Consider the following 57,671-nt stretch of genomic DNA (forward strand, 5'->3'; position numbering starts at 1 on the left):
AAATAAACTTCGAGTAATTTCTACCATCAATCAATGAAAATAATTTCGATCAATCAATCAGTAAAAATCCACACAAGTTGTTCTTCATAATCTCTTAATGATCTTCTTGTTGGTTCGTCACCAGCAATCTAGGTCGGCTATATTACTCTTTATTTCTAAAGAGTCAACAAGTAATTCAAATTATTTTTAAACTTATCAAATAAAACCAAACTTAATCAATTCAACCAAGTCATTGTTTTATCAGAAGTTTTAATCTTCATCACCGCCGATGGATGTGCATTCTACAGCATTTCACATCCGTTGCAACACCCTTTTCCATTTATTTTTAATTTTTCATTACGTTTGTTTATTTATTCTACTAAATCAGTGTTTTTTACTTAAAAAAGTGCTTTTAGCGTACAGAAAGCATGCAATACGCCACAGGCACCCATAAGATAAACATTAAAACTGGCATAACACCGTGCACTTCTTCAGGCTTTCTATACAACCACTGAATAAATGGAATGACGATACCAAATAATGTCGCCATTAATAGCACATCAATGAATCCACCTTTCAGCAGTAGCCACAGCAATACTGGCACACTCATCACCAAGCCAATTATCAATAAAACACAGTATTCGTATTTCCTGAGCTGCCAAAGTGTGAACCCTTGAATGATCCAGAAGCGTTCTGCAGATTCAAAATTTGATTTTAAGTCCATTTTGATCACGCCTAGATTGAATAAACTCAGTGCAATATAGATGGCACACATTAATTGGAATAATTGTGAAGCAGTGAAATCAAGGCTCATGATGTTCCAAGTATCCACCTGTGTGGCGAACCAATACAAAATCACGACCGCAGTAACCGAAATACCGATACTGACAATACGGTGGGTTAGAAATCTTTTATGAAATGCCTGACGAATAATGAGTTTATTTTGGTTGAGCCAGAGTGGGCTATATTTCTGTATCAGAAATAAGCTAGGTACTTGCAGCTTTATTGGTTTTAATTTTCTGCTGAGCAGCCAAAATTTTATTGCCGCTATACAGATGAAAGTAGACAACAGTACCGCAACGAGTTGAGCGTCCAATATCGCTAGGCTCAAAATGGGCAAATATGTCAAAAGACAGACTAAACCGAAATATTGATTCTGTTGTAAAAACAGCATTTGTATGATTAATAAATTAAAGATCCAAAGAAGCATCAATACACTCATACCAATGGAAGGCAAAAATTCATACTCTACCCAAACATATAGAAGCGCTAAAACAAATGGCAGTATCAGCAAGAAGCTTAAACTGCCTAAAAATTTGATTTCCACTGCAAATCGACTTTTGAGTGTGATGGGCAATAGCGCTAGATAGCCATACCTTTCCCCACCACTTAAAGCTTTACGCTGTATCGCACACCAAAATACATTTAAGGCAAGAAAGCCAGTCCAAAGAAACAAATTCGTGATTAATGATTTGCAATAAACCAAATCAATAATGGGCTGCACTAAAGATAAGAGCAGTCCGAATAGCATTGGCCCGAGAATTAATGTGATTAAAATAAGTAAATGCTTTTGCCGTGCAACTGCGTCTGCTGTGGTCTTGACATAAAATGTCCATCGATATTTCAAAAGCGTTTTTATGATTGTTCGCTGCCCAACATGTCTTTGTTTATTCATGCCGCCTGCTCATTGGACTTTAGCCGATCTAGCTCGATGATTTTTGCTACAAGACTGTCTCTAAATACTGGATCATGGCAAGACAATAGAATCAATTTCGATTGGCTCTGCTGTAAAAGTATACTTGTTAATTCAGCCAAGGCATTTTGATCTAAGCCATTGCTCGGTTCATCCAAAATCAGTAAAGGTGCCGAAGTCATTAAGGCTGCAACCAATAAAAACTTTTTGGTTGTGCAAAAGACATGTCAGCAAAAGGCGTGGCTAAATAGTGTTCTAATTTAAATTTTTCAATGAAGATTTGATACTGCTCATGCGCTATCCCTCGAATATCACACATTAAATTCAGAAACTCCTGCCCTTGTAAAAAATCATAAATAGGGCTTTTATCTGGCACATAGGCCACAAGTTTCTTGTATTCATTGTTGTGGGGGCATATTGCTGATCATTAATCAAAATGATGGTCGGTTATCTTTTCCCCGGTTTCAATCAGCCGCTCATGCTGACCGGTGCTTTAAATAAACAAGCCGGTACACGTCTGGCTGAAACTACCAAATGGTGGGTAGATATCACTGAAGAACGCGGACTCAAACGTTTGTATGCGGGGTTTACATCGACGATTTATGTGCGTTTTATTCACGCTTTGGTACGCCATCAACTCCAAAAAGGCAAAGACTGGGATTTTGCAACGTGGGGGGTGCCGATGAATCAATTTGACTTGGCGATGACCAATCTTGCCTTTAGCAGTATAGTACTTTTGGGCATTCGCGCTTTAGGAATTTTTCCATCAAAACAAGAAACTGAAAGCTTTTTACATTTTTGGCGTTATGTGGGTTGGTTAATGGGTATTGATGAAAAATGGTTAATTGAAAAAGAATCTGACGGTTGGAAGCTTTTATATTGGATGCAATTTGTCCACCCAAAATCAGATGCAAGTAGCGTAGCGCTTGGGGCAAGTTTATCTAAAGAACCTTTTGAACGACAGTACAAATACCTTCGACCACTTCAGCAAAAACTGGCTTATCGACAACATCTGGAGCTGACACAATTTTTTATTGGCAAAAAACGCATGCATAAATTAGGGCTCAAACCCCAGTCTGCCGCATGGTTTGCTTATTATTTATTGGCTAGAAATCTTGTCCTGTATTCAGGTGCTAAGCATCTCCCAAGTTTAAATCAAAAATTACAGCAAAAAGGCCGTGCGATTCAAAAACTCGGTTTAGCACTGTATCAAAGTAAGGCCAAACAACTGGCGAGTATGCACCAATAAAAAAAAGCAGAGCGATCGCTCTGCTTTTTGGATGACAAATATCAGAACTTAGAATTTCATCGAAATACGTGCCCAATAATTTCGGCCAATATTATTGAACTGTTCATCTGCCGCTAAGCCTGTACCGGCATCCCCCAACTTATTTAAATGTTCGGTGTAGGTTTTATTCAAGAGATTATCTACACCCACAGATACATCTACACCCTCATCAATATGATAAGTACCATTTAAAGAAAGCGTACCGAAGCCTGCACTTTTCTGTAGATCGTATCCCACAATATTACCTTGGTTTGGACTAATCCGATTTTGACCATCAACAACACGCCATAACGCACCCAAAGTATAATTATCCTGAATGTAACGTAAATTTACCCGAGCTTCTAAAGGTGAGATTTGTGGTAATGGCGTATTATCCGTGGTGTTTTCCCCCCACGCATACATTGCGCTGACATCTGCTTGGATCGCATCTGTAAATTGATAGCCAATCCCAGCTTCTGCACCTGCAATGGTTGCATCGATATTTCGACTATGCGCTTCCATACCTCCTATCATTCCTGTTCCAGGCTTATAACTCGTTAAAATATAATCATTCACCAAACCAGCATAAGCCGACACCCAAGAATTCAAAGCACCATGTTGATGTTGATAGCCCATATCTAACTGAAGCGTTTTTTCCGTATCAATATGATTGAATGTATTGATATCACCATTTCCTGATTTTGGGCTAAATAATTCCCAATAATCTGGCATACGTTCTACATAGCCTAAACCAATATAGGTTTTACCATCATCATGTTCAGGATGTGTATTTTCAAAACGGATAAAGCCACTTGTTAAGGTTTTATCCAATTTACGGTTATAACCTTGATCAATTGAATCTTGTCGTTCATCTTTCACATCGACTTGATCAAACCGAACACCTGAAACCAAACTGTTTTGATCATCAAAATGATAGGTTAATTCACCAAAACCACCATAAGACTGATATTTCATGTCTGTCATACGTGGCTGGTCTTGATAAACAATATGATTTTTTGAATCTGTTTTACGAATACTATGTTGGTTATTTTGGCTGTCGATACCCGTAATAAATTGAAGACTATCCCATTCATGGGTTACGGCCATACGAGCGTTTAATGTTTTACGAGCAACATTAGTCGCCATTTTCATCATTGGTTCAGGACGTAAACTATAGTTATCCATGACATGATCATTAAAACTATAGTTCACTTGTGCTTCAATTTTCTTAATCACCTCAGTGACATTCTTTTTCTCGACTCGAAGCCCCAAGCTTTCGCGGGCAAATTGTGAACCATCCATCATTCGGCCCGCGTACACCGCCTCACCATCGGCTTTACCTCCAGTAAGTTCTACCCATGTATCTTCGTTTGGCGTCCAACCGAGTGCCAAATCTGTATTCCAACGCTCCCAGTCTGACGGTACAGTATTACCATCTCCATCTTGGTAGCTGTCTGCAACAGAACGGCTAGCATTTAAACGGACATATTTATGCTCATCCCCCACGGCCGCTTCGACATTATGATCTAAACGACCATAAGAGCCGATCATCACACTGGCTTGACCACGGTAGTTTTTATCAGCATCGAACTGTTCCTGTTTGCGTTCAAACAAGACTGTTGCAGCAGAACCTGTATTGGCATATTGAACCGTTTGAGGTCCTTTAATTACTGAAATTCGGTCATAACTTTCAGGGGAAATATAAGAAGATGGTGCATCCATACGACTCGGACAAGCCCCTAAATTTTCAGTACCATCAGTCAAAATTTTAATGCGTGAACCAAACATGCCACGGAAGGTTGGATCTGCATTGGTTCCCCCATTTTTAATGGCACTAAACCCCACAATGCTTTTTAAATAATCAGCCCCATCACTGGCAGGTATCGGTTGAATCGGCTGTTTGGGGTTGGCACGAACAATCAGGCCATTGGCATCATTACCCTGATGTGATGTCACCACAATCGGTGCCAAAGTCTGTACGGCATTGGTTTCCGTCATCTCTACGGACATCTCATCTGCCATCACCGTAGTTGAATAGCAGGCAACACAAATTGCAGCCGCAAGAGGCTGTAGAAAAAATTTAGGCTGAGCCATGTTTATCTCACAAAATACATAAATAAAGGCGTACCTGAGTCCTCAAAGACCCAAGTTAAAAAACGTCGGATTTATGCAGCGAGTGGCGGGGCTCGACCTTGCGGAAGTAAAAAAAGTTGTTGAAGAACAAACCAGACATGCTTGAAAGCTTTTTGAAAAGCAATTAAACGAACTTGAATTCGATCAAGTACTTCTTTCACATCAAGTTCAGGGGGCAAAACCAAATTGCCATAGACCGTACAATACTGACATTGATGACTGGTATCATGTTCATGGGCAGTATGATCGACTTGAACTTTCTCAGCGTGAGCGGAAGATGAATGGTGTGAATGTGCGGTATGTTCAGCATGAACATTGGGAAGTAAAAGTGCACGCGTAATGGTTTCGCAGACCGGAGCAACTTGATATTGCTTGGGCAACAATGGCTGTAAAAAAACAGCAATCTGCAAAAAAACCGCTGCAAAGGACAGCAGCACTCCACTACGAAACAATACAGGCAAACCCTAACATTTGTCTGACCCAAGTATAACAAAGCCCAATCGAAATTGGGCTTGTCTCAGGTATTTTTAACTGCGATCAATTAACGTTTAACTGCGACTTTATCTTTTTGACGTTGGCGAACCAATTTTTCCACTTTGTCACGTGCACGTTGACGTTTCAAAGGCGATAGATAGTCGACGAATAACTTACCATTTAAGTGATCCATTTCATGTTGGATACAAACTGCGAGAAGTCCGTCCGCTTCCACTTCAAATGATTGACCTTCAAGGTTAATTGCCTGAATTTTTACACGTGACGGGCGCTCAACTTTATCGTATATTTGAGGCACTGATAAACAGCCTTCTTCATAGGGCTGCGTCTCTTGCGTCAATGGCGTAATTTTGGGGTTAATAAACACCATGGGTTGATCTTTTTCTTCAGATAAATCCATGACTATCAGCTGAATATGGTGATCTACCTGTGTTGCTGCCAGGCCAATTCCCGGTGCTTCATACATAGTTTCAAACATGTCGGCTGCTAACTGACGAATTTCATCAGTAACTTCTTCGACTGGTTTTGCAATGGTACGAAGACGGGGATCGGGGAAACTTAAAATAGGTAATAAGGCCATACGACGTCCTCACTTATGCCATTGATCAAAAAACAAAATGAAGGAATGCTTCATCAAAAAATTGTGTGTAATATCGTTATTATAACGCAGTTACATACATAATTTTAGGAATTATGATAATGAAAAAGGTTTTGAAGGGCATGCCAACTTTTAGTGCCTTGGGGTTTAAAAAACAATTATTGGCACTTACAGTCTGTGTAAGTGTGGGGATGGGAATGGTCAGTGTTGCAGAAGCTGCCCCTGCTCGTAACGTCAATCCACCCTCATTGAAGGCAGGTGCGCCTCAAGTTTATGTGGTGAAAAAAGGCGATACGTTGTGGGATATTTCCAAGCGTTTCTTAAAAAATCCTGTGCGCTGGCCTGAAATCTGGGCGAGCAATAAACACGTGAAAAATCCGCACTGGATTTTCCCAGGTGACCGCCTATTAATGTGTACCTACAATGGCCGCCCAATCATCGGTAAAGATGAAGGTGATGGTTGTGAAGGTATCATTCGTCGCTATACAGGTGGCACTAAACTTCAACCACAAGTTCGTGTTGAGTCCCTCAACAGTGCGATTCCGGTTATCCCATTAGAATATATTAAGCAATGGCTTGAGCGTAGCATGATTGTTGCCGCTGATTCTGTTGAAGGCACACCTTACATTTTAGGTACAGCTGATCAACGTGTATTGGCAGCCAAAGGCCAAACAGTTTATGCACGCGGTCAAGGCATGCAAGTCGGTCAACGATATGCTGTTTACCGTGAAGGCGAACCGTACATCTTTACCGATGCAAACGGCAAAAAATACAACGCAGGTTTAGAACTGACTCAAGTCGCTTCAGGTGTTGCTGTTCGTGGTGAAAATGACATTACCACTTTAGAACTAACCGATACTTATAATGCTGAAGTTCGTCGTGGCGATCGTGTTTTTCCTGAATATGACCCAATGCTGCCAACACTGTTCTATCCAACCAATGCAGAAAATGTCACTGCTGGCGGTAGTGTAGTTCGTGTTATGGGCTCGATTGGTACTGCAGCGGTTCACAGTGTTGTGACGATCGACCGTGGTAGCTTGCAAGGCGTTCAATCTGGTCAAGTCTTTAGCGTGAACCAAAAAGGTGAAATCGTGACTGATCCAAAAACCAAAGAACGTGTTCAACTTCCAGGACAACGTATTGGTAACATTATGGTATTCAAAACGTTTGATAACCTAAGCTATGCTTATGTACTTGAAAGCGAATTACCAATCAAAGTGGGTGCAACGATTCAGCCACCATTGATGGATGACTAAGACCAAATCCATAAAAATGAGGCTGTATACAGCCTCATTTTTATTATCCAACAACGATACCACTAATAATTTTAACCCATAAAAAGAAGACATATTCAAAGGTCTCATTATGCTCAACTCATTGACTGACTTGCATTTAGATTACATTCGCCTGTGGTTTGTGGTGCAACACTCACTTCGTAGTTTCTATAAAATTAAGCAGCACTATCCTGCCCTACACTACGCCCTTAAGCCTAATCAAATCACCACATGGCAAAAATTAGGACTGCATAAAAATCATTTAAAGCGCTTTGAGGAATTTCACAGCCCAAGTGGACAGCTTAGCTTTGAAAAATGTCTTAAGGATATTGAACAATACAGTGACTTTGTACTGATTCCTGAAGACCTAAACTATCCACAACAACTTTTACCTTATAGCGACAAGCCGCCGATTCTATTTGGGCAAGGTAATGCCCAAGCCTTGATGCAACCCCAAATTGCGATTGTTGGTAGCCGCAAACCCAGTCCCCAAGGTCGACAAATTGCCTATGATTTTGCTTATTATCTGAGTGAGCAAGGGTTCTATATCAATAGCGGTTTAGCACAAGGAATTGATGAAGCGGCACATCGCGCTGCCATACAACACCACAGAACCATTGCCGTGATGGGTACAGGTTTAGATCAAACTTATCCGACCGCACATCAGAGTTTAAGACAAGAGATCATCCAACATGGTGGGACCGTAATCAGTGAGTTTCTTCCACACACTCCACCCCTGCAACACCATTTTCCACATCGAAATCGTATCGTCAGTGGGCTCAGCCTTGGTGTCATCGTGGCGGAGGCGGCATTAAAAAGTGGTTCACTTATCACAGCTCAACGCGCTGCCGAACAAGGCAAATCTATTTTTGCCATTCCAGGGCATATTTATAGTGAGTCACATCAAGGTTGCCATCAACTCATACGCGAAGGTGCAATTTTGATTGATCATCCACAACAGGTCATTGAAGACTTGGCATTGGCTACACAATGGCAATCGCAGGCTGCCAAAACCTTAACAACCACCGAAATAGCGACACCCGAAACAGCAATACCGGACACCCCGCCACCCGAACCTATCCCAGAACATTTAATTGCGCTGTATCGGCAACTCGATTGGGTCGGCCAAGGCCTTGATCAATTGTCCATTCAACTCAAAATTGATACCGCGACATTGACCAGTCAACTGATGGAATTAGAGTTAATGGGCTATGCCGCACAACAAGCCGGACACTACTTACGTTGTCGAATGGGTAAATTAGGTTCACAATAGTCCTTTGTCGAATCAGATAAGGTCTATAGAAATGATTACCACCTCTGTTGCAGAAGCAGCTTCCTGTCTTAAAAAAGGTCAGGTTCTCGCATATCCTACAGAGGCTGTTTGGGGATTGGGCTGTGATCCCTACAATGAGCAAGCCTTTCTCGAAATTTTGCGCTTAAAACAACGTCCCATTGAAAAAGGTGTGATTTTGTTGGCGGCCAATGTCGCTCAAGTTGAACACCTGCTCCAAGGCTTAACAGAAGATATGCGTCAGCAAGTCATTGCGACATGGACCAACCGTAAACCCAATGAACGTGCAACTACATGGTTATTACCGGCTGGCGACCATATTCCAACATGGATTAAAGGCAATCATCCAAAAGTCGCAGTCCGTGTGACTACCCATTCTTTGTGTGTAGCTTTATGCCAAGCTTTTAATGGCTTTATTGTGTCTACTAGTGCCAATCCTGCGGGATTAACCCCTGCACGGTCCTTACAAGAAGCCAATCAGTATTTTGCCAATGAACTAAATTACTTAAATGGTGATCTCGGCCTAAGCCAAGAACCAAGCAAAATTATTGATGCTGAAACAGGTGAAATCATCCGCGCATAAGCTCGGATGCCTGTCTACACCTGCATTTCGGGAAAATATAGGAAAAAAAAAGCTCAGCCATATAGGGATGACTGAGCATAAAAAAGGATGTGTATAAAATCACATCCAGAGGGTCTTGCAATCTCTGGGTAAATATCAAGTAATTATTAAGAATTACTTCCTCATTTACGATGAAAGTATTATGTAATATTTTTTTAAATTTAACAAATATATTTTTTATATAAATAAAACTACTGATAAGCACTTTATTTCTGATTTTATAACTACTTAGTCAAAATATGTATCTATTTTTGATTGATTTTTAAGACGAGAATTTGTTTTTTTAATTCAGTTTTACACTCAAAAATCCATTTTCAAAAGATTTGCTCTATAAAAAATAAGTTTGTTTGCTTGTTTTTTTAATCAGCACTTCTCGTAAATTTTCAACTTTTTTTACTAGATTTACTTACGCTGCGCCAAGATCACCCCAGTAATCGCCATCACTGTGCCAACAGTATGATAAATCATCCACTGCTCAGCCAACCAGAAATAAGCAATGATCGCGGTAAATACCGGCATCAAATTCATAAAAATACTGGTGCGATTCGGCCCGAGATGTTGCACAGCCAACATCCATACCAACGGTGCAATCAATGATGGAAAAATTGCCGCATAAAATACACTTGGCGCATTCTCAGGATTAATCGCGTCTATGCCTAAATACAACACGAATGGCAAGTGATATAAAACGGCAAAGAAAATTTGTGCATATAAGCTCAACAATAGCGGAAGTTTCAGTTGCCATTTTTTTAAAAACACCCCATAAAAGGCATAAAAGAACACTGCGAAGATCATGAGGATGTCGCCGAAATGTCCGCCCATATTCAGTAATTGACTGAAATCTCCTTGCACAATGACAAACAATAGCCCCGTAAATGAAATCGCACAGCCCAAGATGGCATAGCGATTAGGTACATCTTTAAGTATGAAAAATGCAACGGCAATCGTAAAAACAGGGATAAAGGCATTGATGATGCCCATATTGGTCGCCGTCGTATAATGCGCAGCGGTATAGCCCAAACCTTGATATAACACCATGCCAAAAGCACTCAGCACAGCCAATTGCTGCCAATGCTGCTTGATCAGCTGTCTTTGCTGCCAAACGGTTTTCAGCATAAAGGGGGTTAATATCAAAAATGCAATAAACCATCGATAAAAACTAATACTGACCGGTGAAATATAATCAGTCACATAGCGGGTGACGGTAATATTCAAGGACCATATAAATACCGCGATCAGAGGCAAACAAATTGCAAATTTCGCCCAACGCGCTTGAAGCAACATGTCTGAATCCTCAATATATTGTGCAAAGATTGGTTTAGGTATTTTGAGTGATGTCTGTTTTAATTGAAATACATGATTTCAGACATTTATATTGTAGTTCCGACATTGACTCTTAGGCTTATATGACATCACCACCAATTGAACAACAGATCGAACTTTTTGAAGCACACTACACAACATTAGATACGGTCTACCCGCACAGTTGTCTTTGGGGTGATTTTAATTTTTGTCTCGATGGTATTTTCGAATATGAGATACAAGGGCAACACCATCTCTCACCTGCTAGTTATGGGGTGTGGATTCCTCCACATACAGAACATTGCTCAGTCGCGATTGATGAGCAACCTATTCATTATGTGGCAATCCGACTGGCACCAGATCTCTGCATAGATTTTCCCAAGCAGACGGAAGTATTTAGCATCCAGCCTTTTTTTCGTTTGTTGGTGCAAGAAATTTTAGCCTTTCCTACAGAACAACATACCACACCACCCTATCGACACCTACTACAGGTCTTATTCGACCAGTTAAAAACTGCACCCAAACATCAACATTATTTACCGCAAAGCCATGATGCGGTGTTAAAGCCGATCTTGGCGCAGCTTGCAGATGTAGATCATTTTAGTTTGAGCCTACAGCGATGCTTATCCAATGTCGGTTTGAGTGAGCGTCAGTTACTGCGGCTGAGTCAGAACGAACTGCAAATGAGCCTTTCTGAATGGCGAAACCGTGCAAAAATTATTTATGCCATTCAACAACTTCGCGCTGGTCAGTCTATTAAAGCTCTCAGCTATGAATTGGGCTATCAACACAGCTCAAGCTTTATTGAGTTTTTTAAACGCTATACAGGAAAAACCCCAAACCAACACCGAGCCACTACTTAAGGGATAAGCACTCAAGCAAGCCTCAGCTCGAATTCTGCAAACTACTACAAAAATTATGCGAAAAGCCTATCGATAAAAGCTTGCTGTTCACCAGATTTCCCTTTAAAACAAGGATGAAAGGCACAACTTCAATTAGGAACGAATATGTCAGCTTCAGTTTACGATATCCCAGTAAAAACCATTCAAGGTGATGACACCACACTCAATCAATACCAAGGCAAGGTTTTATTATTGGTCAATGTAGCCTCTAAATGTGGGCTAACACCGCAATATGAAGGCCTAGAAAAACTCTATACAGAGAAGAAATCACAAGGTTTTGAAGTCTTAGGTTTTCCTGCCAATAACTTTTTAGAACAAGAACCTGGTTCTGAAGCTGAAATTCAAGAATTTTGCTCAATCAACTACAAGGTTGATTTCCCACTTTTTGCAAAAATTTCTGTGGCAGGCGCGGATAAACACCCACTTTATCAAACCTTAACCCAAGCCATCCCTGAACGCATTGGTGAAGGCCCATGGTGGGATGATTTAGTTGAATATGGTTTAACTCCAAATCCTAAGCCTGAAGTTTTATGGAATTTTGAAAAATTCCTCGTGAATAAACAAGGCGAAGTTGTGGCTCGATTTGCACCTGACATCAAGGCAGATGATGCACGTATTGTCGATGCCATTAACGCTGAATTAGCCAAATAATTCGACAATATCTCAATATCTCAATATCTCAATATCTCAATATCTCAGTTAAGATTATTATGATTTTAACTGAGATTGATCATTTTAAATTATCACAATAATAGCTATTAATTATCATATGATGACAATTTAAATAATTTATTCATTATTTTAATATTTCACATACACATTGTTCAAAGCTTCCCTGTAAATACTCATTATCATGAGTCTTATCAATTCACATCCAGCAGTAAACAGGTGAACTTATGAATACATTAATGAAAGCTATCGTTTTATCTATTTCGACAGCACTTGTTGCTGCTCCAGCAATGGCTGCACCGCAAAATAGCCAACAACATGCACCTGCGTATAACCAAAATACGATAGCTCAATAACACACTAAACAATACACACGGGGTAAAAACCAAAGCCAGAACAAGAAAAAAGCGGTAAATCCATCACATACCTGGCGTTCTGGACAAAAAGTACCTTCTGAATACCGTGGTCATCGCTACAAAGGTGACCACAACAAATATAAAAAATTGTCTAAACCAGGCAAAAACCAACAATGGATTAAAGTGAATAGTGACTACATTTTAATGAATGCTGTCAGCCACGCCATGATCAAAATCATTGCGGGTTAAACCCACCAAAACATCAAAAGAGGGCAAATGCCCTCTTTTTTGTTCGAGCGATTATTTTGTTATTGCTTTGCAACAATCTATTTTTAATCCACATTCTGCCCCTATATTCAAAGCATAGACTTAACACATAGTGATGATTGAATGAAAAAGCTTGTGCAGAATGCCCTTCTCCCTTTTGCCATTTTTAGTGGTGTTTTGGTGCTGATTGGCTGTGAACCTGCCACAGCACCGCAACAGGAACAAGAAATCGCAGCAGAAAATGATCGCCCTGCAACAACATCAACAAACGAAGATCAATCTGCGACACAAAGTCAGGCGACAGATCAAAGCCAATTAAAAAGCGGCAATATGTTTTATATCGTTCGCGATGTTGCGGATATGCAACTTAAAGCCGGCACTTATGTTGAACAACTCAAACAAACGCAGGTCGATTTAGAAGCCGCAGTCAGCAACCAAGATCATCTCCAATTGCAAAAAGCGGCAACCCAGCTGCAACAGCAGCTCAAAGGTTTCAATCAAGCTTTGAATGATTTAAATCTAAAAAGCACTGAGATTAATGATATTCGCAGCAATCTACAGGCAGCGAATCAGCAAGTATTGGCCTCACCTTTTCTCAATGGACAAGTCGATTTAAGCAAAGTTGATTTTCAGAAAATTCAAAATCAAATGGGAAATATTCAAGCGGAAATGCTGAAATTGGCAGGTATGTTGATCCAAGACCAAGCAGGCAAAAGCTCATCTACTGCACCCACTGAAACTGAATAAATAGCGAAATCTAGCATTTCCATTGCATTCCATCTGTTTTCAATCAAAAAAGCGTTAGACCTTGAGCTAACGCTTTTTTTCTTACAGTTCCGCTATAGAACACGACTTTTTTTCCTTTTAGATTAATGCTTAATAATAAAGCCAATGATGGAACAGTTATGTCAAACGCTGTGATTTATAACATTACACCCATTACCTTTCGTTTAGATTTAAAAGATCCTTTCTTATTTACTGCTCATCATATCGATCATTTTCCTGCTGCAAATGCAGACATGGGGCCAAAAACAGCCGCAGAGAAAGATGAATTCAATATGTACTATGGCGATGTGGTTCCAGGTTTCCCAGAGCATCCACACACTGGCTTTGAAACCATTACCTTGGTTGAACAAGGCTATGTCGATCACTTTGACTCATTAGGCAATGGCGGACGCTATGCTGCAGGTGATGTGCAATGGCTGTCTACAGGCAATGGCGTTGAACACTGTGAAATGTTCCCTCTACTGCATGAAGATAAAGCCAATCCTTTTGAACTTTTCCAAATTTGGTTTAATTCATCAGCTGAACAGAAAACCCATGATGCTGACTATAAAATGTTTTGGCGTGAAGAGATTCCTCACGTCTTTGAAACAGATAGTGAAGGAAAAAAATCGGATATCCGTGTGATTTCAGGGCAGTTCAAATCCACTGATGCTATTTCCCGACCGCCACACTCATGGGCGGCTGCCGCAGAAAATAAGGTCAACATTTATTTAATCACCATGCAAGCAGATGCAGAGTTGGTGATTCCCGCAACAACAAGTAGCTCCAACCGTTTTGCTTATTTCTATCAAGGCAATACATTAGAAATAGAAGGTCAAACCATTCAGATGAAGCATTTGGTTGAACTCCAATCAGATGCCAACGTCCATCTCAAAGCAGGTGGATTAGAAGCACGGATTCTGTGGTTAGAAGGTGAACCGATTAATGAACCCGTGGCGATGCGCGGTCCATTTGTGCTCAATACCACGGAAGAACTCGATGCAGCTTTTAAACGCTATCGTGAAACCCATTTTGGAGATTGGCCTTGGCCAACACCTGCACCCGTTTTCAAACGTGATCAGGCTCGATTTGCCAGTTATGAAGGCGGTAAACGTGTAGAGCACCCAGAGCAGGAAAACTCACAAGCGTCTTAAAGTTCAATTAGTTGGATTGAGCAAATTCAAAAGTATTACAGTTTTTATCTTGTCCAAGTGCGCGCTGAACATCTTGTTTAAAACGTGCTTGGGCAAAGCTATATTGCTTCGGTAAAAATAAGGTAATACGTGTCGTCTGTGAATCTAAACTTTCGACCAACATTTTATGCAAATACGCCCCATTCTCAGTTCGTGCCATCAATGTCCCCTGCTCCAAATGCTCTTCTAAACGATTATCGGTATAGACGTAGCGATTGTTCGCGGTAAACGCAACACAGTGATTATAGGCTTGTCGCAGATTTCGAAAGGCGGTCATATATGGGATTTTAAGCTCCGTACTGATGCCATTATCAACCGATTCAGCGACAAGTGCAGCTTCAGTGGGAAGATTGGGTGTCGTGACGTATTGGCTTTGACATGCAACGAGCAAACTATAACAAAGACACAGCGATAAACTGTTGAAAAATTTGTGCATACGGACCTTTGCAACTTGTTTTTATTTATTTTGCAGAGATTGTAGCAAAACTGGGTTGCTGATTTAATACTCTACTATTCATTCCGTGCTTTCATTGCAAATGCTATGCAGCTGATTATTTTTACAGGCGTTCAAGCCTCTGGCAAATCCACCTTTTACATGTTGAATTTATATCATAGCCATTTACGTATTAATTTGGATATGTTGAAAACCCGACATCGGGAAAATATGATCTTTGAAGCTGGTTTGGCATCCAAAACAAAAATGGTGATTGATAATACAAATCCAGATCGGGAAGCTCGTGCTCGCTATATCCAACGTGCAGTTGATGCTGGGTTTGAAGTTATTGCTTATTATTTTGAAACCGATTTGGACAGTACCTTAAAGCGTAACAGTTTTCGTGAAGGCAAAGCCCATATTCCAGAAGTTGGCGTGCGTGCAACTTATCGCAAGCTTCAAGTTCCATCACAGGATGAAGGCTTTGATCAAATTTTTAAAATAAAAATTATCAGTCACGGCGAGTTTTCAATTTTACCCATGCATGAATAACAACCATTAACCTGCTTTTTGGCTATCTTTCCATTTTTTAAAAGCCGATTGCATGGCCTGACGCTCATATGGTTTCACTAAACGACTTTCTAATGAAGCAAAATCACCTTTATAAGCAGCAGCGACCATCGATTTTGCCAGTTCTTGAATACTCACGCGCCCACGGTGTTCATATTGCTGGACTTCTTCATGGGAGAGTTCAACATCCCAACATGACACGACAGAACTTAGATCAACCGCAATGCTCAAATAATATTGATCAAAGTCTTGATAAAGTTCCCAAAAATGCGGCTCATAGGCAATAAGGTTCATGGTGCAATGCTAGCTGATTGAATTTAATCACCATAAAGATTGTATTGAATAAAATATATTCAACTTTAGATTGATCAATTTCAACTAATTTAGGGATAAAAACTACCCTTTCGAGTAGCTTCTTATCTACATATGAACCTTTATTTCAATGCGATGGTGGCTTTGCTGCAATTACCGCCTTGTGCAAATGCATATTCGCTAATGGCCTTTTTTCCTGTTTGCTCATCAACCAGTTTTAAATTTGCCCCACCTACAAATGCGCCCATTTTAATAAATTGCTGAACAAAATATTGTTTACCTGCCGCAGTTTCAATATCCAAATGGTTAGGTGAAAATTTTGATTCAGTCGAAATTGTATGTTTTTGATTACCCATTACTTCTTTATAAAAAAATACTCCACGAGAGGTTTCACCTAACCATTCCCCATCTACCCATACATCTTTCTTTAAGGCAGGGCCTTTCACAGAAGCTGAGCGATATACGTAAATTCCTGCATTGACTTCTTGTTGGGGAATTAAATTATTCGACTAGTGCTGAAGCATTTTGATCTGCTTTAGGTACGGACGCACACCCGACAAATCCCAAAGATAATACTAATGTAAAAAAGATTTTATTAGACATCATTAATTCCATTGACATATTTTAAGCATATGAAAATTAAAAATTAATCAAAATATAGTCAAATTTATTTATTATTCAGGCATAAAAAAACCACCCTTTCGGGTGGCTCTTTCAATCTCAAACTGCGTCTTATTGAGCGCGGTTTTTGATTTTGCGGATGGTTTCCAACTGAGCAGCAGTTTCTGCAAGAGCAGCCAAAGCAGCAGCTGAGTCCAAGTCGCTCTTTTGATTTGCTAACAATTGTTCAGCTTGTTTACGAGCTTCAATAATTGCTGCTTCATCAAGGTTGTCAGCACGTACTGCAGTATCTGCAAGTACAGTAACAACGTGCGGTTGAACTTCAAGTACACCACCTGATACATAGATTAATTCTTCTGTACCATTTTCAAGCAGAACGCGGATTGCGCCCGGCTTGAGCAAAGTTACTAGTGGCGCATGGCCAGGCATAATACCCAACTCACCACCAGCACCTTTAGCAATTAGCATAGTTACAGCGCCAGAGTACAAAGACTCTTTAACACTTACAACGTCACATTGCATAGTCGCCATGAGAATCTCCTAAATTAGGGAACTAATTAAAGTTTCTCAGCTTTAGCAATAACTTCGTCAATACCACCAACCATGTAGAACGCTTGTTCTGGAATGTGGTCGTATTCACCAGCTAGAAGACCTTTAAAGCCACGAATTGTTTCTTTAAGCGGTACAAGTTTACCAGGAGCACCAGTAAACACTTCAGCTACGTGGAACGGTTGAGAGAAGAAACGTTGGATCTTACGTGCACGGTATACAGTAAGTTTGTCTTCTTCTGCCAATTCGTCCATACCAAGAATTGCGATAATGTCTTTCAATTCTTTGTAACGTTGAAGAACGTTTTGAACTGAACGAGCGATTTCGTAATGCTCAGTACCCACTACAAGTGGATCTAACTGACGTGAAGTAGAGTCAAGTGGATCGATCGCTGGGTAAATACCAGAAGATGCGATGTCACGGCTCAATACAACAGTCGCGTCCAAGTGAGCGAAGGTAGTCGCAGGCGATGGATCTGTTAAGTCATCGGCAGGTACGTATACCGCTTGGATTGACGTAATAGAACCAGACTTAGTAGACGTAATACGTTCTTGAAGAACACCCATCTCTTCTGCAAGAGTCGGTTGGTAACCTACTGCAGATGGCATACGACCTAGAAGTGCTGATACTTCAGTACCCGCTAGTGTATAACGATAGATGTTGTCGACGAACAATAGAACGTCACGGCCTTTACCGTTTTCATCTTTTTCGTCACGGAAGTACTCAGCCATAGTCAAACCAGTCAACGCTACACGTAAACGGTTACCTGGTGGCTCATTCATCTGACCGTAGACCATTGCTACTTTGTCTAGAACGTTTGAGTCTTTCATTTCGTGATAGAAGTCATTACCTTCACGAGTACGTTCACCAACACCAGCAAACACAGATAAACCTGAGTGAGCTTTCGCGATGTTGTTGATCAACTCCATCATGTTTACAGTTTTACCAACACCGGCACCACCGAACAGACCAACTTTACCACCTTTAGCGAACGGGCAAAGTAAGTCAATGACTTTAATACCAGTTTCTAAAAGGTCAGTAGAAGCCGCTTGTTCTGCATAAGAAGGCGCTTGACGGTGAATTGGTAAACGAGCTTCAGTACCAACAGGACCAGCTTCGTCGATCGGGCGACCAAGAACGTCCATGATACGACCTAAACATGCAGTACCTACAGGTACAGAGATAGGCGCGCCAGTGTTAGTTACAGTAAGACCACGCTTAAGGCCTTCAGTAGAACCCATTGCAATAGTACGAACTACGCCATCACCAAGTTGCTGCTGAACTTCTAATGTAGTTTCAGTACCATCAACATGGAGAGCGTCATAGATCTTAGGAACGCTGTTACGTTCAAACTCGACGTCGATAACCGCGCCGATGATCTGAATGATACGACCGCTACTCATTGCTGTCTCCTCAATTCAAACTAATAATGTTAAACGGCAGCGGCACCACCAACGATCTCAGAGATTTCCTGAGTAATCGCGGCTTGACGCAGCTTGTTATAAATAAGTTGTAGGCTCTTGATCAATTCACCCGCGTTATCAGTTGCAGCTTTCATTGCAACCATACGAGCAGACTGTTCACATGCGATGTTTTCAATCACACCTTGATAAACCATAGACTCAATGTAACGAACCAATAAACCATTTAGAAGCTCTTCAGCTTCTGGTTCATAGATATAGTCCCAACCGTATTGACGATTTAGGCCTTCGCTTTCCTCAGCAGCTGCTAAAGGAACAAGCTGTTCGATTTTTTGGTTTTGAGTCATGGCGTTGACAAAGCCGTTTGACACTAGATAAATACGATCTAACTCGCCTTTATCAAACGCGTCTAACATCACCTGTACAGAACCAGTTAACTGTTCAAGACTCGGAGCATCACCTACGTTTGTAGTTGCACCAAGAACTTTACCGCCGTAGTTTTTAAAAAACGAAACCGCTTTTTGACCAATTAAAGCAAATTGAACTTCAATTGACTGCTCTTGTTGCTGTTGTACGTGTTTGACCACTTTTTTGAACAAGTTAATGTTCAAACCACCAGCAAGGCCGCGATCTGAAGAAACAATGATATAGCCAACGCGCTTTACAGGACGTTCAACCATATAACGGTGTTTGTATTCAGGGTTCGCTTGTACCAAATGAGCAATTACACGGTGCATATTTTCGGCATACGGACGGCCTTGAGCCATGCGCTCTTGCGCACGACGCATCTTAGAAGCTGCTACCATCTGCATCGCGCGAGTAATTTTCTGCGTGCTTTTGATACTAGCTACTTTGGCGCGAATTTCTTTTAAATTTGCCATACGCTTAACCTAGTATTCGAAAGCCCTTTCGAGCTTTCGAAGGTTGATCCGTGAACCAAACCAGAACCAGATTCAACATCGTTGAATCTTAGTAAGTTTGAGTCGCTTTAAAGCTTTCAATACCTGCTTTGATTGCTGCTTCGATTTCTTTATCGTAAGCACCAGTCTCGTCAATTTTTTGCATTAACGCAGCATGTTCTGAACGGAAGTAAGAGATCAACGCAGCATCAAATGCAACGATTTTCTTCACTTCTACGTCAGCCATATAGCCTTCGTTAGATGCATAAATTGAAACAGCTTGGTCAGCAATTGAGTATGGAGCATATTGTTTTTGCTTCATAAGCTCAGTTACACGTTGACCATGTTCAAGCTGTTTACGAGTTGCTTCGTCAAGGTCAGAAGCGAACTGAGCAAACGCAGCTAATTCACGGTATTGCGCAAGAGCGGTACGGATACCACCTGACAATTTTTTGATGATCTTAGTCTGAGCAGAACCACCAACACGTGATACAGAGATACCCGCGTTCACAGCAGGACGAATACCTGCGTTGAATAATGATGTTTCTAAGAAGATCTGACCGTCAGTAATCGAAATTACGTTTGTAGGTACGAATGCAGATACGTCACCGGCTTGAGTTTCAATAATCGGTAATGCAGTTAATGAACCAGTTTGGCCTTTAACTTCACCGTTAGTGAATTTCTCAACGTAGTCAGCAGATACACGTGAAGCACGTTCAAGTAAACGTGAGTGTAGATAGAATACGTCACCAGGATATGCTTCACGACCTGGTGGACGACGTAGAAGCAATGAAATTTGACGGTAAGCAACAGCTTGTTTAGACAAGTCATCATAAATGATAAGCGCGTCTTCACCGCGGTCACGGAAGTACTCACCCATTGTACAACCAGCATACGGAGCAAGATACTGCATCGCTGCAGGATCAGCTGCAGCAGCTGCTACAACAGTTGTGTACGCCATAGCGCCAGTTTCTTCTAGCTTGCGCACAACGTTAGCGATAGTCGATTGTTTTTGACCAATTGCTACGTAGATACATTTAATGCCAGAGTTTTTCTGAGCGATGATCGCATCGATCGCCATAGCTGTTTTACCAGTTTGACGGTCACCGATGATCAACTCACGTTGACCACGACCAACAGGGATCATTGTATCTACTGATTTATAACCAGTTTGTACAGGTTGATCCACTGATTGACGCCAAATTACGCCTGGTGCTACTTTTTCAACAGCATCAGTAAGTTTTGCGTCAATAGGGCCTTTACCATCAATTGGGTTACCCAAAGCATCTACTACACGGCCTAAAAGTTCTGGACCAACCGGAACTTCTAATACACGACCTGTGCAACGAGCTTTTTGACCTTCTTGAAGGCTTAAGTAGTTACCTAAGACAACGGCACCCACTGAATCCTGTTCTAGGTTCAGTGCCATACCAAATAAGCCGCCGTCGAATTCGATCATTTCACCGTACATTGCATCAGCAAGGCCGTGAATGCGCACAATACCGTCGGAAACCATAACAATGGTCCCTTCGTTCTTAGCGGTCGCGCTGGTGTCCAGATCGCCGATACGCTGTTTAATGAGCGCACTGATCTCGGATGGATTCAGTTGTTGCATTGCGCTATACCTCAATCTTTTTAAAGTTCAGTCTTCAAGCTGTTAAGCAAGAAGACGAGTCCGCATTTTTTCAAGCTTGTTAAGCGCAGAATCATCTATCACTTGGTCGCCTGCACGAATAACTACACCCGCGATTAACGCTGGGTTAACTTCTACTGAAACATTTACGGCAGCTTCGAATTTTTTCTCTAATGCATGCGCAAGTAATTGTTCTTGTACAGAAGTCAATGGGAATGCAGATTCAATCACTACATCCACAGTATTGTTATTCTGTGATTTGAGCTGTTCGTATTCTTCTGAAATTTCAGGAAGAAGTGCCAGACGGTCATTATCAGCAAGCAATGTCAAAAAGTTTGACACTGCTGCAGTCTGGTCTTCACCTAAAACTTTTGCGAAAACACTTACCTGCTCAGCAGGAGTAAGCTCAGGGCGATTTAGATAAGCTGAAAATGCTTCGTCTTGCACCGCAGCACTGAGCAAGTTTAATGCATTTGACCAAGCGTCAGTTGCATTTTGCTCAGAAGCGTAAGCAAATGCTGCTTTAGCGTATGGGCGTGCCAACGTCAAGAGTTCAGCCATAATCCGCCTCTCTTAAAGTTTAGCAGCCAGCTGAGTCAGCATGGCATTGTGAGCTTCTGCGTCAACTTGCTGGTTCAGAATTTTTTCTGCGCCAGTAACTGCAAGAGCAGCAACTTGTTGACGTAATTCTTCGCGAGCAGCATTGATTTCAGTATCAACAGCTTCTTTAGCTTGTTGACGAATACGCTCACCTTCAGCCGCAGCTTGAGTACGCGCTTCTTCTACCAATTGCGCACCACGACGGTTCGCTTGTTCGATCAATTGAGCCGCTTGTGCTTTAGCCGCATCTAATTCAGCTTTCACTTGTGCTTGCGCATCCGCAAGGTCAGCTTTCGCTTTTTCAGCAGCGTTTAAGCCATCAGCGATTTTACGCTGACGCTCACTAATCGCATTGATTAGTGGTGGCCAAACAAATTTCATGCAGAATGCGACAAAAATCGCAAAAGCAATCGCTTGGCCAATCAATGTGAGGTTGATATTCATTGCTATTCCTCAATAGTTTAATTTAGGAATTAAGCTGATTAACCTACAAATGGATTAGCGAAGATGAAGAACAAGCCAATACCAACACCGATCATAGGCACAGCATCAAGAAGACCCGCGATTAAGAACATACGAGTTTGAAGTTGTGGAGCCAATTCTGGTTGACGAGCAACAGCTTCTAAGAAACGGCCGCCTAGAAGACCAAAACCAATCGCAGTACCTAAAGCACCAAAAGCGATCAAGATAGCAGATGCAATTGCAACTAGACCTAAAGTGAGTTCCATGATAATTCCTCAGAGGTTAGGTTTATACCAAATTAAGTTAAAAAATTGTGTGCCCAACCACCCTTTGACAGTTGAGCAATACCATTAATGCTTTTCGCTAGCCATACTCATATATACGATAGTCAACATCATGAAAATGAATGCTTGTAACGTAATAACAAGAATATGGAAGATCGCCCAAGGCACAGACAACGCCCACTGGATCCAGAACGGTAGTAATGCGATCAAGATGAAGATCAACTCACCCGCATACATGTTACCGAACAGTCGAAGAGCCAATGAGATTGGACGTGCAATAAAAGTTACTAATTCAAGAATAATGTTTACTGGAATAAGTAATGCTTTTAAAACTGGGTTACTTGGGTTAAATGGGTTAAGTGCAAATTCTGCACCGAATCCGACAAGACCTTTCTCACGGATACTATAGAAAATAGTTAACGCAAATACTGACAATGCCATACCAAGGGTAATGTTAGGATCAGTAGATGGAACGATTTTGAAGTAAACGTGGTGAGGATCCATACCAAACACGTTAGCACCGATCAATTGAGCTGTATAAGGAATCCAGTCAACAGGGATCAAGTCCATCAAGTTCATGAGGAAAATCCACACGAAGATGGTCAACGCTAACGGCGCGATTAAGCGCGATTTGCCATGGAAAGTGTCACGGACACTTGAGTCAACGAACTCGATAATCATTTCGATTGCAGACTGGAACTTGGTCGGAACACCAGAGTTTGCAGCTTTCGCCACAACCCAGAACAACAAACAGAAAACAATACCAAGGCCGATAGACCAACCCATTGAATCCAAGTGAATAGCAGTGAACCCCATCTCTTGAGCTTCTTTAGCAGTCTCAGCTAACTTCCAAGTACCATCTGGCATTTTGCCATAGGTCATGTTAGTCAAGTGATGCTGAATGTACTCGGTCGAAGTAAGGGCATGTTCTTCAGCAGCCATAAATCACACCTGGTCAATGTCAAAACTAATAGAGAAAACGAATATCGCGTGCTGCCTGATATCTCGTTACTCTCCAAAAAACTTTTCAATTTTTTGTTGTGCTTATACTCGTTTTTTTAAGCGTGTTGCCCAAAAAGGAGCGACCCACGACATACTTTGTACGAGCATAAAACCACAAAACAATGCCACCGCTGACAACGGTTTGACATTGATCAAAATCAAAATGAATCCAACAATCACGATTGCAAACTTGCCCATTAAGCCACGATACATGTTTGACAGCACCTGTTTAGAGGCACGGGCACCAGCCGCACGAAACGACTGCCATGAAAAGTAGCTACTTGCTAGCCAGCATACCAACGCACCCAAAGCTGCACTATATGCTGTGATTGTGTCTTTAAGGACCCAACCAATCAGGGCTGAAACAGGAATCATTACTGCTTGTAAGATGACTAAAGCTTTCGCTAATCGTCGATCAATCATGCGACTAGTTCGACTCATTTTTGTTCACTCACAGCAATTCTGCTTGACAAGTTTAACTGATGATTATTTTTAATCGCAGGCATTATAGAGTTACACCCCTTAACTTGCAATCTTTTCCCGACCTTAGTCGTGTTTTTTTAAATTGGTAAACTGCTTTCAAACTAATCAATAGTTGTTTGTTTTTTACATTACTTTCGCGCATTTAGTGTGCACTTAAGGGTTTTATCAGCCAACATCTTCCATGCTGTTACAAAATCCCCTGCCCCACTCATGGTTTCGTCCACCGGCTGAAAGACGATGCCACCGAGCTTTTGATACTGATTTTGGCTGGCATGTGCTTCTGCAAGTAAGCATATTTTTGGCTGCGCGCGATGGTCTTTCAGGTATTTGATTTGTGCCAATGTCGGTGCGACATGTGGATCATCGGTCAACGCACCGGTAAATTTCAAATTCAGTGAGCGCTCAAGATATTGATAGGCATCGTGGTAAGACCAGTAAGGCTGAGCACGGCTCGACACATCTGTTTTTTGGGCTGTGATCAAGAGTTTCTGCGCAAATGCACGCGCATTAGCCCAATATTTTTCACGATGTTCTGGAAACTGTTGTGAACGTAAAGCAGCAATAAAAAAGCCGATTCGAACTGCATTGTTAGGTTCAAGCCAAACATGGGTATCGATTGTGCCTTTTAATGCATTGCCACGGACATCCCGTAATGGCAAAGCACTGATAATGCCTGAGTCTAAAATAGCAATACTTTTGCCACTTTCACCCAACATTTTTGCTAAAGGTGCTTCGTGTGCATCGCCTAACCATAAAACGAGATTGGCATCTTGCACGGTTTTACGGTGCGCAGGCGTCAAACTCACATCATGTCCAGATTGATGGTCAAGCAATAGTTTTGGCTGCTCTACACCCTTGAGTACATCCTTCGCGATTAGATAAATCGGTTGTGTAGAAACAACGAGGCCTTGCGCCCAGCTCATCACACTAAATAAAGCCAAACTACAAAAAAGAATTACACGGGACATGGGGAGAGAGCACCATAAAATGAATAGTGTTATAATATAACAAAATCGTAAAAAAACCTACGTCTGTTCGTAAGTCCTTACGCTTCATGTTAAGATTTAAAGTCTTTTTCTTTATACAGTTTCGTACTCGAGGTTGGCTATGAGCGCCTGTTCACACGAACATCATAATGCTTTGCATGGTGTACACGATCATCATAATGTCGAACAGCGCCTTGCTGAAGCTGAGAGTCTCTGTAGTGCGACGGGTGCTCGACTTACGCCCTTGCGTAAAGAAGTATTAGAACTGATCTTAAATGCAACAGGACCAATGGGCGCTTATGACCTTTTGGCTAAAATCAAAAGTGAGTCTGACCGACCTGCAGCTCCACCGACAGTGTACCGTACGCTGGATTTTCTGCTTGAAAAAGGTTTGATTCACCGTCTGACTTCGATTAATGCGTACATCCCGTGTTGCCATCCGCGCGAAGGACATCAAGCAGCATTTCTGATTTGCACAGACTGTAAAATAGTCAAAGAAGCATCTGCTCAAGGCTTGATGGCGCAACTCGATGAATTGTCTGCATCCGATGGCTTTACTGCACATCACAGTATTATTGAAATTTCAGGGATCTGTCAGCAGTGCCGCAGCAAACACTAAATGTAAAGCCCATTGTGGCTTTAGAGCATGTTCATGTCCGAATCGATGAACGTGACATTTTAAAAAATGTGGATTTCGCCTTACACGAAAAAGAAATTGTCACATTGATTGGTCCCAATGGTGCAGGCAAATCCACGCTAATCAAAGTGTTGTTGGGTATTGTAAAACCTGTATCTGGCAAAGTGATCAGCACACAAAAATTAAAATTCTCATATGTGCCACAAAAATTTAATCCATCACACAGCTTACCGCTACGTGTGTGTGATTTATTGGCCCTAGAAAAATGTGATGCCAGCATTAAGCAAGAAATTATTCGTGATACAGGCATTGCCAAGTTACAACAATCTAAAGTTCAGCAACTATCGGGCGGCGAACGTCAACGTGTATTGATTGCACGGGCATTATTGCGTCAACCGAATGTATTGGTTCTGGATGAACCTATGCAAGGTCTGGATATCCAGTCTGAAGCGGAACTGTATGACTACGTGCGTAGCTTGCCAGAAAAATATGGCTGTGCGGTTTTGATGGTTTCTCATGATTTACAGTGGGTCATGCAAGGCACGCACCGTGTGGTTTGCCTGAACAAACATATTTGTTGCAGTGGCTTGCCTGAAAATGTACAGCAACATCCTGAATATCAAGCGATCTTTGGAACAAATCGTGTGTTCTATCAACACCATCACGATCACTGTGCGCATGGCGATAGTGCAACGCCTTGCCAGCATGACTCTCGTCCCCATATTCACCCTGAACCGGAAGCATAATCCATGATGGAATGGCTACAACTCCTTTTGCCAGCATGGATCATGGGCACTTTGCTGGTGTTCCTGACTGCACCCCTCGGCTGCTTGATGCTTTGGCGTCGCATGTCTTTTTTTGCAGACACCATGGCGCATGGCACTTTACTCGGTGTCGCCATTGCCGGTGCAATGAGTCTACCACTTTGGACAGGCGTTACATTGATTGCGCTCTTATTGGTTGCAATCTTATGGGTGTTACACGACCCTCGCTTGCCCAATGACGCTTTGCTCGCGCTATGTTCAGCAACACTCCTGTGCTCTGGCTTACTCTTCATACAACATTTGCCCAGCTTAAGACCTGAATTACTCAGCTATTTATTTGGTGATTTACTCACCATTTCTTGGTCAGATTTGCCTGTCTTTGCAATGGTGATCATTGTGGCACTGACCGTGCTGTATAAAAGTTGGCAATCGCAGATTCAGATTGCCATTGACCCCGATATTGCGGTCAGTGAAGGTGTCAGCGCTAAATGGCAACGTCTGATTTTTATGTTATTACTGGCATTATTTACCGTATTGGCTTTACGTGCTGTCGGCTCATTGCTGATGGGTGCATTGTTAGTGATTCCTGCATTAACCGCTCGTTTATTGGCAAATTCCCCGAAACAAATGGTGCTGTGGTCTTTCATCATTGCCCAAGTCGGTGTGACCGTGGGGTTATGGTCAAGTGCTGGTTTAAACACCTCTACAGGACTGACTATTGTATTAACCATGGCGCTGCTCTTTGCCCTGATTTTTATTCTGCAAAAATTTAAGAAAGTGGCTTAAGTAACAACGTTCATTGTTCAATTCGCGACATATCAAAAAAAAAGCCATGCAGTTGCATGGCTTTTTTTGCACGTCAAATACAATGTTCAGAATCATCTCACTGGATTTATTGATGCACCAAACTCAATAAACTCGCAGCACAAGCAAATAATACCGCAAAGGTTCGATTCAAATATTTTTGTTGTTTAGGTGATTTTAATAACCGCAGCACTTTTGCAGCGAGACCGGTATACCCCGCCATGACAATCAGATCAATGCTAATCATTGTTGCAGCCATGATGACATATTGAATCCATTGGGGTTTGGATAAATCTAAAAACTGCGGCAAAACCGCCAACAAAAATACAATCGCTTTAGGGTTGCTCATATTGACCAAAAAGCCATGTAAAACTAATTTTGAACGTGATTTATTTGGTAAATCTTGTTGGATTTCAATTGACTGTGTTGGCGCTGTCCACTGTAAATAAGCCAAATACAATAAATAGACCACTCCAAACCATTTCACGATCAGAAAAGCCCATGGTGTCGTCGCAAATAAGACCCCTGCCCCAGCTGCAACAATGGCGATCTGAACCAAAAGTGCCAATTGCAGGCCGATTGCATTCCAATACCCATGCTTAAACCCATAATTCAAACCACTCGACATAGACGCAATTGCACCTGCACCTGGGGAAACACTAATTACCCAACATGCCAACATGTATGCAATCCAGATTTGATAGGACATCATTAGCTCAAGTTTGAAATGGGTCTGTATTATATGACATTTACTCTATTTTCATGACAATAATGCACGCTAAAAGGCCAAATGAAGGCTACACTCTCAGCGCTGCTTAAGGCACAATATACACAGCCACTCAGAAATTATAATTTTTAGGAGCCATGAATGTCTGCTCAATCTGTAATTTTGCCATTACCCTCAGATCATGCTCGTTTTATTGTTTTACGTTTAAAAGATTTAACGATTAGCGAATTAAAAGAACAACTTGAAGACTTATTTAGCACTCGTGATCGTCTGATTACCCAACATCCTAATGCACAGATTAAAACAGCTGTGGCTTTTGGACCTGAACTTTGGGCACAACTTTATATTCAATCTCCAGCAGGCTTTAAACAACTTGATCCAATTCAAGGTTCATTTAACATGCCTGTAGCCCCAGCAGATGTACTGATTCACATTGCAGCACAGCGTACAGATATTTGCTTTGCTTTAAGCCAAGCTTTCTTTGATGGCATTCAAGATAAAGTGGAGGTTTTAGATGAGCGTGTTTGCTTCCGCAATTTCGATGGCCGTGACTTAACTGGCTTTATTGATGGTACTGAAAACCCTCAATTTCCAGATGACCGTGCTGAAACAGCATTATTAGCAGAAGATGCGGGTATTTTTGCTGATGGTTCTTTTGTCTTTGCACAGCGTTATGCACACAATTTAGATAAGTGGAAAAAGCTCAAAGTTGATGCACAAGAGCATGTGATTGGGCGTACCAAACTTGAATCGATTGAGTTGAACGAAGACGAACAACCTGAAAACTCACATGTATCACGTACCGTTGTTGAAGATGGTGAGGGTGAAGAACTCGCAATTTTGCGTCATTCATTGCCTTATGGCGATGGCCGCGGTGACCAAGGTTTGTTCTTTATTGCCTATACCAAAGATCTCAGCATTATCGACAGCATGCTGGTTCGCATGTTCGGTACGAGCGGTGACGGCATTCACGACCGCTTACTACATTTTGTAACGCCAATGGACGGAGCGTATTACTTTGCACCAAGTGAAGAGTTATTAGAAGAAGTTTTAGAAGATTAAATAAATAAAGCCGACGAGAGTCGGCTTTTTATTCTTAGAAAATCAAATTATTTTAAAATAAATTTTCTCTCCCTCAGAACATACTCTATAAAAAATTCCGGAAAAATTGTTTTTTGGATCTAAATCACTCATATAAGAATTACAATCCAATAAGTAAGTATTGTCTTTTTGTTTTTCCAAAATAATTTTTTGCGGTTGCTTAAATGAATATTCATCATAATATTCATTAAGGTAATAAATACTTTCTTTTGATTTAGATGATTCAACATCTTTAAAAGAATCACCTCCTCCTATTGGGTTCATCTTTCCATAGGATTGAAATATTTTATCGACATTAAAAATCAGATTTTCATTATTGTTTAACCGAGTTAACTTGGCCCATCCCATCTCAATATTTTCTATCATAAAAATTTTGTAAAAAATTTCGTAATTTTCACCATTTTTTTTGATAAAAAACTCATCATTATTTGGTTTATAAGCATTTAGAAAATAACTTTCATCTAGCACACTAGGCTTAAGAATTCTGCAATTCCGTTTGACATTGCATTGTTTAAACGCATAATAAAAATCAACTCTTTCATATATTTTCTCATTTTTATTACTAACTGCATTTAAATCAATATTTTGTTCGCGATCCGATGAATTACATCCTACTAACAAACTACAAGCTATTATTATATGATAAAAATTCATTGCATAATCTCAATATGCATAGCGCCCTCACCTTTTGCATCACCCGGAATAAATCCAGAAATTTTTCCTTCAGACTTAGCTTTAATACAGACATTTTTAAATTTTTGCCCTAAATTACTTAAGTTTGTATTCGAACCAAATCCATTACTATTTAATCCAATGTCTACTACATTCATCTTTTCATACTGAGTTTGAGATACACAATGCAGCGAAACTCTTAGTCCTTTACCTTGAAACTCAATAATTTTTTCAACCATTTTTTTTATGGTAGCATCTTTAGATAAGCCTTTTTTCTTACAATCATCACGTACTCTTTTTACTGCCTCACCAGGTGCACTGTAACTAATAGTTGTGTTGTACATTGCTCTTGCTTGTGATTCTGGAGTTCTTATAGTACTTGTGATCAGAATTTCTTTCATTCCCGCTTCCTTCGCAAGATACGCTAGTACATTTTTTGTTTTTTGACTAACAATATCTTTCCTCCACTGTTCAGCTACACCATTAAATCCAACATTAACTCCTTGTACTGCCAATGGTATTGAAGGTTTATCTATTTTTAAATCTATATCTTTCATTCCATTTCTGATTACATCATTAAAATGGACTATCTCCTTTTCAGATTCAAGTGTGATAACTTTTATATTCTGACCAACATTAGCTTTATGTATTTTTTTTCCTAATCCATGAGTACCACTTGAATGATTTCTTTTGTTACCTCTATATTCTATTAAATAATTACCACCACTAAATAGCTGATCAGTTTTTTTATCATATGTAAGAACACTGAACTCTGCTTCTTCATTATTGTCATTAACTGTAGTTTTTGGGTGTCCATCTTGACTTGTTGCTTGTGTTTGATCTCTTTTGGGAGTTTCATCTCGAGTTTGTTGCTCTTGGCTAGTATTTTTGGTTTTTGATGATTTTTTTTCAGCATTTATCAAATCTAAATCTTTACTTGCTTGTTCCAACACCTGAGAGTCAACATCTATGAATCTAATAGTTTTATTTTTATCGACTTTTATTGTTAATAAATTTTGACCATTTCTTAATTTATAATTTAAATCAAAACCTGGCATAGCATTTACAATTATCTTACCTTCATCATTAGTTTTTTTAGGGTATTCTTTACCTCTGTACCATTGTACTAAATTTAAATTTTTTATAGATTTTCCACTTTTTTTATGCCTAAAAATTATTTCAAATTTATGTAACTTAATTTGTATATCATATATTTTTTTATCATTTAATACAGTGAAAATTCCAACTTCTTGTTTGGAATCTCTTCCACTAACTAAAACTGCGATTTTTTCTCCACTTTCTGCCTGAATACCTTTTTCAACACCATCATTTTCAGTTGAGTGTTTTTTCTCTTTTCCCTTATATTTTAAAAAATAAGAAATTCTTGAAATCGGTTTTCCATCACTATCTAAAACTCTAAGATCAAATTTTACATCCAATTTATTAGAATTATTTTCTTGATTATTACTATTTTCAGCATTTCCTCTTCCGTCTTTATTATTTTGTGGTAGCTCCTGGTTATGTTTATCTGTTTGTGTTTTTATACCACCCATTCCATTATCTACTACAATTATGACATGATGGTTTTTTCCATCAGCAATCAACATTAATTCTTTATTATTTTCATCTTTCACAGATGAGCCATCAACAGAAAATCTTGCTCCCCATCCACCCTTTACTAAAATAGATCTAATAAAGCCCTCTTCATCTATTAACAAATTACTCATTGTTGGAATATATGTTGTCTTCTTATAACTTACATTGACTCTTGATCCCATTAATTTTTTAGCAGATTGATCGATGAATTTAATAAAAAATCGTGAAGTTCCTTTATACCTTATCCAGCACATATCATCATTTTCAGTACCATTTATTTTCACTTCTTCTGTTAATTCGTTGACAAAATTTGGTGGATATTTATAATTTTTTGGGTCCTTATTATTCAAAAATTTTTGAGCTTTTGGGCTATAATATAATACCACTCCATTTGTGAAATCTTCTTCTTCCCTCATGTAAATAGGGTACACAGCATCTATAATATCTTGAGTATCCTTTGAAACCTTATTAGAATTCATTTCAGCTTTAACCTTTTTTACAGCAGCCGTTTGTTCAGTTAAAGCATCAAAATCATCATATAAATATTGTATAATGCTTGTATGACCTACCCACTCACCAAACCCTAATCGATTCATAATACAATGTGCAACTGCTTTTTTTGAAGTAATGCTACAAACACCTGCTTCTCCAGAGATTGTTGCAACAAATGCTATAAATTCATCTGAATACTTCATTATTTTCTCCGCATGGTTTTATTATTGTTTTTTTAATTAATAAACTTGAATAATCATCTGCCAACAATATTAAATTACCATTTTCTAAAAATTTACTTTTCTTTTTAAAATAATTATAATAATCAAATCTTTGATTTAACCCCAAGTATTCCTTATCATTTAAATCAGCAATAATTTTTTTCCTACCAGTGAAAATTATCCTTGCATATATTTTCTTCTTAACACTATCACTTTCTATCAAACAATGATTATTTTCATTAAAAGCAATAAATTCATTAGTAGAATCTTCACTAGTTTCTCCATAAAAAAAGTTTACTTGGCATGGCGATCCACACGAAACTCTAACCCTAAATATATCACTATTAATCTTTGTGATAATTGGAGACTTAACATCTTCTAGCAATAATTTATTGTCCCCATCAACTACTCGGTAAATATTGCAACTTGATTCATATTTGTCTGTGCATTTTGAAACTATTTCAAAATCAGGCCCTTTGGCGTATATTATATTGTTGATAGAAAAGAAATTTATCAAAAACAATCCAATTAAAATATATTTATTCAAGATAATACCTTCTATATTTCTAAATTAATTTCATCACAAAGATGCATTTCGTCATCACATCCGCAACCTTGAATTTCTTCATCTAAAGACTCTGCATCCATTGCTGCATTTTTTTGATATAGAGTTATATAAGCACCTGGTACTAATGCCAGTTCTACATTTTCAATAGCATCACTATAAATACGTGCACTACTTTGTTGCTCAAACTGGTACTCAGCTTCAATTTTTTTAGAATGGTTAATAAGTTTATATTTCATATTTTTTAATATATTAGTATCAAATATTTGACTTAAGTCAAATCTCATACTATACAGCCCACTTTCAGGCAGCTTAGGCAATTGTGCATTTACAGTCGCTCCTCCCACAAAACTATGCTGCCCTGCCTTACTCTCAAACTTGCCACCTGTCGTGGTAAATATTCCACTGCCATTAATTTTGAGTTGTGAACCGCCTGCAGTCAGTACAATTTCTTTAGGACTGGTAATTTCAATTTTATCTTCTGTTGAAATGAGCTTAATCACCTTTCGTGCAATTGCTTCAATAGCATCATCTTGGGCTTGTAATTCAACTTTCCCTTTTGCGGCATAAGCACTCAGGCCCTTTTGAGCCGCAAACAGACTGATTTTGTCTTGTGCATGACCGACAATATTCTTTTGAGCACTGAAATTAATCGAACCTTGCGCACTTTCTGCAATATCCTGCGAGGCTTGTAAAACAATATCTTCCGGTGTAGTGAGTGCAATACCATTAGGTGATGCAAGCAACATCAACGCTTGGCGGAATAATTTGCCTTGTTCTTGTTTTACCGCTGTATTGGATTTTTCTAAACCTTGCGCATAGCCTTCCATAAAGCCTTGTACTTTTTCTAATGCTTTTATGGGTGTCATCGCTGGTGGCAAACCAAAACCACCATTATTCAACAAATCATCAGGGTTAAATTTGATGTCTTCGATCAATTTACCCACATCTTTTAATGCTTTTAATGGATCTTCTTTGAGGTTACTTTTCAGACTTGCAACCCGCCCTTGAATCACATCCTTACCATTTTCTTCAATATGATCTATGACAGACTTTAAGTTATCAAAGGCATCTTCGGCATCATTAAAGAATGCTTTAAATTCTTTTACTGTACTTTTGACATCATGTGCGATTGAACCCATTTCTTTGACAAAACTTTTGCAGTTTTTTAACGCTGCCAATGGGTCTCGACTTAGCTCCTCCTTGAACAAATTTAAAGTCGCTTTGACACCTTCGGCAGTACTTTTGATTTCTAAAGAGTTTATTAACTTCGGCAAACGATTAATCACATTTAATGCATCGGTCTGCTGCTTTACGGCTAAATCGCTCAGCATATTCATGCTCTGATGCCCTTGATTTAAAAGAGACTGAGCTTCAGCAGCAGCAAGATGATCGGCAACGGCTTTATCCTGCGCATAGGTACTAATAAGTAAACCTTTACCTGCACGCATTGCCCCCCAAGCATCCGTTCGCAGCTCAAAACCCTCTCCTCGACCATGGCTACTGTCTTGTTCTTTAGGATGGCTGAGATTACCTAAATTCAGCTGTGTCGCTGCATGACTACTTTGTAATTGGGTACTGATCTGCCCCGTCGTGTCATCAAAGCGCAGTTGGTTAAAGCCTGCTCCCGCAACTTCTTGCGAGCGGATACCACTGAGTTTTTTGGTTTCAGGAAGCTGACCTTTGAGGTCAAACATGGTCTGAGATCGTTCAGCTTCATGTATTCGTCCTACTACAAAGGGACGATCGACATCTCCCTCAAAAAAGTCGATAACCACAATCTCGCCAATACGAGGATGAAAACGTGCGCCATAACCTTCACCTGCCCATGGGGTCAGCACATCAACCCAAGCCGAGTCACTGTCATTATCATTACTCCCTGCTCCACCATCATGACTATGGTCATCGCTGCGGGTGAACGTAAACCGAACTTTGATACGCCCCCAAGCATCGACATATATACTTTCACCTTCTGGACCGACCACTTTAGCCCGCTGTGGAAACGCAGGTGGCCGGTGTAATAAAGGATCATATTCAGGCACCACAGAAATTTGCCGACGGACCACATACAGCTCGTTGGCCTGCCTTTCATCCCCTAAAGATAGCCAACGGCTCGCGGCAAGTAACTTTTCTAATTGAACCAAAATATCTTTGGGTAAATTATTCTGGTTATAAAATGCTTTGCCCAATATGAGAAATTCACGATCTGTCGTTTGATGTTGATCGATTTCAGGATGATTTTCTAATTCAAACCAATACCCAACTTGTGCATCCCTTACGCTACTGCTGGCGGTAAAATATTTGGCTTGTAATTCCTGATATTGATTGAGTTGCCGATTCAACTGATCCAATTGCTGTGTATTTGAAGTGGTCGCCTGATCTGCACCTTTAAGGTCGGTTGTCCAAGCCGAACTCATGGTCCACGCCTGCTCTAAACTTAAGGTTTCATTGTGCTGTTGCTCACTCTGTGCATGGGCGCTTAAGAGTGGATTACTTTGGTCTTGTGCCAATTGTTGAGCTTGCCAACGCTGCGTTTGAATCGTGGTCGATTGTAAAAAACGTTCTGCCACAAAACTGGTGATCGTGTCCAAGCGTTCCGTGGCATGACTCCGATGAAAGCGAATTTTTTTCCGTTCCAAAGCACTATAAGCTTGATTGGTATCAATTAAACGCAGCTGCTGTGCTTGCATTGGTGCAGCCGAAAATGCAACAAATAACTCAGCTTCATCAATTAACCAATTGATCCCTTCACTGCGCCAAAGGCGGGTTAAAAATGCATAATCACTTTCATTCGCCTGCATGGTAAATGGACGCACATCATAAGTACGTGCCAGCCCCTCTAAGTTCAAGCTTAAACTGGCAGCAAACAGCGCACTTTTTTTCTGCCATTCACTAAAAATAATCTCGGTCATCTCCCGTACCGATTTATTCATAAAGACACGGCTGTTACGACGCTTATGCCAGAGTGCTGTGGCATCCTCAATCACCAGCTTATAAACGGTCAATGCACCATCACTTTGACCTTGGCTTGCACCTGTAATCACACCAGTCAGGCGACTGAGTTGTCCCAAATCTGTCACTTGATCGACAGCCACTCGGCCGCCTATAAACTGCTTTAAAGCCAAATGAGCATTGGTCGAGAGACAAATAATTTCCGCACGAAAGCCTTGATTGATACGGTGTTGACCTTCAATCCGTTGAATAAAAACTTCGGTGTTTAATGGTTCATTTGAGAAATGAATGTGTAGCGCACGTTTCTGTACGCTAAAGCCAAAGTTTTCCACCATGGCGTGAATATTTTTAAGCATTGTTATTATGTATTTAATTTTTTTAATGACGGCATTTTAGGAAATGTTTATTTTTTCGTCTACCCTATTTTGCAAATAATTTGTTGAATTCTTCTTTTTGGCTTTCACATCACTTTAGGATTCAAGTGAATAGGAACATCAATACTGGATCATTTTTGCTGAGCTAACTTTTCGCAGCCGCTGAGATGCTGCTACACTCAAAATGCAATCTATAAAAAATTTTAAGCTCCATGATCACAATTGAATCCAAACTGCCTGCCCAAGGTGTGACTATTTTTAGCGTTATGAGTGCAATGGCGCAGCGTCTAAATGCACTGAACTTATCTCAAGGTTTTCCTGATTTTCCTGCACCTCCAGCACTGTTAAATGCGCTAAGTGATGCGACGCAACAGGGTTTTAACCAATATGCACCCGGCGATGGACTGATGCATTTACGTGAGCAATTGGTCCAACTGTTTGCCCATCGAGACCAATTAAATATTGACCCTCACACCGAAGTGACCATTACCCCGGGTGCAACCATTGGTATTTTTAGTGCCATTCAAGCTGTGGTTCATGCGGGTGACGAAGTGATTATTTTCGACCCGAGCTATGACAGTTATGCGCCCAGTGTAAAATTGGTTGGGGCTCATCCCATTCACATTGCCTTAGAGACGCCCCATTTTACTGTGGATTGGAATCGTGTTGCCGCTGCGATTAACGATAAAACCCGGATGATTATTGTCAATACACCGCACAATCCAACAGGTGCTATTTGGGATCGTGAGGACTGGCTCAACTTGATCGAACTGATTCGAGATAAAAATATTATTGTGCTGTCGGATGAGGTTTATGAGCATTTAATTTTTGATGGTCGTCAGCATCTATCTGCTTTGTCATTTCCTGAGCTGCGTGAACGCAGTTTTGTCGTGGGCTCATTTGGTAAAACTTTTCACGTCACAGGTTGGAAAACCGGTTATTGCATTGCAGCGCCAGCCTTGATGCAAGTGTTTCGCCAAATCTATCAATTTGCCAATTTCTGCGGTGTTACGCCCGTACAAATGGCACTGGCTAACTTTATGGCAGAACATCCTGAGCATATTGCTGAATTGGCCGATTTTTACCAAGCCAAACGTGACCGTTTCAATGCCGGCTTAAGCCACTCTAGATTTGAGTTGATTCCATCGGCAGGTACCTATTTCCAAAACCTTGATTACAGTGCCATACGCCCAGATTTAAGCGATGTGGAAATGTGTCAGTTGTTGGCAGAACAATATAAAATCGTGGCGATTCCTGTCTCGGTATTCTATCAAAAACCGCCGGAAAATTTACGATTATTACGTTTCTGTTTTGCCAAACAAGATGCCACCTTAGATCGAGCTGCAGAGATTCTCTCCGCGGTTTAAAGCCGTATCTGCCCAAACGTTTTTTAAAACAGACATGTAGAAATAATGAAGCCTTGGTTACTCAAAAACTAAGGCTTTTTTGAATGCCAACATGATAGTGTTATCAGTAACTTAAAATCATAAAAAGCCGCGTCTAGGACCTGAGCATGTCAAAACAACAGTCCCTCGTTACTCAGCAAAATTTATGGAAAACGTTTTTAGTTTTTCTGGTGCCTTTGATCGCCACCAATATTTTGCAGAATTTATCTGGGACCATTAACACCGTTTTTGTCGGTCAGATGCTTGGGGTGCATGCCATTGCAGCCGTTGCGGTATTTTTCCCGATCTTGTTCTGTTTAATGGCTTTTGTGATTGGACTCTCGGCAGGTGCAACCGTGTTGGTGGGTCAAGCTTGGGGCGCGCAAAACCTTGAAAAAGTTCGTACTGTGGTGGGTTCCACCCTTTTTATGACCTTGATTGGTGGCAGCATTATTGCCTTTTTAGGGATGATATTTGCCAAGCCCATTTTATTGGCCTTAGGCACAGCCCCAGACGTGATGCATTTATCTTTGCCTTATGTGCAATGGATGCTTGCGGGTAGTCCACTACTCTTTATTTATATTATTTACACCTCGATTTTGCGTGGGGTCGGTGACAGTACAACACCGCTGATTGCGTCAGGTATGACCATTGGTTCAGGGCTGATCATTACACCAGTACTAATTGCAGGAAAATTTGGATTTCCAAGTTTAGGTATTATTGCCCCTGCCATTGCCAGTCATATCGGCTTTTTAATTGCCTTGGTATTTTTATATTTCTACTTAAAAAAGAAAGATCACCCGCTCAAACTCGACTTCGAGTTGATTCGTCATATTCGCCATCAACATGATCTCAGCAAAATTATCTTAAAACTAGGCATTCCTACGGGTATTCAGATGGTCACGACCTCTGTGGCTGGTCTCGTGATTGTCGGTTTAGTTAACCGCCATGGTGCTGATGCTACTGCTGCATATGGCGCGGTCAATCAGGTTTTGAACTATATCCAATTCCCGGCCTTGTCCATCGCGATTGCGGCTTCTATTTTTGCAGCACAAGCCATCGGTTCAGGTCATTCTGAATTAATTAATCGTGTGAAACGTACGGCCATCGGGATGAATTTCATTATTACTGGTATCTTGGTGGCATTGGGCTATTTGTTCTCTAAATATTTAATGGCGCTGTTTATTACAGATCCTGAAGTTGTGGTTCTCGGTCAAGAATTGCTGTTCATTGTGCTTTGGTCGATTTTATTTTTTGGTGCCAGTGCGATTTTTGCTTCCATTATGCGGGCCAGTGGAACGGTGACCGTGCCGATGATTATTAATATTATGGCGATTATTTGCATTGAAGTGCCGTGTGCCTACCTATTTAGTGAATGGTGGGGCTTAAAAGGCATTTGGTATGCCTATGCCTTGGCCTTTGTCAGCTTATGTATTTTACAAGGGCTGTATTACCAACTGGTATGGAGACGAAAAGCCATCAAAGTATTGCTATAAGGCTCGCTAATAGCGTTCAATGCCAATCCGCAGCTTTGCATCTCAATATGGAAAATCTTGTACGGATCCATGCATAAAGTTTGCCGTTAAACTGCTGTTTATTTTTCAACATTTGGTTTTATATCCTGTTGATTTATCTACACCTAGAACCAATTAAAATTAAAAATTGCATATTTTCAAACAATTACGGTTTGGCATAGATTTTGTTCTTATCCCTTTTATCTTTTAAGAATAATTGGGATGAGAAATTTTTTATGTCTAAACGTCAAATAAAGCTTGGGGCTTTTATTCCAACCACCTCACAGCATGTCGCGGGTTGGCGTCATCCTGAATCTCGCCCACAAGATCATCTCAATATTGATTATGCAATTGAACTGGCAAAAACCGCAGAACGTGGTTTATTCGATGCCTACTTTCTTGCCGATGGTCTGTCTGTCCGTTGGAGTTCTGCTGTCGAAGGTGAGAAAGGTTTGGGCGATAAAGGCGTCGGCTTTGAACCTGTTACATTGTTTGCAGCCCTGTCTGCTGTGACGCAAAATATTGGCTTTATTGCCACAGCGTCCACGACTTATGAAGACCCCTACATTTTGGCGCGAAAATTCGCTTCTTTAGATCATATTTCTAAAGGTCGTGCTGCGTGGAATGTAGTAACGACAGCCTCTGCCGATGCCGCAAAAAACTTTAACATTCAGCAGCACCCTGAACCCAAAGAGCGTTACGAACGTGCCGATGAATTTATTGAGGTGACTCAAAAACTTTGGGACTCATGGGAGGATGATACCTTCCATTACAACAAAGAAACTGGGCAATTTTTTGATGCCCGAAAACAACATCAGCCCAATCATCAGGGCCAATACTATCAGGTACTGGGTGCTCTCAACGTCTCTCGCCCACCGCAAGGCTATCCGGTGATTGTTCAAGCAGGACAATCTGAAGACGGTCGTGAACTAGCCGGTAAATATGCCGAAGTGATTTTTACAGCACAGCAGAACTTAGCAGATGCGCAAGCCTTTTATCGTGATGTCAAAAACCGCTTAGTGAAATATGGCCGCCATGCACATGACTTGAAAATTATGCCGGGGGTTTCGATTTTTGTTGCCAATACAGAGCAAGAAGCCCAAGAAAAATATGACTTTTTAAATAACTTAATTCACCCAGAAGTGGGTTTAAGTTTATTGTCTGCTTTGGCAGGCGGCATTAATCTGGCCAAATTTGATCTAGATGCCCCTTTCCCGAAAATAGAAGATGCAGACATTAATTTCTCCAGTCGTCAGCAAATGATGATTGATATTGCCCGGAAGCACAATTTTAGTATTCGTCAGCTCTATCAATATATCGCTTCAGCCCGTGGACATTGGACCTTGATTGGCACGCCTGAACAAGTCGTAGATCAACTGCAAGAATGGTTTGAGAATGACGCTGCCGATGGTTTTAATGTCCTACCGCCAACAACACCTGCGGGGTTAAATGATTTTGTCGATCTCATCGTTCCTGAACTGCAACGTCGCGGTCTATTCCGAACGGCTTATGAAGGCAAGACCTTACGAGAAAACTTAGGTTTAAAACGACCTGAAAACCAATATGTTTTAGAAAAAAGACATACCTCCCAAGCCTCATAAACCAACGTTTAATAAAACTGAAAAACAAATGCCCCAACTGGGGCATTTTTATGGACTGATATTAATCTAACTTAAGCGATGATCATACTGACCTATATTTGATAAGCCTAAAAAAAGCCCTGAATTCAGGGCTTTTACATTGTCTAGGTGATGGTCAATTCAGACTTACCATGCAAATTTATAATCGGCAAATCGGTTAGATAAAGGTTCAAGCAACTGATCTTTTACTGGATCACTAAAGTCAGTCAAAATGTCATTTTTAATATTGATCAGACGGACATCTTCGCGTTTACGCGGATGGGCTAAATGAATATCTACAATACGTTTAATTCGTCCCGGATGTGGCTGCATGACCACTACCCGATCACCCAAAAATACCGCTTCTTCGACATCATGGGTGACAATGATCATGGTGATTTTTTCACTTTGCCAGATTCGCTGTAATTCATCCTGTAAATTTTGACGCGTCAACGCATCAAGTGCGCCAAAGGGTTCATCGAGCAGTAAAATCTGTGGTCGATTCACCAAACTACGGGCAATCGCCACACGTTGATTCATCCCACCAGACAACTGCGAAGGATAAGCATCTTTAAATTGGGTTAATTTGACCAACTCTAAATGTTCATCAATCAATACATCTTCTTCTGCACGGCTAAACTGGCTTTTATGCAATGCAATCCGTACATTTTCCCGTACTGTCAACCATGAAAACAGGCGATGATCTTGAAACACGATACCACGTTCCAAACTCGTGCCCTGTATAGGCTGACCATCAACCAAAATCTGGCCCTGAAACTGACGCTCTAGACCAACCAACAACCGTAATAATGTGGATTTTCCGCAGCCACTACTTCCCACAATACTAATGAACTCACCCGGCTGAATATTCAGGTTAATGTCCTTAAGTACGGTTAAGTCTTCTTGCTTTTGTGTGGGATAATGTTTCGTTAGCTGCTGAATAGAAACCGAACCAGCTTGTTCTACGCTCATATCATTATTCTCTATTTGTGCTGACAAACTTTGCTGGACTAAACCTTAGAGTTTAGCCAGTGACACTTCCGTCGATTTAATTAACACCACCACCTCTGAACCTACTTTTAAATCTAAATCCTTCACCGAACGCGTCGTGATCACGGACGTAAAAAAGCCCGCTTTGGTTTCCACATCAATTTCTGAAACCACAGGACCTTCTACGATTTCATTAATCACGCCTTTGAATTGGTTTCGCACATTTACTGAAGTAATCGCCATTTTAATTATGCCTTTTGTTATTTAGAGAGCTTTACTATAAAACAGCTCAATCACTTGCTATATCTTGATTTATCCTTTAGTTATCCCGATTTTATTTATCTTAAAATCAGATAAATAATCCACACATGAATTTATCGGTGAAACTGATATTTAAATATCGAATTATTATTTATCTTTTATTTTTAAATCTTTCATCATGATCTGCATTTTCAACAACTATAAGAAACGATATGTCTATTTTGACCCATCCTGCAGTGCCCTCTGCACTGAAACATAAACGGGCAACAGCGACGGTCTTTGCAGACCCGTTATCGCAAGCGTTGTTGTCTCGAATTGAACAAATTGCACCAAGTGAGGCCAATGCACTCATCATTGGTGATACAGGCACAGGTAAAGAATTGGTTGCACGCCAAATCCACCAATTGAGCCATCGTGCCAAAGGTCCATTTATCGCAGTGAACTGTGGTGCCTTTACCGAATCATTAGTCGAAAGCGAATTATTTGGACATGAAAAAGGAGCCTTTACAGGGGCAATTAATAGCCGTGTCGGTTGGTTTGAAGCAGCCCATAATGGCACCTTATTTTTAGATGAAATTGGTGACCTGTCCTTGCCTATGCAAGTCAAATTACTCCGTGTTTTACAAGAAAGAGAGATCGTTCGAGTCGGCTCACTCAAATCCATTCCAATTAATGTCCGAATCATAGCCGCAACCAATGTTGATTTAGAGCATGCCGTACAGGACGGGCGTTTCAGGGAAGATTTATTCTACCGCTTACATGTGGCGTTGCTACGCATTCCACGTCTCTCAGAGCGTCGTGGTGACATTTTGCCTTTGGTTAAACACTTCATTCAGGTCTATCAAACCAACCCACATGACACACCATTACGCCTCAGCCCATTGGCGCTCAAGAAACTCCATTTACATAGCTGGCCGGGAAATATTCGCGAATTAGAAAATACCATTCAACATGCGATTTTAGTCAGTGAAAAAGGTGTGATTGAACCAGAAGATATTAGTTTTTCGAGTATTCAAAGTGCATCGTCGTTTTCGCGTGCAGAACCTTTTAACTTACAAAATGCCACCTCTGCTGTAGCCAACATCAAAGATATTCAAGATGCTGGACAGTTACTTGAGCAGACCTTTTTACAAATTTTTCAAGCCGCAAATCAACTTAAGCATGACAATATTAATGATCTGATTGAAGAAAAATTTATCCGAAGTGCGTATCAGCACTGTCAATACAATCAAGTGCATACGGCTCGTTTGCTTGGAGTGACAAGGAACGTGATTCGCACTCGCCTAATTAAATATGGCTTATTATAAATAAGTCATATTTTTATTTACTCCACATTAAAATAATAATCCCAAAAACTGATACATAAATATTCATCTACATTATTCTTTATTCATTGCATTATTTTAAGTATAAAAAATCAGTAATAAAAAACCTCGGTATATCCCGAGGTTTTTATTTATTTTTCCATTTCGTATAGATTATTCCACGGGGTTTCGTTTCCACGCTGTAAAGTATTTTTCTAGTCCAATCAAGAAATAGTTAAAGGATAAGCCTACGAGGGTAATGACTAATATGCCTACAAACATTTGTGGAATTTCAAAGCTAAATTGCGAATAAATAATCAGATATCCCAGACCTGCTTTGGCACCAAACATTTCTACTGCAACTAAGGCCAAAATCGAAATCGCCCCTGCCAGACGGATACCGACAAAAATCGTCGGAACCGACGCAGGCAGAATCACTTTTCGAAACAATTGATAGGGTTTTAGGCCCATGGTTCGTGCCGATTTAATCAGTAAAGTATCGACCGTTTGTACGCCTGTAATAGTGTTCAATAAAATCGGCCATGTGCATGCATACACCAACAGGCTGATTTTTGAAGTTTCACCAATACCTAAAAATAAGATGAACAGCGGCATTAATGCCAATGCTGTGGTATTTCGAAACAATTCTAACAATGGATTTAAGGTTTCAGCCACGAGCTTGTACCAACCAATGATGAGACCTAAAGGAATTGCGATCGCTAGGGCCAAAATGAAACCAATAATGGAACGCTTTATACTGGCCAAGAAATGGATGCCTAATTGACCGCTTTGATATAGCTGCCATGTAGTTTCCAATACCACAGATAACGGCGGTAAAAAAGCCGGATTGACCACACCACTCCGCGGCAGAATCTCCCACAGCAAGAAAAAAGTTACAATGGCAATGGTGCGTTTAAAGACCGTGTTTAACCAAGTGAATTGTAGTCTGGGTTTAATGTCGTTATACGATTGCGTATAACTGATGGCTTGTTTAGTCGATAACATAAATAAATCCTCTGAATATTTTAGTTATGTGCAAGCTGTTTATGTTTTTCGAGGGCTTGCGCTTTAATCACTTCTTCACTGAGCAATGACCAAATTTTATGGCGAATTCGGCCATATTCAGGCAATGAACGGACATCTTCACTAGAACTGCGCAGGCTTTGCGGAATTTCAATTACTTCCTTAATCCGCCCCGGTCTTGAGGTCATAATCGCCACACGCTGGCTCAGATAAATTGCTTCATCAATACTGTGAGTAATAAAAACAATGGTTTTTTTCGAACTTTTCCAGATATTAATCAGCTCAGCTTGTAAGGTTTCTCGGGTTTGCGCATCTAGGGCAGCAAAGGGCTCATCCATTAATAAAATTTCTGGTTCATAAGCCAAACTTCGGGCAATCGCAACCCGCTGTTTCATCCCGCCGGAAAGCTCATTCGGATAATGCTTTTCAAAGCCACTGAGACCCACAAGCTGCAAATAGTATTCGGCTTTTTCACGGCGTTCTTTTTTTGCTACGCCTTTGGCTTCTAGACCAAATTCGATATTTTCCAGTGCGGTTAACCATGGATAGAGCGCATATTGCTGAAACACAATGCCACGGTCTAAACCCGGTTGAGTAATCTGCTTACCACTCAGTAAAATCTGCCCTGCAGACGGTTTGGTTAAACCCGCAATTAAGTCTAATAATGTAGATTTTCCACAGCCACTTGGCCCCACGATTGAAACAAATTCACCCGGCTGAATATCCAAAGTGACATTTTCTACAGCAACAAATTCAGGCTTATAGTTTTTACTGCCGACATGGTTCTGTGCAGGAAAAACCTTACGCACGTGATCTAAATGTAATGCACTGGTCATTGTTATATTCCTTTTGATTTTGGGTCTTGCGCATAGGGATTAAATTCATTGCTATAGATGCGACTGACCTCAATTTGATTTGGTTTTAATTTGTGTTCTTTTTCTAAGGCACTCACCCATGGGGCAAAATCCTGATCTTTTTGCACACCACCCACTTCGTGGACACCTGTGCCTGTGTAATATGGAATCAGTGCTGTATTTTCATTGCGTTGACGTTTTTCGATAATACTTTCCATACGGGCAATGATTTGCTCTTTCGGCGTGTTGTGTAGCCATTCTTGAGCTTTGGCCACGCCACTGACAAAGGTGCGAGCCAACTCGGGATGCGCTTGAATAAAATCTCCGCGCATCGAAAAACTGCCTGCGGTAAAGGGGCCGTATAAGTCAATATCTTTAAAGATGCTACGTACACCACCATTTTTTAAGGCCCGTTTTTCCAAAATGCCAGAGAACACTGCAATATCAATTTGCCCATTCCGTAGAGCTTGTTCTGAGCTCACGGGTGGCAACATAATCAGTTCGACCTGACGGATTTCATCATCAGTTAAGCCATGACGGGCCAAATAATCTTTCACCACAAAGTCATAATGTGCCCCATAGGCATTCACTGCGACTTTCTTGCCGATAAAGTCTCGTGGGCCACGAATAGGACTATTTTCTAGCACGTAGAAACCCACGTTTTGTTCAGCATCACTGCCATAAGATGCCACTACGGGGACCACATCTAGACCCGCGGCAATAACTTTCACCACAGCACCATTAAAGGCGCCAGCGAAATCAACATCTCCTGCCACCAAGGTAAGTAAATCTTGTGGCCCACCTTGTACTGTACCGACATAATTGAGTTTAACGTCACCTAAATAGCCCAAGTCTTGTGCCAATTCAGGTAAGGACACCAGTCCCGGATAGCTTTGATAGCGTAGTTCTTTTAAAGCCACTTGCTGAGGTTCATCCACTTGCTGCGTGCTGCAACCAACCAAGACTGTGCCACCGACCAACGCTGCAAGGAACATATTGCGCCAGAGTTGAGGAATTTTATGGATTGTCATTTTTTTCATTGTTATGTTCTCCTATCCAACCTGCTGCCAAGCTAAAACTTTACGTTCAACCCAAGTCAGTACCGTATTGAGCAACACGCCTACAGCACCAATCAGCAACATGCCAAAAATAATCAGTTCGACATCAAAAGCCTGACGCCCTTGAATCACGATATTGCCCAGACCATTGCCATAGTTCGCCAATAAAAATTCAGAGCCGATGGTGGCAAGCCATGCGAAAATCAGCCCAAGTTGTAAACCGACAAAAATCTGCGCCGAAGCACCGGGTAATATCAATTTACGAAACGCGTATGTCTTGGGAAATTGGTAGACTTCGGCCACTTCACGATATTTATGCGAAATACTGCTCACACCTTCAAAGGTGTGTAGCGCCACGGGATAAAACACCGATAAGGTAATAAACAGCACTTTGGCGCCATGTCCCTCACCTAAAAAGGTCGAAATTAGTGGCAACCATGCAAACAGCGAAATTTGACGCAATACATGAAAGCTCGGTGCAAATAACCAATTCGAAAGGCGTGAACTCGCGATTAAGATGCCAAATAACACACCCGCTATCGCACCTATGCCATAGCCGATAAAATTTCGCGCCAAACTTTCGCCAAAGCCTGTCAAAAAGCTCGGTTGTTGGAGCACGGTTACTGCTTTTTGCAGCACGAGCCATGGACTAGGAATCAACTTTGGATCAACCCAATTTTGCTGTGAGGCTACTGCCCACAGTGCGATAAATGCCACAGGTAGAACGAGTGCTTTTGCTGCTTTAACTAAGACTTGGCGCGCTGCCCCGTTTAATAAAAGGATGCTCATGAGTTCCCTCCTACTCGGGTTGCGTGAAAGCGCGCAGTTTTTTCTAACCAAACCAGCAAGGTATCTAAGACATAGCCCGTAATACCAATCAGAATGATCGCCATGAAGATCAAGTCCATCTGCATTAGCTGACGTCCCCATACCATGAGATAACCAATCCCTTCACTACTTGCTAATAACTCGACAAAAACCAATGCCAACCACGCCTGCATAATGCCTTGACGTAAACCACTGATCACACTGGGTAGTGCAGCTGGGAAAATCACTTCTTTGAGTTTCTGCCAATTGCTGTATTGGTAAACCTCTGCCACTTCCATCAAACTATTTGGCACATGAGTAATGCCCTTATAGGTTGCAATCAACAGCGGTGGTAACACAGCCAATGAAATAGCGACAATCTTCAAAGCCTCATCGATGCCTAAGAAAATCATCAATAATGGAATCCAGCCAACAATCGGAAATTGCGCAACAAGATTCACCGTCGGAAAAATAAAGTCCCGACTACGCTTTGCTAATCCCAACACAGTACCAAGCAAAATCCCGACACTGGCACCAAGCAAGACACTCCATAAAATACGTTTGGCACTGATGGCAAAATGAAAACTCAATTCACCGCTTTGCCATAATTCAACTGTGCTTTGCCACACCAAACTCGGTGCAGGTAAAATTTGCTCTGGCAACCAATGTTTGAGTGTTGCCACATACCACAAACCGAACAATAAAACTGGCATCAGGAGTCCACACGCCACTTGCAAAGTTAGTTTTAAATAGGTCTTAAAAAAATCCAACACACTTCGGTCACTTTGCAAGGGAACCGAATGTGCAGATACATCCGTAAGGCTCATAATTCTTGTCCTTTTACGCTCTGTTCTGAGACATCAGGTTTTAAAAATTGAATAAATTCCTGATCTTTGCTGATCAAAATAATCAGACCAATAAACACCAGCCCGATCGGTAAAAATAAATTTTGTAGTCCAACCTGTGCGCCAAATACGGCGCCTATCAAGCCACCCAACAGTCCACCCGAAGGTCCGACGAGGGCTAAAATTGGAGAAATCTTAGCCATCGCGGTTTGCTCACCGACTCGGGCGAAAGACATAAAATTGGCGATATGCAACATACCGAGCCCTAGTCCAAACATGACCGAAGCAGGCCACATCAACAGCGTGATTTTGGTTAAGGCTAAAATCAGTAATGCCGTTGCCATCAGGCTTAGGCCAATCAAATAAAATTTTTGATATCCCATCAGCTCAGCCAAACCGCCCATGCTAAACAGCGATCCCACAAACACAATGCCTTGTACTGTCAGCAGCATCACTGCCATTGGCTCCGAAAGTGCAAAACTTTGGATAGCAATCACCACAATGAAAAAGCCAAAGTAGTTATTTGCCACGCTGCTCAAAAATTCCAATATGCAAACAATCCGCAGTGAGGCATGGGTTTTGATGAGTGCCAATGGCGCCACAATATCCCGCCATTGAAAATGCGGGCGATTCGTCGCTTGCGGAGTGCTACGTTGAAAGCACCACGGAGCCAACAGCAAGGTGCCTAAAAAAAGCAAAGACACCACATAAAAACTTCCGCCATAGCCGAAATGCTCGATCAACAACACGCTCAATGCAGGTGCAATCAGGAAATATCCCATCATGTGCGAACCGCGAAACCAACCCGCACGGGCTGGACCTAAACGCTTTAAATTGCTCAGAAAAACGGTATTGATCGAAACAAAACGCATAGGTAAGACAAAACTCACCAAGGCTGTCACCGCAAAGAGGTACCATGCACCAGCTTTGAGTGGCGTTAAGCTATAGACCACAGCGCCCAACACACTGCCGATGCAGAATATTTTCAAAGACCCAAAGCGCTGTACCAACACGCCAATCGGCAATGCCATGATCAAAATGCCAAAATTTTGCGCTGCAGAAATTAGCCCCAATTGCAATTCGGTGGCTTCTAAATGCACGGCATACAAGGAAATTAATACCCGTGCGACACCCACACCCAGTCCAGCCAAAATCGTGAGCAGCACAAAACTGCTCATAAATTTGGTGGTTAATGGACTGGTAATTACATTGCTTTCAATCGGACGACTCATGGCTGCGACTTACTTCGGTTGACCTTGAGCATTAAATTGGCGCCAGTAACCCTCTAACTTCAGCTCTTTCAAGGCATTATTTAGATACTTCGGCTCATACCACGTTTTGGTATCCACATCACGACGGATTAAACGAGCGTCTTTGGCAATTTTTAAAGCACTGTCAATTTGTGAACGATGGAATTCATCGAGTAATGGTGTAGTACGGTCTTTTAAATTCCAGCCATCCCACGTTTTTTGATAATCCACCAACGGAATGCCACTTTGTGCCCAAAGTTTATATTGCGCACTACGGTTGGCTTCTTGAGAACTCCACTGCGCTTGTTTAATCAGTGTCGTCACGACACGTTGCACCACCTCTGGATATTGTTTTTCAAAACTTTCTGTCACCCAAAAGTGCGCAATCGGTGCAACTTTTGGATCTTTAATTTCAACTAAAGTTTTCGCCACTCCACGCGCTTGCAAACTAAATGGTGAAGTAATCGTGGCATCAATATCACCTGTCGCTAAGGCCGTACGTGCCGAATATGCATCTTGCGAAATCACTCGTAAATCGCGCTCAGTTAAATTGTATTTTGCTAATACACGGTTAAAGACGATCTGACCATTGGTGCCTTTAAAGACGGAGAATTTTTTGCCTTTTAGATCTGCAAAGGATTTGGCATTAGAGCCGGCAGGCACCACCACATAAGTTGGGCCAAAACGCCCTGTTGAAAACAACACTTTGGTTTTTAATCCCGTCGAACGTCCAACCAATGAGGGCAAATCTCCATGCAATGCAAAGTCCACTTTGCCATTGGCTAAAGCTTCGTTGGTTGCAGGGCCTGCTCCTGGGAAAAAGAGCCAATTCACCTTAATGCCATCTTTTTTAAATTCTTGTTCGAGTACACCTCGTAAATGTGCTGTAGCTACAAAACTACCGCCCACTTTGGGTTTACCCCCCTCACCCGCAGCTGATACAGAAATGCGAATTTCTTTGGGATTAGCAGCATGCAATTGAACGCTTAAACCAAGTGCTGAAAGTGCCAAGAAAGTGGCTGCGATTTTTTTAGAAAAGTTATTCATATCGAATGTCCTTAATGATTTAAATTTTTGAATTAAAAGGTGTACTGAACTTGAGCTTGCAGCTCATTGGTGTCTTTTTGATTTGCCGTTTCGACATCGAACAGGTAGTGATTCAGCTGTAATTGGAATTTTGTAGTTTGCGCAAAAAATAGGTTTAAGCCCAAAGAGTGAATGTCATATTCACCAATACGACCGCTCGCGGTGTCGAGATAGCTTGCGTTGTTTTTATTCGGGTTATAGCGGTCAAAACGGTAATAACCTTGGACTGACTTCGGCCAGAAATCATCAAATTTGGCGTTGGATTTAATACTGTTGTAGAACTGATCACCCAAGGTGTAGAAAGCGGTAAAAGTATGCCCTTCCGCTTTGGCTTCTTTGATGTCTTGGGCTACGGTGTCGACATAATCGGTCTTGCCTTGCAGATATTCATAGGTCACGCCAAATGGGGCGTGGTTATAATAAATATCGAAACCCAAACGATTGCGTTTTGCAGCATTATCAGTGATTCCGCCGGCTGAAATTTTCGATTCGCCTTTGATATAAGAGGCCCCAAACTTCAACTCACGGAAAATGCTGGCGTAGTCCACTGGCAAGGTAAAAGCCACACGACCGATATAATCTTTGCCGTTGTTGTCATCCGCCTTATTACTGGCATTCCCATTGGTTACCCCTAAGGCATACTCAAACAGCGGCGCACGGTAGTTCGATGCAAAGTCGACAAAAGGTTTGGCATCTCCACGGACGATAAATCCATTTTGACGATTAAACAGTCCTAAAAAGGTCGAAGCTGCAGCGGTACTAATGGTTGGACGCAAATCTTCAGGAGACTGCACATCTAGACCAAAGGGCAATAACTGCTGACCGAGCGTAAAGTTGAGTTTGGCTGTTTCGGGGCCCGCATTGGTGGCAAAAGCGTTATAGCGAACAAAGGCATCCAGTAAATTAAAGTTACTGTTATTAGTGCCATCATTGCGTTTGCCATAACCAAAGGACAATTGATAATCGAGGTTTTTGCCTTCGTTATAATCACGAAATAAATTCCCGCGCACACCGATCAGCGCAGTCCCAATATCAAATGTTGATTTGGTTGCACCCAACACACCCGTTTCATCGAGCGCACTGGCACGTAGTTGAACCGTGCCATACAGGGTTGTGTCACGGGTCGATTTGGTGGTTTGACGTTCATATTGACGTGACTGATCGTACTTATAGTTTTCAATATCTGCACGTAAGCCGTCGATATCTTCGGATGTTGCTGTGGTTACTTCTGAAACCTGCGTTTCACCTTCAACATCAGCGACGTTGGTCGTATCGTCTATCGTCACCGCGGCCGTTTCGACGACTTTACTTTTCGTCGCACCAGATTCCACTGCATTTAAGCGTTTTTGCAAACTCTCAATTTGTTGTTTTAAGCTGCTCAGTTCTTGCTGAAGTGCTTCATCCGATGCAAAACTCAGCTGACTGGTTGCGGATAAAATCAGTCCGACCGCAACGGTTAATGTGGTTTTTTTCATGATTTGGTTTCACTAACATTTTTCCCAAAGCGCAAAATCCCCCAACCCCATGCAAGGTGCATGAAGTGAATGTACTGCGTGGGTTTTTTAAAAATTAATCTGAGTGGTCGTAGGTTTTATTCAACTTATGCACGACCAAAACTCGAAGACAGCTTTTAGAATTTAAGCGCGCATCATCGCGAGTGTCATAGCACAACAACATGCCTGTTGTAGGACACGAAAAGCAGAAAGATATCGATGCGTAAAAGTACTCATAAATGTTCCATACAGTGGTGAGTTTTGTTCACTCTAATATGGCAACAACTGTGCCAACATTTTAAGTAATTATTTTTTAAAGTTTTATTATTTAAATCTGATAAATTCTGTTGGTTTTAACACCAAAAAACTGTTGGTTATTCAACAGTTGATTATTTCAAATCATCAGTTATTTCCATTTTTATATCTCATTTTATGAAATAAGAAATACGCTTTGGGCTTTTAATAACTGATGTTACGCCTGTAAAAGTAATTTTGGATTTTTAAAATGATTTTTAAATCTATTCGATGCAGTCTTACATCTAGGGATTGAATAACGGGATTAGCCTTCGGCTGGAGGTACTCTTACGAAACGTTGTTTCTCATTCGACAAAATGAGAAGCGTGCTTCGCAAGGAAACCATCTTGCGGTGCAATACACCTCACCGACAAAACTCGTTCAATACCATCAAATGATTCAAAGGATCGCAAAAACATTTTTGATTAAAAGTCGTCTTGTCTCAAACAATTGCGGATGACACTACCTCGTATCGTTCTTTTATTTGGATCAAATTGTGCTTCTGATATTACTAGAGCATAAAAAAACCCACTGACGTGGGCTCTTTTCAATTGATTTTAATTACCGCTTATTGACCAAATTTAGTCGCCATGGCAGTTAATTTTTGATAACCCGTCGGTAGCAAACGTTGAATTAAATCAATCGCTTTTGCATCATTACCAATCAATAAACGGCGCTTATCTTTTTGTACTGCTTCAATGATTTGACGAGCCGCTTCTTCAGGTGGACAACGCAAGAATTTATTAAACGATTGTGCCGATTTTTGTGGGTTCATGCCTAAACTTTTCAAGCTGTCATTCATTTTTGCGGCATTGGCAATATTGGTACGAATCCCGCCCGGATGTACACATAGCGCACTCACGCCACAGTTTTCAATATCCAATTCTTGGCGTAAAGATTCGGTAAAACCACGTACTGCAAATTTAGTGGCATTATATGCCGACTGTGTTGGCTGTGCTGTTAAGCCAAACAAGCTGGAAATATTGATGATATGACCTTCACCACTTTGCTTGATATACGGTAAAAATTCTTTGGTGCCATAAACCACACCCCAGAAGTTAATATTGACAATCCACTCCAGCTCTTCGTAGCTTGCCCCTTCAACGGTCGTACCCAATGCCACACCCGCATTGTTAAAAATCATATTCACCGAACCATGATCTTTAACAGTCTGTGCTGCCCATGCTTTCATTGCTGCAAGGTCTGACACATCGAGTTTTTGCGTCGTTACACGTACATTGCTGGCTTTAACCAATTCAACGGTTGCCGCAAGCCCCTGTTCATTCACATCACTTAAAGACAGATGACACCCTTGTTTCGCCAAAAGCACTGCCAATTGCTGACCAATACCTGAACCTGCACCTGTAATGGCAGCCACTTTATTTTTGAAGTTTTTCATTGTGATTCCTTATTCCTTTATGCTGCCGCTTGGCTTTATCACAGAGTGATCTCATTTGCCAATGTGTGCAGTTTGTCGACTTAATATAGTTTTGACAATACATATTGTCAATGTCATCTTGGGACGTGCTAAGCTGTTGAAATCGCCAATGCTTAAACATAGGTTTAAACTGAAATTATTGCTAAAATAAGACAAAATTCTGCTTTAGTTCAGCGTATATTTTCATGACAGATGCAACAAATCACACAGAACAACAACAGGCAAAAAATGTGAAGGAACGTCAATTTAAAGGGCTTTCTCTCAGTGAACGTAAGCAAGCGCGACGTGAAAAACTGATTGAAGCCGGTATAGAAGCCTATGGAACACATGGCTTTTTTTCAGTGACTGTGAAAGATATTTGTTTGGAAGCCAAGCTGACCGAACGCTATTTTTATGAATCATTTAAGAAAAGTGAGCAACTGTTCCAGACCATCTTTTTAAAATTAATCGATGAACTGCAACAAAATGTGATGCAAGCCATCATGCAAGCATCTACCGATTCTAAAAAAATGATTGAAGCGGGTTTAACCGCCCTATTGTTAACTTTAAAAAATAATCCCCGTATGGCGCGCATCATTTACATCGATGCCATGTTGGTACAAGAGCTACATAACCAAGCCACAATTCATGAAACCATGATGCGCTTTGACCGTATGATTCATGCCTTTGTCATGCTCATGATGCCGAATATTGATCGTTCAGAACGCGAAATTTCAATGGTCGCAACCGGTCTCAATGGTTATGTCACCCAAATCGCGATTCGCTGGGTCATGAGTGGTTATAAACAGCCGATTGATGAAGTTTTATCGTCATGTAGCGTGGTCTTTTTGGCCTTGTTGGATGCTTTTTCTGAAAAACCCAGGAAATAAATTCTGAGCTCAACACTGATCTTTACAATTTTTTGAATGATTTTTTTATGACAACAACATGATGCAAAGCCCATGTTGTTGAATATTTCAGGATTTAAATTGTCACAATTTCTTTCTAAACCCCAATGAAAGATCATTTTTGCAATGATACTGTCATAATTAATCTTTGTAATAAGCCTGTCATAAATATAAAACGGTCTACCGTTTACATAAAATAGGGTATTGCGCTGTGAAAGATGACTATATTTTAATCGTCGACGACGAACTCCCGATTCGGGAAATGATCCATACTTCACTGGATATGGCTGGTTTTCAATGTCAGCAAGCTGAAGATGCCAAACAAGCGCACCAAATGATTGTGGATCAGCGTCCTGCACTGATTTTATTAGATTGGATGATGCCTGGCGGCGTGAGTGGTGTAGACCTATGTCGTCGTTTAAAACGCGATGAAAATTTGTCAGAAATTCCAGTCATCATGCTCACTGCGCGCGGCGAAGAAGACCATAAAGTCCAAGGTCTGGACGCGGGTGCAGATGACTACATGACCAAACCTTTTTCCACCCGTGAGTTGGTGTCACGGATTAAAGCGGTGCTACGTCGCTCAAATGCATTGGGTGGTGAAAAAACCATTGATGCCAATGGCTTAATCCTCGATCCAGTCAGCCAACGTGTCAGCTTTGGCAACACCATTTTAGATATGGGACCGACTGAATATCGTCTATTGGCCTTTTTCATGACTCATCCTGAACGTGCCTATACCCGTGCTCAATTATTAGATCAGGTTTGGGGTGGAAACGTGTATATTGAGGACCGTACCATTGACGTTCATATTCGTCGTTTGCGTAAAGTTCTTGAACCTTTCCAAGCCGATCGTTATGTGCAAACTGTTCGTGGCACAGGTTACCGTTTCTCTACCCGTGCAGACGCTGTGATGGGTTAGTCATTTTAGGTCTTTAATTTTCTATGTACGAACCGTATCCCGTCCCTGAACTTGCCAGTGAACATAAAAAATTCCGTTACAGCAGTTTATGGACTTTTGCCAAGCAGGATTTAAGACTGCTGGCATTTTTCCTGCTCATTGCTGCACTCATCGGCTTTGGTATCGGGTACTTATGGATCTGCATCTTAATTGCCTTTGCAGTGTTCTTTGCATTGCAAATGCGTTCACTGTACTTGGTCAACGAATGGATTTCAAACCGTCCCTATGATGTCCCGCCGAATTTAGACGGCATTTGGGGGGCTTTGCTCTTTAATGTATACCGTGCGCAGCGCCAAGAACGCATCGTACAAGCTGAAATGGTCGGCCTAATTGACCGCGCTCAATCTTCCTTGGTGGCACTTGCTGAAGCGGTGGTATTGATTGATGAATTACACCAAATCGAATGGTGGAACCCTGCCGCAGAAAAGCTTTTGGGGATTCAACAGCTCGATCAAGGGCGCAATATTTTAAGTATTTTAAGACAGCCCAGTTTTATCGAATACTTTACCAATATCGATTTAGCCCCCGATGGTTTGAAAATGAAATCATCGGTACTTGAAGACCATTATGTGCAAGTGAAATTGACCCGTTTTGGTCGCGAAAGTCGATTACTGGTGGCCTATGACGTCACACGTATGCATAACCTTGAGCAAATGCGTAAAGACTTTGTCGATAATATTTCACATGAGCTACGCACACCGCTCACGGTTTTAAGTGGTTATATCGAAACCTTTACCGATCAGGAAGATTTAAATCCACGCTGGAAACGCGCATTCGATCAAATGCAGTCTCAAACCCGCCGTATGAATGCTTTGGTCAATGACTTGTTATTATTATCTCGTCTGGAAAATGATAAAAAAGTTGCTAAAAATCAAATCATTGAAATGCCCAGCCTAATGAACCAACTATATGACGATGCACATGCTTACAATGTGGATTATGGACATACACTGAATCTCGAGATTGATAGTCACTGTGACCTAATCGGATCAGATATGGAATTGGCGAGTGCCTTTAGTAACCTCATCACCAATGCAATTAAATACACCCCCAAAGGCGGTACTGTGACCATTGGATGGCATGATGATGGTACGCATGGTTATTTTACCGTTGAAGATACCGGTATCGGGATTGACCCGAAACACTTACCCCGTTTAACGGAACGGTTTTACCGTGTGGACAGCGCACGTAGTCGCCAAACGGGAGGCACAGGTTTAGGTCTTGCCATCGTGAAACACGTTTTGATGCAACATCAGGCACACCTTGAAATTGAGTCCAAAGAAAACCGTGGTTCGCTGTTTAAAGTAGTCTTCCCTAAAGAACGCTTGTATCATGTGAGCTAAGCAGAATCATCCCGCCGGTCTTGCTGTGCTTCCAACTGTTGTTCTTGTTGTTTGGCACGGCGATATGCAGGACGCTGTTGCATCCGTTGTAAGAAAGCCTGAATTTGTGGATATCGCCCTTGAGTTCTGGTCATGACGGCTTCTAATGGAAACGTCATCTGAATATCCGCAAAGCTAAACGGTCCCGCAAAATATTCATTTTCCGCTAAATGTTTTTCTAAAAACTCGATATGTTCTTTTAAGCGAGGTCGTACAAAACCTTTTTTGACCCCATCACAAATGCGATTAGCTACGGGTTTGATGACCCAAGGTACATGGCGTGGCACATTGCTCATGACCAACTGCATCACCAACAACGGCATTAGAGAACCTTCGGCATAATGCATCCAAAAGCGATATTGTTGTTTTGAATGTTCCGCCTTGGCTGCAAAAAAATCATGCCGATCATACTTCTCTTGTAAATACTCCAATATCGCTGCAGATTCTACCAAGACCAGTCCATCATCCTGCAATATGGGCGACTTCCCTAAAGGATGGATGGCTTTAAGCTCAGGGGGAGCAGACAAATTTGGCTGGCGCAGATAAAACTGAACCTGATAATCCAGTCCTAATTCCTGCATTGCCCATAAAATACGAAATGAACGAGATTTTTCTAGATGATGTAGCACCCGCATGGGTTCATCTCCTATATGAAGTCTAAAATTTTCTTATTTCTGGCAAGCCATTATTATTTTGAAGTAGTTAAATCATAAAAAGTGTCAGATCACTGCTTGGATCTGTATCAAAACAAAATTTTGTACAGTACAGCAGCGACCTGCATTTAAATTAAACTAGAGTGGTTTTAATGTCTACACTGCGCAATAAAGTTTTTGTCACTGGGGTTTTTTCACAAATGGACAAGATTTTTTGCTCTAATTCTGCATCCAAGGACGTTTGAAAATGCAGGCGTCGCTCAACCCATTCAGCACCTTCACGGTTCGCACAAAAGTCTGCCTCGACACTAAACTCCCCCAATTGGATTTGTTTATGTGCTGCATACATGCGCAAGGTAATCATGGTGCATGAGATTAAAGATGCACACAGTAGATCATACGGTGCTAAACCTAAGTCCCCGCCGCCAAATGATTCGGGCTTATCGGTAATAAGTTGATGTTTTCCACTCTGAATTTCACCTGACCACGGTGCTTCTAAGGTGTTTACTGTTGCCGTTGCGACGATACCCATAATGACTCCCTCATGGTTATGCCGCACCATTTTCACTACAGGTACGGCTGTTCATTTTTATTTTTAAGTTAA

The 57,671-nt window shown here is 41.1% G+C and carries 57 protein-coding genes and 3 pseudogenes (1 of these 60 running past the window's edge); 21 read left to right on the forward strand and 39 right to left on the reverse strand.

Annotated elements, in window-relative coordinates; all coding sequences use genetic code 11:
• Nucleotides 1-391: 391 nt before the first annotated feature.
• Genes FTU62_RS11785 through FTU62_RS11795 form a run of 3 tightly spaced genes read right to left on the reverse strand, consistent with a single transcriptional unit; the run spans nucleotide 392 to nucleotide 2,048 of the window.
• On the reverse strand, nucleotides 392-1,654 hold the full coding sequence (locus tag FTU62_RS11785) for a hypothetical protein (protein WP_180102759.1): 1,263 nt from the start codon (nucleotides 1,652-1,654) through the stop codon (nucleotides 392-394).
• Nucleotides 1,651-1,854: a hypothetical protein gene (locus FTU62_RS11790; RefSeq protein ID WP_180102760.1), complete on the reverse strand. Its 204-nt coding sequence runs from the start codon at nucleotides 1,852-1,854 to the stop codon at nucleotides 1,651-1,653. Before FTU62_RS11790 ends, FTU62_RS11785 begins: the two co-directional genes overlap by 4 nt.
• Nucleotides 1,854-2,048 (reverse strand): hypothetical protein, encoded by a 195-nt coding sequence (locus FTU62_RS11795; RefSeq protein ID WP_180102761.1) that lies wholly within the window; start codon nucleotides 2,046-2,048, stop codon nucleotides 1,854-1,856. The genes FTU62_RS11790 and FTU62_RS11795 overlap by 1 nt, the downstream gene beginning before the upstream one ends.
• 54 nt (nucleotides 2,049-2,102) lie before the next feature.
• Here FTU62_RS11795 and FTU62_RS11800 point away from each other — a divergent pair.
• Nucleotides 2,103-2,921: pseudogene (locus FTU62_RS11800) on the forward strand (oxygenase MpaB family protein); the annotation flags it as partial.
• Between the two features lie 48 nt (nucleotides 2,922-2,969).
• On the opposite strand, the gene FTU62_RS11805 reads toward FTU62_RS11800, so the two are convergent.
• From FTU62_RS11805 to def, 3 genes are all read right to left on the reverse strand, one after another.
• Nucleotides 2,970-5,033, reverse strand: a complete 2,064-nt coding sequence (locus tag FTU62_RS11805) for a TonB-dependent copper receptor (protein WP_180102762.1) — start codon at nucleotides 5,031-5,033, stop codon at nucleotides 2,970-2,972.
• Nucleotides 5,034-5,104: 71 nt separating this feature from the next.
• Nucleotides 5,105-5,524 (reverse strand): DUF2946 family protein, encoded by a 420-nt coding sequence (locus tag FTU62_RS11810; protein ID WP_180063357.1) that lies wholly within the window; start codon nucleotides 5,522-5,524, stop codon nucleotides 5,105-5,107.
• An 89-nt stretch (nucleotides 5,525-5,613) separates the two neighbouring features.
• Nucleotides 5,614-6,144: a peptide deformylase gene (gene def, locus FTU62_RS11815; protein WP_078191459.1), complete on the reverse strand. Its 531-nt coding sequence runs from the start codon at nucleotides 6,142-6,144 to the stop codon at nucleotides 5,614-5,616.
• 119 nt (nucleotides 6,145-6,263) lie between these two features.
• Between def and FTU62_RS11820 the strand changes: the two genes are divergently transcribed.
• The 3 genes from FTU62_RS11820 to FTU62_RS11830 all read left to right on the forward strand — a co-directional run bounded on the left by FTU62_RS11820 (nucleotide 6,264) and on the right by FTU62_RS11830 (nucleotide 9,310).
• On the forward strand, nucleotides 6,264-7,418 hold the full coding sequence (locus FTU62_RS11820) for a LysM peptidoglycan-binding domain-containing protein (protein ID WP_180102763.1): 1,155 nt from the start codon (nucleotides 6,264-6,266) through the stop codon (nucleotides 7,416-7,418).
• Between the two features lie 109 nt (nucleotides 7,419-7,527).
• Nucleotides 7,528-8,709 carry a DNA-processing protein DprA gene (dprA, locus tag FTU62_RS11825; protein ID WP_180102764.1) on the forward strand — a complete coding sequence of 394 codons (1,182 nt, stop codon included), beginning with the start codon at nucleotides 7,528-7,530 and terminating at the stop codon, nucleotides 8,707-8,709.
• A 31-nt stretch (nucleotides 8,710-8,740) separates the two neighbouring features.
• Nucleotides 8,741-9,310, forward strand: coding sequence for an L-threonylcarbamoyladenylate synthase (locus tag FTU62_RS11830; RefSeq protein WP_111885874.1), 570 nt, complete (start codon nucleotides 8,741-8,743; stop codon nucleotides 9,308-9,310).
• Between the two features lie 441 nt (nucleotides 9,311-9,751).
• On the opposite strand, the gene FTU62_RS11835 is transcribed toward FTU62_RS11830, so the two are convergent.
• Entirely contained in the window at nucleotides 9,752-10,633 is an 882-nt protein-coding gene (locus tag FTU62_RS11835) for a DMT family transporter (protein ID WP_180102765.1), read from the reverse strand.
• Between the two features lie 122 nt (nucleotides 10,634-10,755).
• Here FTU62_RS11835 and FTU62_RS11840 point away from each other — a divergent pair, with 122 nt between their 5' ends.
• The 5 genes and pseudogenes from FTU62_RS11840 to FTU62_RS11860 all read left to right on the forward strand — a co-directional run bounded on the left by FTU62_RS11840 (nucleotide 10,756) and on the right by FTU62_RS11860 (nucleotide 14,764).
• Entirely contained in the window at nucleotides 10,756-11,514 is a 759-nt protein-coding gene (locus FTU62_RS11840) for a helix-turn-helix transcriptional regulator (protein WP_180102766.1), read from the forward strand.
• Nucleotides 11,515-11,658: 144 nt separating this feature from the next.
• Complete coding sequence (locus tag FTU62_RS11845; protein WP_111885877.1) at nucleotides 11,659-12,204, forward strand: glutathione peroxidase; 546 nt, start codon at nucleotides 11,659-11,661, stop codon at nucleotides 12,202-12,204.
• Nucleotides 12,205-12,449: 245 nt separating this feature from the next.
• Nucleotides 12,450-12,827, forward strand: a pseudogene (locus FTU62_RS17640) (RcnB family protein).
• A gap of 141 nt (nucleotides 12,828-12,968) precedes the next feature.
• Nucleotides 12,969-13,592, forward strand: a complete 624-nt coding sequence (locus FTU62_RS11855) for a hypothetical protein (protein ID WP_180102767.1) — start codon at nucleotides 12,969-12,971, stop codon at nucleotides 13,590-13,592.
• A gap of 158 nt (nucleotides 13,593-13,750) precedes the next feature.
• Nucleotides 13,751-14,764 carry a pirin family protein gene (locus FTU62_RS11860; protein ID WP_180102768.1) on the forward strand — a complete coding sequence of 338 codons (1,014 nt, stop codon included), beginning with the start codon at nucleotides 13,751-13,753 and terminating at the stop codon, nucleotides 14,762-14,764.
• A 7-nt stretch (nucleotides 14,765-14,771) separates the two neighbouring features.
• Here the strand turns inward: FTU62_RS11860 and FTU62_RS11865 are convergent, their stop codons facing one another.
• A complete protein-coding gene (locus FTU62_RS11865; protein ID WP_180102770.1) occupies nucleotides 14,772-15,239 on the reverse strand; it encodes a hypothetical protein in 468 nt (155 codons plus the stop codon).
• 105 nt (nucleotides 15,240-15,344) lie between these two features.
• On the opposite strand from FTU62_RS11865, the gene FTU62_RS11870 reads away from it, so the two are divergent.
• On the forward strand, nucleotides 15,345-15,788 hold the full coding sequence (locus tag FTU62_RS11870; RefSeq protein ID WP_168378802.1) for an AAA family ATPase: 444 nt from the start codon (nucleotides 15,345-15,347) through the stop codon (nucleotides 15,786-15,788).
• 6 nt (nucleotides 15,789-15,794) lie between these two features.
• Here the strand turns inward: FTU62_RS11870 and FTU62_RS11875 are convergent, their stop codons facing one another.
• The 12 genes and pseudogenes from FTU62_RS11875 to FTU62_RS11930 all read right to left on the reverse strand — a co-directional run bounded on the left by FTU62_RS11875 (nucleotide 15,795) and on the right by FTU62_RS11930 (nucleotide 25,040).
• The gene (locus tag FTU62_RS11875) at nucleotides 15,795-16,100 is read right to left on the reverse strand and encodes a hypothetical protein (RefSeq protein WP_111885882.1); all 306 of its coding nucleotides are present in this window, start codon (nucleotides 16,098-16,100) and stop codon (nucleotides 15,795-15,797) included.
• Nucleotides 16,101-16,240: 140 nt separating this feature from the next.
• Nucleotides 16,241-16,721 (reverse strand): annotated as a pseudogene (locus FTU62_RS11880) (DUF2846 domain-containing protein).
• Between the two features lie 129 nt (nucleotides 16,722-16,850).
• On the reverse strand, nucleotides 16,851-17,270 hold the full coding sequence (locus FTU62_RS11885) for a F0F1 ATP synthase subunit epsilon (protein WP_078194022.1): 420 nt from the start codon (nucleotides 17,268-17,270) through the stop codon (nucleotides 16,851-16,853).
• Between the two features lie 26 nt (nucleotides 17,271-17,296).
• A complete protein-coding gene (atpD, locus tag FTU62_RS11890; protein WP_078191473.1) occupies nucleotides 17,297-18,691 on the reverse strand; it encodes a F0F1 ATP synthase subunit beta in 1,395 nt (464 codons plus the stop codon).
• A 29-nt stretch (nucleotides 18,692-18,720) separates the two neighbouring features.
• Nucleotides 18,721-19,590, reverse strand: a complete 870-nt coding sequence (gene atpG / locus FTU62_RS11895; RefSeq protein WP_078191474.1) for a F0F1 ATP synthase subunit gamma — start codon at nucleotides 19,588-19,590, stop codon at nucleotides 18,721-18,723.
• A gap of 88 nt (nucleotides 19,591-19,678) precedes the next feature.
• Entirely contained in the window at nucleotides 19,679-21,223 is a 1,545-nt protein-coding gene (gene atpA, locus FTU62_RS11900; protein WP_078194023.1) for a F0F1 ATP synthase subunit alpha, read from the reverse strand.
• A 42-nt stretch (nucleotides 21,224-21,265) separates the two neighbouring features.
• Complete coding sequence (locus FTU62_RS11905; RefSeq protein ID WP_078191476.1) at nucleotides 21,266-21,802, reverse strand: F0F1 ATP synthase subunit delta; 537 nt, start codon at nucleotides 21,800-21,802, stop codon at nucleotides 21,266-21,268.
• 12 nt (nucleotides 21,803-21,814) lie between these two features.
• Nucleotides 21,815-22,285: a F0F1 ATP synthase subunit B gene (locus FTU62_RS11910; protein ID WP_078191477.1), complete on the reverse strand. Its 471-nt coding sequence runs from the start codon at nucleotides 22,283-22,285 to the stop codon at nucleotides 21,815-21,817.
• A 38-nt stretch (nucleotides 22,286-22,323) separates the two neighbouring features.
• A complete protein-coding gene (gene atpE / locus FTU62_RS11915; RefSeq protein ID WP_000424060.1) occupies nucleotides 22,324-22,569 on the reverse strand; it encodes a F0F1 ATP synthase subunit C in 246 nt (81 codons plus the stop codon).
• Between the two features lie 84 nt (nucleotides 22,570-22,653).
• On the reverse strand, nucleotides 22,654-23,529 hold the full coding sequence (gene atpB, locus FTU62_RS11920; protein WP_078194024.1) for a F0F1 ATP synthase subunit A: 876 nt from the start codon (nucleotides 23,527-23,529) through the stop codon (nucleotides 22,654-22,656).
• 102 nt (nucleotides 23,530-23,631) lie between these two features.
• Nucleotides 23,632-24,030, reverse strand: coding sequence for an ATP synthase subunit I (locus FTU62_RS11925; RefSeq protein ID WP_078194025.1), 399 nt, complete (start codon nucleotides 24,028-24,030; stop codon nucleotides 23,632-23,634).
• Nucleotides 24,031-24,200: 170 nt separating this feature from the next.
• Complete coding sequence (locus FTU62_RS11930) at nucleotides 24,201-25,040, reverse strand: metal ABC transporter solute-binding protein, Zn/Mn family (protein WP_180102771.1); 840 nt, start codon at nucleotides 25,038-25,040, stop codon at nucleotides 24,201-24,203.
• 139 nt (nucleotides 25,041-25,179) lie between these two features.
• Here FTU62_RS11930 and FTU62_RS11935 point away from each other — a divergent pair, with 139 nt between their 5' ends.
• The 3 genes from FTU62_RS11935 to znuB are packed head-to-tail and all read left to right on the forward strand — an operon-like array spanning nucleotide 25,180 to nucleotide 27,245.
• Entirely contained in the window at nucleotides 25,180-25,677 is a 498-nt protein-coding gene (locus tag FTU62_RS11935) for a transcriptional repressor (RefSeq protein ID WP_078191481.1), read from the forward strand.
• Complete coding sequence (znuC, locus tag FTU62_RS11940; protein ID WP_180039825.1) at nucleotides 25,650-26,441, forward strand: zinc ABC transporter ATP-binding protein ZnuC; 792 nt, start codon at nucleotides 25,650-25,652, stop codon at nucleotides 26,439-26,441. The genes FTU62_RS11935 and znuC overlap by 28 nt, the downstream gene beginning before the upstream one ends.
• A gap of 3 nt (nucleotides 26,442-26,444) precedes the next feature.
• On the forward strand, nucleotides 26,445-27,245 hold the full coding sequence (znuB, locus tag FTU62_RS11945) for a zinc ABC transporter permease subunit ZnuB (protein ID WP_111885884.1): 801 nt from the start codon (nucleotides 26,445-26,447) through the stop codon (nucleotides 27,243-27,245).
• 106 nt (nucleotides 27,246-27,351) lie between these two features.
• On the opposite strand, the gene FTU62_RS11950 is transcribed toward znuB, so the two are convergent.
• On the reverse strand, nucleotides 27,352-27,972 hold the full coding sequence (locus FTU62_RS11950) for a LysE family transporter (RefSeq protein WP_180102777.1): 621 nt from the start codon (nucleotides 27,970-27,972) through the stop codon (nucleotides 27,352-27,354).
• 159 nt (nucleotides 27,973-28,131) lie between these two features.
• Between FTU62_RS11950 and FTU62_RS11955 the strand changes: the two genes are divergently transcribed.
• On the forward strand, nucleotides 28,132-29,052 hold the full coding sequence (locus FTU62_RS11955) for a Dyp-type peroxidase (protein ID WP_180102778.1): 921 nt from the start codon (nucleotides 28,132-28,134) through the stop codon (nucleotides 29,050-29,052).
• Between the two features lie 42 nt (nucleotides 29,053-29,094).
• Here FTU62_RS11955 and FTU62_RS11960 read toward each other — a convergent pair whose 3' ends face one another.
• From FTU62_RS11960 to FTU62_RS11975, 4 genes are read right to left on the reverse strand one after another with little or no spacing between them, the layout of a single operon-like run.
• The gene (locus FTU62_RS11960; protein WP_180005344.1) at nucleotides 29,095-29,745 is read right to left on the reverse strand and encodes a hypothetical protein; all 651 of its coding nucleotides are present in this window, start codon (nucleotides 29,743-29,745) and stop codon (nucleotides 29,095-29,097) included.
• Nucleotides 29,742-32,054, reverse strand: a complete 2,313-nt coding sequence (locus FTU62_RS11965) for a hypothetical protein (protein ID WP_180102779.1) — start codon at nucleotides 32,052-32,054, stop codon at nucleotides 29,742-29,744. The genes FTU62_RS11960 and FTU62_RS11965 overlap by 4 nt, the downstream gene beginning before the upstream one ends.
• Nucleotides 32,038-32,619, reverse strand: coding sequence for a hypothetical protein (locus tag FTU62_RS11970; protein ID WP_180102780.1), 582 nt, complete (start codon nucleotides 32,617-32,619; stop codon nucleotides 32,038-32,040). Before FTU62_RS11970 ends, FTU62_RS11965 begins: the two co-directional genes overlap by 17 nt.
• A gap of 11 nt (nucleotides 32,620-32,630) precedes the next feature.
• A complete protein-coding gene (locus tag FTU62_RS11975; RefSeq protein WP_180102781.1) occupies nucleotides 32,631-35,945 on the reverse strand; it encodes a type VI secretion system Vgr family protein in 3,315 nt (1,104 codons plus the stop codon).
• A 230-nt stretch (nucleotides 35,946-36,175) separates the two neighbouring features.
• Between FTU62_RS11975 and FTU62_RS11980 the strand changes: the two genes are divergently transcribed.
• The 3 genes from FTU62_RS11980 (at nucleotide 36,176) to FTU62_RS11990 (ending at nucleotide 40,463) form a co-directional block, all read left to right on the forward strand.
• Nucleotides 36,176-37,330, forward strand: a complete 1,155-nt coding sequence (locus FTU62_RS11980; RefSeq protein WP_180102782.1) for a methionine aminotransferase — start codon at nucleotides 36,176-36,178, stop codon at nucleotides 37,328-37,330.
• A gap of 146 nt (nucleotides 37,331-37,476) precedes the next feature.
• Nucleotides 37,477-38,844, forward strand: coding sequence for an MATE family efflux transporter (locus FTU62_RS11985; protein ID WP_180102783.1), 1,368 nt, complete (start codon nucleotides 37,477-37,479; stop codon nucleotides 38,842-38,844).
• Nucleotides 38,845-39,098: 254 nt separating this feature from the next.
• Nucleotides 39,099-40,463 carry an LLM class flavin-dependent oxidoreductase gene (locus FTU62_RS11990; protein WP_180102784.1) on the forward strand — a complete coding sequence of 455 codons (1,365 nt, stop codon included), beginning with the start codon at nucleotides 39,099-39,101 and terminating at the stop codon, nucleotides 40,461-40,463.
• Nucleotides 40,464-40,628: 165 nt separating this feature from the next.
• On the opposite strand, the gene FTU62_RS11995 is transcribed toward FTU62_RS11990, so the two are convergent.
• The gene (locus FTU62_RS11995; RefSeq protein WP_180102785.1) at nucleotides 40,629-41,453 is read right to left on the reverse strand and encodes an ABC transporter ATP-binding protein; all 825 of its coding nucleotides are present in this window, start codon (nucleotides 41,451-41,453) and stop codon (nucleotides 40,629-40,631) included.
• A gap of 45 nt (nucleotides 41,454-41,498) precedes the next feature.
• The gene (locus FTU62_RS12000) at nucleotides 41,499-41,714 is read right to left on the reverse strand and encodes a molybdopterin-binding protein (protein ID WP_067765474.1); all 216 of its coding nucleotides are present in this window, start codon (nucleotides 41,712-41,714) and stop codon (nucleotides 41,499-41,501) included.
• 230 nt (nucleotides 41,715-41,944) lie between these two features.
• On the opposite strand from FTU62_RS12000, the gene FTU62_RS12005 reads away from it, so the two are divergent.
• The gene (locus FTU62_RS12005) at nucleotides 41,945-43,039 is read left to right on the forward strand and encodes a sigma-54-dependent Fis family transcriptional regulator (RefSeq protein ID WP_180094574.1); all 1,095 of its coding nucleotides are present in this window, start codon (nucleotides 41,945-41,947) and stop codon (nucleotides 43,037-43,039) included.
• A 171-nt stretch (nucleotides 43,040-43,210) separates the two neighbouring features.
• Here FTU62_RS12005 and FTU62_RS12010 read toward each other — a convergent pair whose 3' ends face one another.
• The 9 genes from FTU62_RS12010 to FTU62_RS12050 form a co-directional block, all read right to left on the reverse strand.
• Nucleotides 43,211-44,041, reverse strand: coding sequence for an ABC transporter permease (locus FTU62_RS12010; protein ID WP_180102786.1), 831 nt, complete (start codon nucleotides 44,039-44,041; stop codon nucleotides 43,211-43,213).
• A 20-nt stretch (nucleotides 44,042-44,061) separates the two neighbouring features.
• The gene (locus FTU62_RS12015) at nucleotides 44,062-44,895 is read right to left on the reverse strand and encodes an ABC transporter ATP-binding protein (RefSeq protein ID WP_078191496.1); all 834 of its coding nucleotides are present in this window, start codon (nucleotides 44,893-44,895) and stop codon (nucleotides 44,062-44,064) included.
• Nucleotides 44,896-44,897: 2 nt separating this feature from the next.
• Nucleotides 44,898-45,953, reverse strand: coding sequence for an ABC transporter substrate-binding protein (locus FTU62_RS12020; protein ID WP_257223198.1), 1,056 nt, complete (start codon nucleotides 45,951-45,953; stop codon nucleotides 44,898-44,900).
• Nucleotides 45,954-45,965: 12 nt separating this feature from the next.
• Nucleotides 45,966-46,760 carry an ABC transporter permease gene (locus FTU62_RS12025; protein ID WP_180102787.1) on the reverse strand — a complete coding sequence of 265 codons (795 nt, stop codon included), beginning with the start codon at nucleotides 46,758-46,760 and terminating at the stop codon, nucleotides 45,966-45,968.
• Entirely contained in the window at nucleotides 46,757-47,605 is an 849-nt protein-coding gene (locus FTU62_RS12030; RefSeq protein ID WP_180102788.1) for an ABC transporter permease, read from the reverse strand. The genes FTU62_RS12025 and FTU62_RS12030 overlap by 4 nt, the downstream gene beginning before the upstream one ends.
• Nucleotides 47,602-48,855, reverse strand: coding sequence for an MFS transporter (locus FTU62_RS12035; RefSeq protein ID WP_180102789.1), 1,254 nt, complete (start codon nucleotides 48,853-48,855; stop codon nucleotides 47,602-47,604). Before FTU62_RS12035 ends, FTU62_RS12030 begins: the two co-directional genes overlap by 4 nt.
• A 9-nt stretch (nucleotides 48,856-48,864) precedes the next feature.
• Entirely contained in the window at nucleotides 48,865-49,920 is a 1,056-nt protein-coding gene (locus FTU62_RS12040) for an ABC transporter substrate-binding protein (RefSeq protein ID WP_180102790.1), read from the reverse strand.
• Nucleotides 49,921-49,952: 32 nt separating this feature from the next.
• A complete protein-coding gene (locus FTU62_RS12045; RefSeq protein ID WP_180102791.1) occupies nucleotides 49,953-51,434 on the reverse strand; it encodes a carbohydrate porin in 1,482 nt (493 codons plus the stop codon).
• An 880-nt stretch (nucleotides 51,435-52,314) separates the two neighbouring features.
• Nucleotides 52,315-53,145 (reverse strand): SDR family oxidoreductase, encoded by an 831-nt coding sequence (locus tag FTU62_RS12050; protein ID WP_078194047.1) that lies wholly within the window; start codon nucleotides 53,143-53,145, stop codon nucleotides 52,315-52,317.
• Nucleotides 53,146-53,369: 224 nt separating this feature from the next.
• On the opposite strand from FTU62_RS12050, the gene FTU62_RS12055 reads away from it, so the two are divergent.
• The 3 genes from FTU62_RS12055 (at nucleotide 53,370) to phoR (ending at nucleotide 56,375) form a co-directional block, all read left to right on the forward strand.
• Nucleotides 53,370-54,053, forward strand: a complete 684-nt coding sequence (locus tag FTU62_RS12055; protein WP_111885789.1) for a TetR/AcrR family transcriptional regulator — start codon at nucleotides 53,370-53,372, stop codon at nucleotides 54,051-54,053.
• Nucleotides 54,054-54,282: 229 nt separating this feature from the next.
• Entirely contained in the window at nucleotides 54,283-54,993 is a 711-nt protein-coding gene (gene phoB / locus FTU62_RS12060; protein WP_078194048.1) for a phosphate regulon transcriptional regulator PhoB, read from the forward strand.
• Between the two features lie 23 nt (nucleotides 54,994-55,016).
• Nucleotides 55,017-56,375 carry a phosphate regulon sensor histidine kinase PhoR gene (gene phoR / locus FTU62_RS12065; RefSeq protein ID WP_078191505.1) on the forward strand — a complete coding sequence of 453 codons (1,359 nt, stop codon included), beginning with the start codon at nucleotides 55,017-55,019 and terminating at the stop codon, nucleotides 56,373-56,375.
• On the opposite strand, the gene FTU62_RS12070 is transcribed toward phoR, so the two are convergent.
• From FTU62_RS12070 to FTU62_RS12080, 3 genes are all read right to left on the reverse strand, one after another.
• Nucleotides 56,372-57,049: a glutathione S-transferase family protein gene (locus FTU62_RS12070; protein ID WP_180102792.1), complete on the reverse strand. Its 678-nt coding sequence runs from the start codon at nucleotides 57,047-57,049 to the stop codon at nucleotides 56,372-56,374. The two genes, phoR and FTU62_RS12070, sit on opposite strands and share 4 nt — an antisense overlap.
• A 151-nt stretch (nucleotides 57,050-57,200) precedes the next feature.
• Entirely contained in the window at nucleotides 57,201-57,599 is a 399-nt protein-coding gene (locus FTU62_RS12075) for an OsmC family protein (protein ID WP_180003541.1), read from the reverse strand.
• A 68-nt stretch (nucleotides 57,600-57,667) separates the two neighbouring features.
• On the reverse strand, nucleotides 57,668-57,671 hold the 3' portion of the coding sequence (locus tag FTU62_RS12080; RefSeq protein ID WP_180102793.1) for a pirin family protein. 944 nt of this gene lie beyond the right edge of the window; 4 of the gene's 948 nt are visible here — the last part of the coding sequence; its start codon lies beyond the right edge, outside the window — the gene reads right to left on this strand; its stop codon occupies nucleotides 57,668-57,670.

The sequence above is a fragment of the Acinetobacter sp. YH12126 genome (assembly GCF_013418745.1).
Taxonomy (GTDB): domain Bacteria; phylum Pseudomonadota; class Gammaproteobacteria; order Pseudomonadales; family Moraxellaceae; genus Acinetobacter; species Acinetobacter amyesii.

Bases quoted from the DNA above. Each gene is read 5' to 3' on its own strand.
- FTU62_RS12050 (WP_078194047.1), bottom strand. From the start codon at position 53,145: ATGAAAAACTTCAAAAATAAAGTGGCTGCCATTACAGGTGCAGGTTCA.
- FTU62_RS11785 (WP_180102759.1), bottom strand. From the start codon at position 1,654: ATGAATAAACAAAGACATGTTGGGCAGCGAACAATCATAAAAACGCTT.
- FTU62_RS12035 (WP_180102789.1), bottom strand. From the start codon at position 48,855: ATGAGTCGTCCGATTGAAAGCAATGTAATTACCAGTCCATTAACCACC.
- FTU62_RS11875 (WP_111885882.1), bottom strand. From the start codon at position 16,100: ATGAACCTTATTGCCTATGAGCCGCATTTTTGGGAACTTTATCAAGAC.
- FTU62_RS11885 (WP_078194022.1), bottom strand. From the start codon at position 17,270: ATGGCGACTATGCAATGTGACGTTGTAAGTGTTAAAGAGTCTTTGTAC.
- FTU62_RS11830 (WP_111885874.1), top strand. From the start codon at position 8,741: ATGATTACCACCTCTGTTGCAGAAGCAGCTTCCTGTCTTAAAAAAGGT.
- atpE (WP_000424060.1), bottom strand. From the start codon at position 22,569: ATGGAACTCACTTTAGGTCTAGTTGCAATTGCATCTGCTATCTTGATC.
- FTU62_RS11985 (WP_180102783.1), top strand. From the start codon at position 37,477: ATGTCAAAACAACAGTCCCTCGTTACTCAGCAAAATTTATGGAAAACG.
- FTU62_RS11960 (WP_180005344.1), bottom strand. From the start codon at position 29,745: ATGAATTTTTATCATATAATAATAGCTTGTAGTTTGTTAGTAGGATGT.
- FTU62_RS12055 (WP_111885789.1), top strand. From the start codon at position 53,370: ATGACAGATGCAACAAATCACACAGAACAACAACAGGCAAAAAATGTG.
- FTU62_RS12045 (WP_180102791.1), bottom strand. From the start codon at position 51,434: ATGAAAAAAACCACATTAACCGTTGCGGTCGGACTGATTTTATCCGCA.
- FTU62_RS11965 (WP_180102779.1), bottom strand. From the start codon at position 32,054: ATGAAGTATTCAGATGAATTTATAGCATTTGTTGCAACAATCTCTGGA.
- FTU62_RS11855 (WP_180102767.1), top strand. From the start codon at position 12,969: ATGAAAAAGCTTGTGCAGAATGCCCTTCTCCCTTTTGCCATTTTTAGT.
- FTU62_RS11990 (WP_180102784.1), top strand. From the start codon at position 39,099: ATGTCTAAACGTCAAATAAAGCTTGGGGCTTTTATTCCAACCACCTCA.
- FTU62_RS12000 (WP_067765474.1), bottom strand. From the start codon at position 41,714: ATGGCGATTACTTCAGTAAATGTGCGAAACCAATTCAAAGGCGTGATT.
- dprA (WP_180102764.1), top strand. From the start codon at position 7,528: ATGCTCAACTCATTGACTGACTTGCATTTAGATTACATTCGCCTGTGG.
- FTU62_RS11955 (WP_180102778.1), top strand. From the start codon at position 28,132: ATGTCTGCTCAATCTGTAATTTTGCCATTACCCTCAGATCATGCTCGT.
- FTU62_RS11860 (WP_180102768.1), top strand. From the start codon at position 13,751: ATGTCAAACGCTGTGATTTATAACATTACACCCATTACCTTTCGTTTA.
- znuB (WP_111885884.1), top strand. From the start codon at position 26,445: ATGATGGAATGGCTACAACTCCTTTTGCCAGCATGGATCATGGGCACT.
- atpD (WP_078191473.1), bottom strand. From the start codon at position 18,691: ATGAGTAGCGGTCGTATCATTCAGATCATCGGCGCGGTTATCGACGTC.
- FTU62_RS12005 (WP_180094574.1), top strand. From the start codon at position 41,945: ATGTCTATTTTGACCCATCCTGCAGTGCCCTCTGCACTGAAACATAAA.
- atpB (WP_078194024.1), bottom strand. From the start codon at position 23,529: ATGGCTGCTGAAGAACATGCCCTTACTTCGACCGAGTACATTCAGCAT.
- FTU62_RS11820 (WP_180102763.1), top strand. From the start codon at position 6,264: ATGAAAAAGGTTTTGAAGGGCATGCCAACTTTTAGTGCCTTGGGGTTT.
- FTU62_RS12070 (WP_180102792.1), bottom strand. From the start codon at position 57,049: ATGCGGGTGCTACATCATCTAGAAAAATCTCGTTCATTTCGTATTTTA.
- FTU62_RS12025 (WP_180102787.1), bottom strand. From the start codon at position 46,760: ATGAGCATCCTTTTATTAAACGGGGCAGCGCGCCAAGTCTTAGTTAAA.
- FTU62_RS11925 (WP_078194025.1), bottom strand. From the start codon at position 24,030: ATGAGTCGAACTAGTCGCATGATTGATCGACGATTAGCGAAAGCTTTA.
- FTU62_RS12020 (WP_257223198.1), bottom strand. From the start codon at position 45,953: ATGAAAAAAATGACAATCCATAAAATTCCTCAACTCTGGCGCAATATG.
- FTU62_RS11845 (WP_111885877.1), top strand. From the start codon at position 11,659: ATGTCAGCTTCAGTTTACGATATCCCAGTAAAAACCATTCAAGGTGAT.
- FTU62_RS12040 (WP_180102790.1), bottom strand. From the start codon at position 49,920: ATGAATAACTTTTCTAAAAAAATCGCAGCCACTTTCTTGGCACTTTCA.
- atpA (WP_078194023.1), bottom strand. From the start codon at position 21,223: ATGCAACAACTGAATCCATCCGAGATCAGTGCGCTCATTAAACAGCGT.
- FTU62_RS11995 (WP_180102785.1), bottom strand. From the start codon at position 41,453: ATGAGCGTAGAACAAGCTGGTTCGGTTTCTATTCAGCAGCTAACGAAA.
- FTU62_RS12030 (WP_180102788.1), bottom strand. From the start codon at position 47,605: ATGAGCCTTACGGATGTATCTGCACATTCGGTTCCCTTGCAAAGTGAC.
- FTU62_RS11905 (WP_078191476.1), bottom strand. From the start codon at position 21,802: ATGGCTGAACTCTTGACGTTGGCACGCCCATACGCTAAAGCAGCATTT.
- FTU62_RS11975 (WP_180102781.1), bottom strand. From the start codon at position 35,945: ATGCTTAAAAATATTCACGCCATGGTGGAAAACTTTGGCTTTAGCGTA.
- FTU62_RS11840 (WP_180102766.1), top strand. From the start codon at position 10,756: ATGACATCACCACCAATTGAACAACAGATCGAACTTTTTGAAGCACAC.
- FTU62_RS11935 (WP_078191481.1), top strand. From the start codon at position 25,180: ATGAGCGCCTGTTCACACGAACATCATAATGCTTTGCATGGTGTACAC.
- FTU62_RS11930 (WP_180102771.1), bottom strand. From the start codon at position 25,040: ATGTCCCGTGTAATTCTTTTTTGTAGTTTGGCTTTATTTAGTGTGATG.
- FTU62_RS11805 (WP_180102762.1), bottom strand. From the start codon at position 5,033: ATGGCTCAGCCTAAATTTTTTCTACAGCCTCTTGCGGCTGCAATTTGT.
- FTU62_RS11910 (WP_078191477.1), bottom strand. From the start codon at position 22,285: ATGAATATCAACCTCACATTGATTGGCCAAGCGATTGCTTTTGCGATT.
- def (WP_078191459.1), bottom strand. From the start codon at position 6,144: ATGGCCTTATTACCTATTTTAAGTTTCCCCGATCCCCGTCTTCGTACC.
- FTU62_RS11870 (WP_168378802.1), top strand. From the start codon at position 15,345: ATGCAGCTGATTATTTTTACAGGCGTTCAAGCCTCTGGCAAATCCACC.
- atpG (WP_078191474.1), bottom strand. From the start codon at position 19,590: ATGGCAAATTTAAAAGAAATTCGCGCCAAAGTAGCTAGTATCAAAAGC.
- FTU62_RS11835 (WP_180102765.1), bottom strand. From the start codon at position 10,633: ATGTTGCTTCAAGCGCGTTGGGCGAAATTTGCAATTTGTTTGCCTCTG.
- phoR (WP_078191505.1), top strand. From the start codon at position 55,017: ATGTACGAACCGTATCCCGTCCCTGAACTTGCCAGTGAACATAAAAAA.
- FTU62_RS12010 (WP_180102786.1), bottom strand. From the start codon at position 44,041: ATGTTATCGACTAAACAAGCCATCAGTTATACGCAATCGTATAACGAC.
- FTU62_RS12015 (WP_078191496.1), bottom strand. From the start codon at position 44,895: ATGACCAGTGCATTACATTTAGATCACGTGCGTAAGGTTTTTCCTGCA.
- FTU62_RS11790 (WP_180102760.1), bottom strand. From the start codon at position 1,854: ATGACTTCGGCACCTTTACTGATTTTGGATGAACCGAGCAATGGCTTA.
- FTU62_RS11865 (WP_180102770.1), bottom strand. From the start codon at position 15,239: ATGCACAAATTTTTCAACAGTTTATCGCTGTGTCTTTGTTATAGTTTG.
- FTU62_RS11980 (WP_180102782.1), top strand. From the start codon at position 36,176: ATGATCACAATTGAATCCAAACTGCCTGCCCAAGGTGTGACTATTTTT.
- FTU62_RS11950 (WP_180102777.1), bottom strand. From the start codon at position 27,972: ATGTCCTATCAAATCTGGATTGCATACATGTTGGCATGTTGGGTAATT.
- FTU62_RS12075 (WP_180003541.1), bottom strand. From the start codon at position 57,599: ATGGGTATCGTCGCAACGGCAACAGTAAACACCTTAGAAGCACCGTGG.